General features: G+C 51.7%; 56 protein-coding genes, 3 tRNA genes and 2 pseudogenes (1 of these 61 running past the window's edge). 15 read left to right on the top strand and 46 right to left on the bottom strand.

Annotated elements, in window-relative coordinates; all coding sequences use genetic code 11:
• Nucleotides 1–353, top strand: partial view of a zinc ABC transporter permease subunit ZnuB gene (gene znuB / locus NMD08_RS10700; protein ID WP_003034874.1) — the 3' end only. It extends 433 nt beyond the left edge of the window; only the last 353 of its 786 coding nucleotides appear in the window; its start codon lies beyond the left edge, outside the window; its stop codon occupies nucleotides 351–353.
• Between the two features lie 44 nt (nucleotides 354–397).
• On the opposite strand, the gene ruvB is transcribed toward znuB, so the two are convergent.
• The 6 genes and pseudogenes from ruvB to aspS all read right to left on the bottom strand — a co-directional run bounded on the left by ruvB (nucleotide 398) and on the right by aspS (nucleotide 5653).
• On the bottom strand, nucleotides 398–1408 hold the full coding sequence (ruvB, locus tag NMD08_RS10695) for a Holliday junction branch migration DNA helicase RuvB (protein ID WP_151219487.1): 1011 nt from the start codon (nucleotides 1406–1408) through the stop codon (nucleotides 398–400).
• Nucleotides 1409–1416: 8 nt separating this feature from the next.
• Nucleotides 1417–2028 carry a Holliday junction branch migration protein RuvA gene (gene ruvA, locus NMD08_RS10690; RefSeq protein ID WP_005120694.1) on the bottom strand — a complete coding sequence of 204 codons (612 nt, stop codon included), beginning with the start codon at nucleotides 2026–2028 and terminating at the stop codon, nucleotides 1417–1419.
• Nucleotides 2029–2108: 80 nt separating this feature from the next.
• Nucleotides 2109–2629 (bottom strand): annotated as a pseudogene (gene ruvC, locus NMD08_RS10685) (crossover junction endodeoxyribonuclease RuvC).
• A gap of 34 nt (nucleotides 2630–2663) precedes the next feature.
• Nucleotides 2664–3407, bottom strand: coding sequence for a YebC/PmpR family DNA-binding transcriptional regulator (locus NMD08_RS10680; RefSeq protein WP_151219515.1), 744 nt, complete (start codon nucleotides 3405–3407; stop codon nucleotides 2664–2666).
• 28 nt (nucleotides 3408–3435) lie between these two features.
• Nucleotides 3436–3879, bottom strand: a complete 444-nt coding sequence (gene nudB, locus NMD08_RS10675) for a dihydroneopterin triphosphate diphosphatase (RefSeq protein WP_151219488.1) — start codon at nucleotides 3877–3879, stop codon at nucleotides 3436–3438.
• A gap of 1 nt (nucleotide 3880) precedes the next feature.
• Complete coding sequence (gene aspS / locus NMD08_RS10670; protein WP_370620126.1) at nucleotides 3881–5653, bottom strand: aspartate--tRNA ligase; 1773 nt, start codon at nucleotides 5651–5653, stop codon at nucleotides 3881–3883.
• A 263-nt stretch (nucleotides 5654–5916) separates the two neighbouring features.
• On the opposite strand from aspS, the gene NMD08_RS10665 reads away from it, so the two are divergent.
• The 5 genes from NMD08_RS10665 to cmoB are packed head-to-tail and all read left to right on the top strand — an operon-like array spanning nucleotide 5917 to nucleotide 9495.
• Nucleotides 5917–6483, top strand: a complete 567-nt coding sequence (locus tag NMD08_RS10665) for a hydrolase (protein ID WP_370620125.1) — start codon at nucleotides 5917–5919, stop codon at nucleotides 6481–6483.
• The gene (locus NMD08_RS10660; RefSeq protein ID WP_210905213.1) at nucleotides 6480–7298 is read left to right on the top strand and encodes a DUF72 domain-containing protein; all 819 of its coding nucleotides are present in this window, start codon (nucleotides 6480–6482) and stop codon (nucleotides 7296–7298) included. Before NMD08_RS10665 ends, NMD08_RS10660 begins: the two co-directional genes overlap by 4 nt.
• A 52-nt stretch (nucleotides 7299–7350) precedes the next feature.
• A complete protein-coding gene (locus NMD08_RS10655) occupies nucleotides 7351–7746 on the top strand; it encodes an MAPEG family protein (RefSeq protein WP_151218853.1) in 396 nt (131 codons plus the stop codon).
• A 40-nt stretch (nucleotides 7747–7786) separates the two neighbouring features.
• On the top strand, nucleotides 7787–8530 hold the full coding sequence (gene cmoA, locus NMD08_RS10650) for a carboxy-S-adenosyl-L-methionine synthase CmoA (protein WP_151218854.1): 744 nt from the start codon (nucleotides 7787–7789) through the stop codon (nucleotides 8528–8530).
• Entirely contained in the window at nucleotides 8527–9495 is a 969-nt protein-coding gene (gene cmoB, locus NMD08_RS10645; RefSeq protein ID WP_151225614.1) for a tRNA 5-methoxyuridine(34)/uridine 5-oxyacetic acid(34) synthase CmoB, read from the top strand. Before cmoA ends, cmoB begins: the two co-directional genes overlap by 4 nt.
• Before the next feature lie 181 nt (nucleotides 9496–9676).
• Here cmoB and cutC read toward each other — a convergent pair whose 3' ends face one another.
• Together cutC and NMD08_RS10635 are read right to left on the bottom strand one after the other, a co-directional pair.
• Nucleotides 9677–10423 (bottom strand): copper homeostasis protein CutC, encoded by a 747-nt coding sequence (gene cutC, locus NMD08_RS10640; protein WP_370620124.1) that lies wholly within the window; start codon nucleotides 10421–10423, stop codon nucleotides 9677–9679.
• A gap of 2 nt (nucleotides 10424–10425) precedes the next feature.
• Complete coding sequence (locus tag NMD08_RS10635; RefSeq protein WP_151225615.1) at nucleotides 10426–10992, bottom strand: VOC family protein; 567 nt, start codon at nucleotides 10990–10992, stop codon at nucleotides 10426–10428.
• Between the two features lie 238 nt (nucleotides 10993–11230).
• Between NMD08_RS10635 and argS the strand changes: the two genes are divergently transcribed.
• Nucleotides 11231–12964, top strand: a complete 1734-nt coding sequence (gene argS, locus NMD08_RS10630; protein ID WP_101742217.1) for an arginine--tRNA ligase — start codon at nucleotides 11231–11233, stop codon at nucleotides 12962–12964.
• A gap of 184 nt (nucleotides 12965–13148) precedes the next feature.
• On the top strand, nucleotides 13149–15086 hold the full coding sequence (gene mrdA, locus NMD08_RS10625; protein ID WP_370620123.1) for a penicillin-binding protein 2: 1938 nt from the start codon (nucleotides 13149–13151) through the stop codon (nucleotides 15084–15086).
• Here the strand turns inward: mrdA and NMD08_RS10620 are convergent.
• The 11 genes from NMD08_RS10620 to tar form a co-directional block, all read right to left on the bottom strand.
• Nucleotides 15058–16197 (bottom strand): glycoside hydrolase family 105 protein, encoded by a 1140-nt coding sequence (locus NMD08_RS10620; RefSeq protein ID WP_370612279.1) that lies wholly within the window; start codon nucleotides 16195–16197, stop codon nucleotides 15058–15060. The genes mrdA and NMD08_RS10620 overlap by 29 nt on opposite strands.
• The gene (locus tag NMD08_RS10615) at nucleotides 16198–17784 is read right to left on the bottom strand and encodes an MFS transporter (protein ID WP_370607488.1); all 1587 of its coding nucleotides are present in this window, start codon (nucleotides 17782–17784) and stop codon (nucleotides 16198–16200) included.
• Nucleotides 17785–18046: 262 nt separating this feature from the next.
• Complete coding sequence (gene flhe / locus NMD08_RS10610; RefSeq protein ID WP_370620122.1) at nucleotides 18047–18439, bottom strand: flagellar protein FlhE; 393 nt, start codon at nucleotides 18437–18439, stop codon at nucleotides 18047–18049.
• Nucleotides 18439–20517: a flagellar biosynthesis protein FlhA gene (flhA, locus tag NMD08_RS10605; protein ID WP_151225617.1), complete on the bottom strand. Its 2079-nt coding sequence runs from the start codon at nucleotides 20515–20517 to the stop codon at nucleotides 18439–18441. The genes flhe and flhA overlap by 1 nt, the downstream gene beginning before the upstream one ends.
• Nucleotides 20510–21661, bottom strand: coding sequence for a flagellar biosynthesis protein FlhB (gene flhB / locus NMD08_RS10600; protein ID WP_370620121.1), 1152 nt, complete (start codon nucleotides 21659–21661; stop codon nucleotides 20510–20512). The genes flhA and flhB overlap by 8 nt, the downstream gene beginning before the upstream one ends.
• 158 nt (nucleotides 21662–21819) lie before the next feature.
• The gene (cheZ, locus tag NMD08_RS10595; protein WP_029139578.1) at nucleotides 21820–22464 is read right to left on the bottom strand and encodes a protein phosphatase CheZ; all 645 of its coding nucleotides are present in this window, start codon (nucleotides 22462–22464) and stop codon (nucleotides 21820–21822) included.
• Between the two features lie 13 nt (nucleotides 22465–22477).
• A complete protein-coding gene (gene cheY / locus NMD08_RS10590) occupies nucleotides 22478–22867 on the bottom strand; it encodes a chemotaxis response regulator CheY (protein ID WP_042307777.1) in 390 nt (129 codons plus the stop codon).
• Nucleotides 22868–22886: 19 nt separating this feature from the next.
• On the bottom strand, nucleotides 22887–23936 hold the full coding sequence (locus tag NMD08_RS10585; protein ID WP_038641470.1) for a chemotaxis response regulator protein-glutamate methylesterase: 1050 nt from the start codon (nucleotides 23934–23936) through the stop codon (nucleotides 22887–22889).
• Nucleotides 23933–24805, bottom strand: coding sequence for a protein-glutamate O-methyltransferase CheR (gene cheR, locus NMD08_RS10580; RefSeq protein WP_187252260.1), 873 nt, complete (start codon nucleotides 24803–24805; stop codon nucleotides 23933–23935). The genes NMD08_RS10585 and cheR overlap by 4 nt, the downstream gene beginning before the upstream one ends.
• A gap of 19 nt (nucleotides 24806–24824) precedes the next feature.
• Nucleotides 24825–26426: a methyl-accepting chemotaxis protein IV gene (gene tap / locus NMD08_RS10575; protein ID WP_210905220.1), complete on the bottom strand. Its 1602-nt coding sequence runs from the start codon at nucleotides 26424–26426 to the stop codon at nucleotides 24825–24827.
• 43 nt (nucleotides 26427–26469) lie between these two features.
• Nucleotides 26470–28125: a methyl-accepting chemotaxis protein II gene (gene tar, locus NMD08_RS10570; RefSeq protein ID WP_370620120.1), complete on the bottom strand. Its 1656-nt coding sequence runs from the start codon at nucleotides 28123–28125 to the stop codon at nucleotides 26470–26472.
• Between the two features lie 404 nt (nucleotides 28126–28529).
• Here tar and NMD08_RS10565 point away from each other — a divergent pair, with 404 nt between their 5' ends.
• Entirely contained in the window at nucleotides 28530–29789 is a 1260-nt protein-coding gene (locus NMD08_RS10565; protein WP_187258816.1) for a dicarboxylate/amino acid:cation symporter, read from the top strand.
• Between the two features lie 69 nt (nucleotides 29790–29858).
• Here the strand turns inward: NMD08_RS10565 and cheW are convergent, their stop codons facing one another.
• The 6 genes from cheW to flhD form a co-directional block, all read right to left on the bottom strand.
• Nucleotides 29859–30362, bottom strand: a complete 504-nt coding sequence (gene cheW / locus NMD08_RS10560) for a chemotaxis protein CheW (protein WP_080858824.1) — start codon at nucleotides 30360–30362, stop codon at nucleotides 29859–29861.
• A 20-nt stretch (nucleotides 30363–30382) separates the two neighbouring features.
• Entirely contained in the window at nucleotides 30383–32437 is a 2055-nt protein-coding gene (cheA, locus tag NMD08_RS10555; protein WP_370620204.1) for a chemotaxis protein CheA, read from the bottom strand.
• Nucleotides 32438–32447: 10 nt separating this feature from the next.
• Nucleotides 32448–33377: a flagellar motor protein MotB gene (motB, locus tag NMD08_RS10550; protein ID WP_151218863.1), complete on the bottom strand. Its 930-nt coding sequence runs from the start codon at nucleotides 33375–33377 to the stop codon at nucleotides 32448–32450.
• Complete coding sequence (gene motA / locus NMD08_RS10545) at nucleotides 33374–34261, bottom strand: flagellar motor stator protein MotA (RefSeq protein ID WP_016153442.1); 888 nt, start codon at nucleotides 34259–34261, stop codon at nucleotides 33374–33376. Before motA ends, motB begins: the two co-directional genes overlap by 4 nt.
• 124 nt (nucleotides 34262–34385) lie before the next feature.
• Nucleotides 34386–34970 (bottom strand): flagellar transcriptional regulator FlhC, encoded by a 585-nt coding sequence (flhC, locus tag NMD08_RS10540; RefSeq protein ID WP_085951062.1) that lies wholly within the window; start codon nucleotides 34968–34970, stop codon nucleotides 34386–34388.
• The gene (flhD, locus tag NMD08_RS10535; RefSeq protein ID WP_003034622.1) at nucleotides 34967–35308 is read right to left on the bottom strand and encodes a flagellar transcriptional regulator FlhD; all 342 of its coding nucleotides are present in this window, start codon (nucleotides 35306–35308) and stop codon (nucleotides 34967–34969) included. The genes flhC and flhD overlap by 4 nt, the downstream gene beginning before the upstream one ends.
• A 792-nt stretch (nucleotides 35309–36100) precedes the next feature.
• Here flhD and uspC point away from each other — a divergent pair.
• Nucleotides 36101–36529, top strand: coding sequence for a universal stress protein UspC (uspC, locus tag NMD08_RS10530; protein ID WP_151218864.1), 429 nt, complete (start codon nucleotides 36101–36103; stop codon nucleotides 36527–36529).
• Between the two features lie 17 nt (nucleotides 36530–36546).
• Here uspC and otsA read toward each other — a convergent pair whose 3' ends face one another.
• The 6 genes from otsA to NMD08_RS10500 form a co-directional block, all read right to left on the bottom strand.
• On the bottom strand, nucleotides 36547–37968 hold the full coding sequence (gene otsA / locus NMD08_RS10525; RefSeq protein WP_278238148.1) for an alpha,alpha-trehalose-phosphate synthase: 1422 nt from the start codon (nucleotides 37966–37968) through the stop codon (nucleotides 36547–36549).
• A complete protein-coding gene (gene otsB / locus NMD08_RS10520) occupies nucleotides 37943–38746 on the bottom strand; it encodes a trehalose-phosphatase (protein ID WP_151218865.1) in 804 nt (267 codons plus the stop codon). Before otsB ends, otsA begins: the two co-directional genes overlap by 26 nt.
• A 175-nt stretch (nucleotides 38747–38921) precedes the next feature.
• Nucleotides 38922–39908: an L-arabinose ABC transporter permease AraH gene (gene araH, locus NMD08_RS10515; protein WP_151218866.1), complete on the bottom strand. Its 987-nt coding sequence runs from the start codon at nucleotides 39906–39908 to the stop codon at nucleotides 38922–38924.
• A 14-nt stretch (nucleotides 39909–39922) separates the two neighbouring features.
• Complete coding sequence (gene araG, locus NMD08_RS10510; protein ID WP_151218867.1) at nucleotides 39923–41437, bottom strand: arabinose ABC transporter ATP-binding protein AraG; 1515 nt, start codon at nucleotides 41435–41437, stop codon at nucleotides 39923–39925.
• Between the two features lie 115 nt (nucleotides 41438–41552).
• Entirely contained in the window at nucleotides 41553–42542 is a 990-nt protein-coding gene (locus NMD08_RS10505; RefSeq protein WP_151218868.1) for an arabinose ABC transporter substrate-binding protein, read from the bottom strand.
• A gap of 315 nt (nucleotides 42543–42857) precedes the next feature.
• Nucleotides 42858–43415: a DJ-1/PfpI family protein gene (locus tag NMD08_RS10500; RefSeq protein ID WP_151218869.1), complete on the bottom strand. Its 558-nt coding sequence runs from the start codon at nucleotides 43413–43415 to the stop codon at nucleotides 42858–42860.
• 543 nt (nucleotides 43416–43958) lie between these two features.
• Here NMD08_RS10500 and NMD08_RS10495 point away from each other — a divergent pair.
• Nucleotides 43959–44462, top strand: coding sequence for a non-heme ferritin-like protein (locus NMD08_RS10495; RefSeq protein WP_151225622.1), 504 nt, complete (start codon nucleotides 43959–43961; stop codon nucleotides 44460–44462).
• An 80-nt stretch (nucleotides 44463–44542) separates the two neighbouring features.
• On the opposite strand, the gene NMD08_RS10490 is transcribed toward NMD08_RS10495, so the two are convergent.
• Entirely contained in the window at nucleotides 44543–44794 is a 252-nt protein-coding gene (locus NMD08_RS10490) for a DUF2766 family protein (protein ID WP_003034595.1), read from the bottom strand.
• Between the two features lie 129 nt (nucleotides 44795–44923).
• Here NMD08_RS10490 and NMD08_RS10485 point away from each other — a divergent pair.
• Nucleotides 44924–46140, top strand: a pseudogene (locus tag NMD08_RS10485) (MFS transporter).
• Between the two features lie 31 nt (nucleotides 46141–46171).
• On the opposite strand, the gene NMD08_RS10480 reads toward NMD08_RS10485, so the two are convergent.
• Nucleotides 46172–46810 (bottom strand): RpiB/LacA/LacB family sugar-phosphate isomerase, encoded by a 639-nt coding sequence (locus tag NMD08_RS10480; protein WP_151218872.1) that lies wholly within the window; start codon nucleotides 46808–46810, stop codon nucleotides 46172–46174.
• A gap of 268 nt (nucleotides 46811–47078) precedes the next feature.
• On the opposite strand from NMD08_RS10480, the gene yecR reads away from it, so the two are divergent.
• Both yecR and ftnA read left to right on the top strand, forming a co-directional pair.
• Nucleotides 47079–47414, top strand: a complete 336-nt coding sequence (gene yecR / locus NMD08_RS10475) for a YecR family lipoprotein (RefSeq protein WP_151218873.1) — start codon at nucleotides 47079–47081, stop codon at nucleotides 47412–47414.
• A gap of 192 nt (nucleotides 47415–47606) precedes the next feature.
• Nucleotides 47607–48104 carry a non-heme ferritin gene (gene ftnA, locus NMD08_RS10470; protein ID WP_151218874.1) on the top strand — a complete coding sequence of 166 codons (498 nt, stop codon included), beginning with the start codon at nucleotides 47607–47609 and terminating at the stop codon, nucleotides 48102–48104.
• 45 nt (nucleotides 48105–48149) lie between these two features.
• Here ftnA and NMD08_RS10465 read toward each other — a convergent pair whose 3' ends face one another.
• Nucleotides 48150–48389, bottom strand: coding sequence for a YecH family metal-binding protein (locus NMD08_RS10465; protein ID WP_151218875.1), 240 nt, complete (start codon nucleotides 48387–48389; stop codon nucleotides 48150–48152).
• 225 nt (nucleotides 48390–48614) lie between these two features.
• Here NMD08_RS10465 and tyrP point away from each other — a divergent pair, with 225 nt between their 5' ends.
• A complete protein-coding gene (tyrP, locus tag NMD08_RS10460; protein WP_370620119.1) occupies nucleotides 48615–49826 on the top strand; it encodes a tyrosine transporter TyrP in 1212 nt (403 codons plus the stop codon).
• 26 nt (nucleotides 49827–49852) lie between these two features.
• Here the strand turns inward: tyrP and NMD08_RS10455 are convergent, their stop codons facing one another.
• The 12 genes from NMD08_RS10455 to uvrY form a co-directional block, all read right to left on the bottom strand.
• Nucleotides 49853–50518, bottom strand: a complete 666-nt coding sequence (locus tag NMD08_RS10455) for a YecA family protein (RefSeq protein WP_151218877.1) — start codon at nucleotides 50516–50518, stop codon at nucleotides 49853–49855.
• 209 nt (nucleotides 50519–50727) lie between these two features.
• Nucleotides 50728–51009 carry a heavy-metal-associated domain-containing protein gene (locus NMD08_RS10450; RefSeq protein WP_151218878.1) on the bottom strand — a complete coding sequence of 94 codons (282 nt, stop codon included), beginning with the start codon at nucleotides 51007–51009 and terminating at the stop codon, nucleotides 50728–50730.
• Nucleotides 51006–51362 (bottom strand): mercuric transporter MerT family protein, encoded by a 357-nt coding sequence (locus NMD08_RS10445; RefSeq protein WP_151218879.1) that lies wholly within the window; start codon nucleotides 51360–51362, stop codon nucleotides 51006–51008. The genes NMD08_RS10450 and NMD08_RS10445 overlap by 4 nt, the downstream gene beginning before the upstream one ends.
• Nucleotides 51340–52482, bottom strand: coding sequence for a transglutaminase-like domain-containing protein (locus NMD08_RS10440; RefSeq protein ID WP_151218880.1), 1143 nt, complete (start codon nucleotides 52480–52482; stop codon nucleotides 51340–51342). The genes NMD08_RS10445 and NMD08_RS10440 overlap by 23 nt, the downstream gene beginning before the upstream one ends.
• A gap of 196 nt (nucleotides 52483–52678) precedes the next feature.
• Nucleotides 52679–53149: an SRPBCC family protein gene (locus NMD08_RS10435; protein ID WP_370620118.1), complete on the bottom strand. Its 471-nt coding sequence runs from the start codon at nucleotides 53147–53149 to the stop codon at nucleotides 52679–52681.
• A 13-nt stretch (nucleotides 53150–53162) separates the two neighbouring features.
• Nucleotides 53163–53828, bottom strand: coding sequence for a DUF1571 domain-containing protein (locus NMD08_RS10430; RefSeq protein ID WP_252837686.1), 666 nt, complete (start codon nucleotides 53826–53828; stop codon nucleotides 53163–53165).
• A gap of 260 nt (nucleotides 53829–54088) precedes the next feature.
• Nucleotides 54089–54175 (bottom strand) — tRNA-Leu (locus tag NMD08_RS10425).
• Nucleotides 54176–54187: 12 nt separating this feature from the next.
• Nucleotides 54188–54261: transfer RNA gene (locus tag NMD08_RS10420), tRNA-Cys, on the bottom strand.
• Nucleotides 54262–54312: 51 nt separating this feature from the next.
• A tRNA-Gly gene (locus NMD08_RS10415) sits at nucleotides 54313–54388 on the bottom strand.
• Nucleotides 54389–54539: 151 nt separating this feature from the next.
• Complete coding sequence (pgsA, locus tag NMD08_RS10410) at nucleotides 54540–55088, bottom strand: CDP-diacylglycerol--glycerol-3-phosphate 3-phosphatidyltransferase (protein WP_043016768.1); 549 nt, start codon at nucleotides 55086–55088, stop codon at nucleotides 54540–54542.
• Between the two features lie 55 nt (nucleotides 55089–55143).
• A complete protein-coding gene (uvrC, locus tag NMD08_RS10405) occupies nucleotides 55144–56976 on the bottom strand; it encodes an excinuclease ABC subunit UvrC (protein WP_210905229.1) in 1833 nt (610 codons plus the stop codon).
• The gene (gene uvrY, locus NMD08_RS10400; protein WP_151218899.1) at nucleotides 56973–57629 is read right to left on the bottom strand and encodes a UvrY/SirA/GacA family response regulator transcription factor; all 657 of its coding nucleotides are present in this window, start codon (nucleotides 57627–57629) and stop codon (nucleotides 56973–56975) included. The genes uvrC and uvrY overlap by 4 nt, the downstream gene beginning before the upstream one ends.
• Nucleotides 57630–57671 lie beyond the last annotated feature (42 nt).

Raw genomic sequence — 57671 nt, 5'->3', positions numbered from 1 at the left:
GGCGTAACCTGTTGTCGATGACCATCAGCCCGGATCTGGCATTTGTCGATGGCGTGAAGCTGCAACGCGTAAAGCTACTGCTGATGCTGGTTACGGCGTTAACGATTGGCGTGGCGATGAAATTTGTCGGGGCGTTGATTATCACATCATTGCTGATTATTCCTGCGGCCACCGCACGCCGTTTTGCGCGTACGCCAGAGCAGATGGCAGGTGTTGCCGTGGGCGTTGGAATGATAGCGGTTACAGGCGGTCTGACGTTCTCAGCGTTCTATGATACGCCAGCAGGGCCATCTGTGGTGCTGTGTGCTGCACTGCTGTTTATTTTCAGCATGATGAAAAAGCAGGCGAGCTGAATGTGTGCTGCCCGGTGGCGTTTCGCTTACCGGGCGTTGCATTGTTAAGGCATTGCCGGCGGCGTGATCCCGAAATGGTTCCAGGCACGCACAGTTGCCATACGTCCACGCGGCGTACGTTGCAGAAAACCTTGCTGAATCAGATACGGTTCCAGCACGTCCTCAATGGTTTCCCGCTCTTCCCCAATCGCCGCCGCCAGGTTATCCAGTCCTACCGGTCCACCGAAGAATTTATCGATAACCGCCAGCAGCAGCTTACGGTCCATATAATCGAATCCTTCCGCATCCACATTAAGCATATCCAGTGCCTGAGCGGCGATATCTGCCGAAATTGTGCCGTCATGCTTCACTTCGGCGAAATCGCGTACCCGGCGCAATAACCGGTTGGCGATACGCGGCGTACCGCGGGCGCGGCGAGCCACTTCCAGCGCGCCTTCTTCGCTCATTTCCAGCCCCATAAAGCGGGCGCTGCGCCCAACAATGTGCTGCAGGTCAGCCACCTGATAGAACTCCAGGCGCTGGACAATACCGAAGCGGTCACGTAACGGTGACGTTAACGACCCGGCGCGCGTTGTCGCCCCGATTAGCGTAAACGGCGGCAGATCAATCTTAATCGAACGTGCAGCCGGCCCTTCACCAATCATGATATCCAGCTGATAATCTTCCATCGCCGGATACAATACCTCTTCCACCACCGGTGACAGACGATGGATTTCATCGATAAACAACACATCGTGTGGTTCAAGGTTGGTGAGCATTGCCGCCAGGTCACCCGCTTTTTCCAGTACCGGACCGGAAGTGGTACGCAGATTAACACCCATTTCATTGGCAACAATATTGGCAAGCGTGGTTTTACCGAGGCCAGGAGGACCGAAAATCAGCAGATGGTCAAGCGCGTCACCGCGCAGCTTCGCCGCCTGGATAAAAATCTCCATTTGCGAACGCACCTGCGGCTGACCAATGTACTCTTCCAGCAATTTAGGGCGGATCGCCCGATCCACCAGATCTTCAGGGGTCGTGCTGACAGCCGAAATCAGACGGTCTGCTTCAATCATCCTCTACCTCACAGCGCAGCGCGAAGCGCTTCACGAATCAGGGTTTCACTGCTGGCATCAGGGCGGGCAATCTTGCTCACCATTCGGCTGGCTTCCTGTGGTTTATAGCCCAACGCCACCAGCGCAGCAACCGCTTCCTGCTCGGCGTCGTCCGTTACCGGACTTGCCGGCGAGGTCAGTACCAAATCCGCCGCCGGGGTGAAGAGGTCGCCATGCAGACCTTTAAAGCGGTCTTTCATTTCAACAATCAAACGCTCTGCGGTTTTCTTACCAATGCCTGGTAATTTCACCAGTGCGCCAAGCTCTTCGCGTTCAACGGCATTAACAAACTGTTGCGCAGACATACCGGAGAGGATAGCCAGCGCCAGCTTCGGTCCCACACCGTTAGTTTTGATTAACTCTTTAAACAGCGTGCGCTCCTGCTTGTTGTTAAAGCCATATAGCAACTGAGCATCTTCACGCACGACAAAATGGGTGAAGATGATGGCCTCTTGCCCGGCTTCCGGCAACTCGTAGAAACAGGTCATCGGCATATGAACTTCATAGCCTACCCCACCTGTCTCCAGAAGGACCAGCGGGGGTTGTTTTTCAAGAATGATGCCTCTGAGTCTGCCTATCACGTGACGCTCCTGCGTTAAGGGCTAAAAGGTAATGCGCTATCATAAAAAAAGGCTGGATAGATATCCAGCCTCATTTATCACTAACGTAACCGACCTCGCGCCAGATTCAGCCTCGATTCGCTCATTTGCATGGCGTTCTGACTGACGTGGCAGTGGGTTATGGCAATCGCCAGCGCATCCGCAGCATCCGCCTGCGGGTTCGCCGGGAGTTTTAGCAGCGTGCGTACCATATGCTGAACCTGACTTTTTCCGCGCTACCGATCCCCACCACTGTCTGTTTTACCTGACGGGCCGCATATTCAAACACCGGAAGATCCTGGTTAACGGCAGCAACGATTGCCACGCCGCGCGCCTGCCCCAGCTTGAGCGCCGAATCGGCGTTTTTTGCCATAAAGACCTGTTCAATGGCAAAGTAGTCCGGCTGAAACTGGGTGATGATTTCTGATACGCCCGCATAAATCAGCTTCAGGCGCGATGGTAAATCATCCACTTTCGTTCGAATGCATCCACTTCCCAGATAGGTCAACTGTCGACCGACCTGACGGATTACGCCATAACCGGTGATGCGCGACCCCGGGTCAATGCCGAGAATGATAGACATCACGCATCTCCTGTTAATTTATGGCTTAACCACATCATTCCAGCGTTGCAGCAACCTCATCTGAGATTTCGCCGTTGTGGTAAACTTCCTGCACGTCGTCACAGTCTTCCAGCATATCGATCAGACGCATCAGCTTCGGTGCTGTTTCTGCATCCATATCCGCTTTGGTGGAGGGGATCATCGACACTTCAGCCGCGTCCGCTTTCAGACCAGCCGCTTCCAGCGCATCACGCACTTTGCCCATCTCTTCCCACGCGGTATAAACGTCAATCGCGCCGTCGTCGAAGGTCACAACGTCTTCAGCACCCGCTTCCAGCGCTGCTTCCATAATGGCGTCTTCATCACCTTGTTCAAAGGATATCACGCCTTTTTTGCTGAACAGGTAAGATACGGAACCGTCAGTACCGAGATTGCCGCCCGTTTTCGTGAATGCGTGACGCACTTCCGCAACGGTGCGGTTACGGTTGTCAGACAGACATTCGATCATCACGGCTGTGCCGCCAGGACCGTAACCTTCATAGATGATGGTTTCCATGTTCGCATCATCGTCGCCACCCACACCACGCGCGATTGCACGGTTCAGGGTGTCGCGGGTCATGTTGTTAGCCAGTGCTTTATCAATCGCGGCGCGCAGACGTGGGTTAGCGTCCGGATCGCCGCCACCCAGTTTGGCTGCCGTCACCAGCTCACGAATGATTTTGGTGAAAATTTTACCACGCTTAGCATCTTGCGCTGCTTTACGATGTCTGGTGTTGGCCCATTTACTATGACCTGCCATAAATAATCTCTCCAAAAAGCGCGCCTTCTCAGGCGACGTTAATTACAAACTCTTCAATCGCCTGCCGGTTACTCCACGACTTGGTTAACTGCGCGGCTTCGAACGCATTAACCCAACGGTAGGTCAGATGTTCGGTGAACACGATCTCTCGTTCAGAGGGAAGTGCCAGGCAAAACCAGGATTCAGTATTACGCTCAATTCCCGGCGCGTAGCGATGACGTAAATGGCTAAAAATCTCAAACTCCACCGTGCGCTGGCAGTCAATTAAGGTCAGTTGCTCAGTCGCAACATCAATGGCGACCTCTTCCTTTACTTCGCGCATGGCGGCTTGCGACGCGGTTTCCCCCTCTTCGAGGCTGCCGGTGACCGACTGCCAGAAATCAGGATCGTCGCGTCGCTGTAACATCAGCACTCTCCCGGTGTCCTTTGCATAAATCACGACTAACACCGAGACAGGCTGTTTATATGTCATATCAGTTATTCTCGGCCTTCTTAACAACCTGAATGCTCAGTTCCGCCAGTGCAGCTTCGTTGGCAAAGCTTGGCGCTTCAGTCATCAGACACGCTGCAGCCGTGGTTTTCGGGAACGCAATAACATCACGAATATTGTCGGTACCGGTCAGCAGCATCGTCAGGCGATCCAGACCAAACGCCAGGCCTGCATGCGGCGGTGTACCGTATTTTAGCGCATCCAGCAGGAAGCCGAACTTCTCGCGCTGCTCTTGCTCGTTAATGCCCAGAATACCGAATACGGTCTGCTGCATATCACCATTGTGGATACGCACGGAACCACCACCCACTTCATAGCCGTTGATGACCATATCATAGGCGTTGGCGACTGCATCTTCCGGCGCAGCTTTCAGCTCGGCGGCAGTCATATCTTTTGGTGCGGTGAACGGGTGGTGCATTGCGGTCAGACCACCTTCACCATCGTCTTCAAACATTGGGAAGTCGATAACCCACAGCGGCGCCCATTTGGATTCGTCGGTCAGGTTCAGGTCTTTACCCAGTTTCAGACGCAGTGCGCCCATCGCGTCGGCAACCACTTTCTTGTTGTCAGCACCGAAGAAGATCATGTCGCCGTCTTGCGCAGCGGTACGTTCCAGAATCGCTTCCACGATTTCTGCGTTCAGGAACTTGGCAACCGGGCTGGTGATACCTTCCAGGCCTTTCGCACGCTCGGTGACTTTGATGTAAGCCAGACCTTTCGCGCCGTAAATCTTAATAAAGTTACCGTAATCGTCGATCTGCTTACGGCTTAAGCTCGCGCCGCCCGGTACGCGCAGGGCAGCCACACGGCCTTTCGGATCGTTCGCCGGACCAGAGAATACGGCGAACTCAACGCCTTTCACCAGATCGGCAACGTCAACCAGCTCCATCGGGTTACGCAAGTCTGGTTTATCAGAGCCGTAACGACGCTCAGCTTCGGCGAAGGTCATGATCGGGAAATCACCCAGATCCACACCTTTCACTTCCAGCCACAGATTACGTACCAGCGCTTCCATCACTTCACGCACCTGCGGTGCGGTCATGAAGGACGTCTCAACGTCGATCTGGGTAAATTCAGGCTGACGGTCAGCACGTAAGTCTTCATCACGGAAGCATTTTACGATCTGATAATAGCGGTCAAAACCAGACATCATCAGCAGCTGTTTAAACAGTTGAGGAGACTGCGGCAGCGCGTAGAACTTACCTTTGTGTACGCGAGAAGGAACCAGGTAATCACGCGCACCTTCCGGCGTCGCTTTGGTCAGCATTGGCGTTTCGATGTCGAGGAAGCCGTGGTCGTCCATAAAACGACGTACCAGACTGGTGATTTTGGCGCGCGTTTTCAGGCGCTGCGCCATTTCAGGACGACGCAGATCCAGGTAGCGATACTTCAGTCGCGCTTCTTCGGTATTTATGTGGTTAGAGTCCAGCGGCAGCGAATCTGAACGGTTAATGATGGTCAGATCGGAAGCCAGCACTTCAATTTCGCCCGTCGCCATATCAGCGTTGACGTTTTTCGCATCACGCGCACGCACGGTGCCCGTAACCTGGATGCAGAACTCATTACGCAGTTCGGAGGCCAGCTTTAACGCGTCCGCACGGTCCGGATCGAAAAATACCTGCACGATACCTTCGCGGTCGCGCATATCGATAAAGATCAGGCTACCAAGATCACGACGACGGTTGACCCAACCACACAGAGTCACCTGCTGCCCCTCGTGGGACAGACGTAGCTGTCCGCAATATTCTGTACGCATGAGATATCCCTTAACTTTGCCGCAGGCAGATTGTCACCTGTCTCGCAGATGACGAAGTCGCAGCTTTAGCTGAATGTCACAACTGAATGAAAAAAGGCGGCTATTATACTGGAAATTCTGCCGCACGATAAGTCCGGTACTGACTGTACGCCTGTTTCCTGGACGGGCATTGCGTAATCTCACAAAAAATAACAAAAATTGTCGCCCCTTTCACACTGATTCGCGATTAAGGTGTAACGGAATTCTTTTTTACTGGAGTAAGCATGCTGGAACTGAACGCAAAAACAAACGCCCTTGTCGTTATCGATCTACAGGAAGGGATCCTACCTTTCGCTGGCGGCCCACACTCGGCAAATGATGTGGTTGCCCGCGCTGCGCAGTTGGCGGAAAAATTCCGTGCCCATGGTTCCCCGGTTGTGATGGTGCGCGTCGGCTGGTCTGACAATTATGCCGAAGCGCTGAAACAACCGGTTGATGCTCAGACTCCGGCCAAAGCATTACCTGAAAACTGGTGGGATTACCCGACTGCTCTGGGGAAATGTGCCAGCGACCTTGAAGTAACCAAACGCCAGTGGGGTGCGTTCTATGGCACCGATCTGGAATTACAACTGCGTCGCCGGGGTATCGATACCATCGTCCTGTGCGGTATATCCACTAATATTGGCGTGGAGTCCACGGCGCGAAATGCATGGGAGCTGGGTTTTAATCTGATCGTTGCAGAAAACGCCTGTAGCGCCGCCAGCGCTGAGCAACATCAGGGCAGCATGACGCACATATTCCCGCGCATTGCCCGCGTACGCAGCGTGGACGAGATCCTGCACGCGCTATGATTTATATCGGTTTACCCCAATGGTCGCACCCAAAGTGGGTGCGTCTGGGGATCACCAGTCTGGAAGAATATGCCCGCCATTTTAACTGTGTGGAGGGCAACACCACGCTGTACGCACTGCCAAAAGCCGAGATTGTTGCGCGCTGGCATGCGCAGACCACCGATGCGTTTCGATTTTGTTTTAAGTTTCCGGCCACCATTTCGCATCAGGCTGCGCTGCGTAATTGCGATAACCTGGTGCAGGAATTTTTCGCGCGCATGTCGCCGCTGGAATCACGCATTGGACAATACTGGCTGCAATTACCCGCGACTTTTGGCCCACGCGACTTGCCTGCCTTATGGCAGTTTCTCGATGTGCTCCCTAAATCATTTACCTACGGTGTAGAAGTTCGCCATCCTGAATTCTTTGCCAAAGGCGAAGCAGAGCAGCTATTCAATCGTGGTTTACACGAGCGCGGGGTAAACCGGGTGATTCTGGACAGCCGTCCGGTGCATGCCGCAATCCCTCATACTGAAGCGATACGTGACGCTCAGCGTAAGAAACCAAAGGTTCCGGTGCATGCGGTGGTGACGGCAAACCATCCGATGGTACGTTTTATCGGCAGCGATGATATGGCACAAAACAGCGCACTTTTCGCCGTCTGGCTGACCAAGCTGTCGCTATGGCAGCAAACCTCAACGCCGTATCTGTTTCTACATACGCCGGATATCGCGCAGGCCCCGCAGCTTGTCGATACGCTATGGGCAGATTTACACAGCGCCCTGCCAGAGATCGGATCAGCACCTTCTATTCCACAGCAATCTTCTCTTTTCTGACAATGCCACCTATCATAGTCAAGGCCATCAGCCATTTTAAAAGGGAGTTTGTATGGTAAGCGCGCTTTATGCCGTATTGGGTGCGTTATTGTTAATAAAGTTCTCTTTTGACGTCGTTCGCCTGCGTATGCAATACCGCGTTGCTTACGGCGACGGAGGTTTTAGCGAACTACAAAGCGCTATCCGCATTCACGGTAATGCGGTGGAATATATTCCCATTGCACTGGTGCTGCTGTTATTTATGGAAATGAACGGCGCAGAGACGTGGATGGTGCATATTTGCGGGCTGATGTTGATTGCCGGACGACTGATGCATTATTACGGATTCCACCACCGGCTTTTCCGCTGGCGACGTTCAGGCATGAGCGCAACCTGGTGTTCGCTGTTGCTAATGGTGCTGGCGAATCTTTGGTATATGCCCTGGGAGTTGGTTTTCTCCCTGCATTAGCGCACAATACGCCACTTTATTTTTCCCGGATTTTTACGTTATGTCTCACCGCGACACGCTTTTTTCTGCGCCTATCGCCAGTCTGGGTGACTGGACCTTTGATGAACGGGTAGCTGAAGTCTTCCCGGATATGATCCAGCGTTCCGTTCCCGGCTACTCCAACATCATTTCTATGATTGGCATGCTGGCCGAACGTTTCGTGCAACCCAACACGCAGGTCTACGATCTTGGCTGCTCTCTGGGCGCGGCGACGCTCTCGGTGCGTCGCAATATTCATCACGAGAATTGCAAAATTATTGCTGTCGACAACTCTCCGGCTATGGTTGAACGCTGTCGTCGTCACATTGATGCTTATAAAGCACCGACTCCGGTTGAGGTTGTCGAAGGCGATATTCGCAACATTACTATCGAAAACGCCTCGATGGTGGTGCTGAATTTTACCCTGCAATTCCTTGAGCCACCCGAGCGCCAGGCATTGTTGGATAAGATTTATCAGGGGCTGAATCCTGGCGGCGCGCTGGTGCTATCTGAAAAATTCAGCTTCGAAGACGCGAACGTAGGCGAGTTGCTGTTCAACATGCACCACGACTTCAAACGAGCAAATGGCTATAGCGAACTGGAAATCAGCCAGAAGCGCAGCATGCTGGAGAACGTGATGCTGACCGACTCTGTCGAAACGCACAAAGCGCGTCTGCATCAGGCTGGTTTTGAACACAGTGAATTGTGGTTCCAGTGCTTTAACTTTGGTTCTCTGGTGGCATTGAAAGATGAGGCTAGCGCATGATCGACTTTGGTAACTTTTATCAGCTGATTGCCAAAAATCATCTTTCTCATTGGCTGGAAACGCTGCCAGCGCAAATCGCGACCTGGCAGCGCGATCAACACGGCTTGTTTAAGCAGTGGTCGAACGCGGTAGAGTTTCTGCCCGAGCTGAAGCCGTATCGTCTGGATTTACTGCATAGCGTCACCGCAGAAAGCGAAGAGCCGCTCAGCGACGGTCAGCTCAAACGTATCGACACCCTGATGCGTAACCTGATGCCATGGCGTAAAGGGCCGTACTCATTGTACGGCGTCAATATTGATACCGAGTGGCGCTCAGACTGGAAGTGGGATCGCGTTCTGCCGCACTTGTCTGACCTCACCGGACGCACCATTCTTGATGTCGGTTGCGGCAGTGGCTATCACATGTGGCGCATGATTGGCGCGGGCGCACATCTGGCGGTCGGTATCGATCCGACCCAGTTGTTCCTGTGCCAGTTTGAGGCAGTGCGTAAACTGCTGGGCAATGATCAGCGCGCGCATCTGCTGCCGCTGGGTATTGAACAGCTTCCGGCACTCAACGCCTTTGATACCGTATTCTCCATGGGAGTGCTTTACCACCGCCGCTCACCGTTGGAACATCTCTGGCAGTTGAAGGATCAATTGGTTAAAGATGGCGAACTGGTACTGGAAACGCTGGTGGTTGAAGGCGACGAAAATACCGTACTGGTGCCAGGCGATCGCTACGCCCAGATGCGTAACGTTTACTTTATTCCGTCTGCGCTGGCGCTAAAAAACTGGCTGGAGAAATGCGGGTTTGTTGATGTGCGTATTGCCGACGTATGTGTGACCACTACCGAAGAACAGCGCCGCACCGAATGGATGATAACCGAATCGCTGGCCGATTTCCTCGACCCGAACGACCACAGCAAAACGGTGGAAGGCTACCCTGCTCCACTACGTGCGGTATTGATTGCACGTAAGCCGTAGTCACTTTTTGCCAGATGACCGTTACGTATAGCACCATTTATCCAAAATAGTTCAAGTTGCAGCAAGGCGACCAACGTCGCTGCGGCTTGAAATATGAAGGAGAAAAAAAGGCCCCTGTTGAAATTGCAGGGGCCTGGTACGAGCAAGCATCATATTGGGCGACATGATGCAACGGTAAAAATCAGCTGGCCTGATGGTGTGCAATGATCGCTTTCATTTCCGCAACCGCCACCCCGTCTACCGCATAGCGAGAATACTCATCCGCCTGCGAATCCGAAGACATCGACAACCCCGTATTGCGATAACGCATGGGTGAAGCCTGCCATACTCCGGCAGAACTGTGGACTTCCTGCACTCCGGCATTAAGGAACAGGGACAAATTCGAGGCGCGAACCCCCGCTCCGGCCATAATGATTGGAGCACCTGCCTGCGCAATAAGTTCCATTATTTTTGTTAAACCTTGCGCCGCATCTGATTTTAGCCCAGAAGTCAGCACTCTGGCGACGCCCAAATCAGCTAATTTTTTTAGCGCATTGAGTGGGTTAGCACACATATCAAAGGCCCGATGAAAAGTGACGTGCAACGGACCGGCAGCGATCATTATTTTCTCCATGCGCGGCATATCAACATCGCCATCCGCATCTAAAATGCCGGTTACCACCCCTGAGAACCCGAGTTCCCTCACCATCGCAATATCATCCAGCATTGCAGCAAATTCACCGTCGGTGTAACAAAAGTCGCCTCCACGCGGGCGAATAATGGGATTGACGGGAATCGAAATATGCTGGCGAACAGAACGCAAGACGCCCAGCGACGGCGTTAAGCCCCCCTCTTTCGGCGCTGAACAAAGCTCAATACGATCCGCGCCATTTTGTTGCGCCGTACGCGCGCACTCCATGCTGTAACAGCAGATTTCCAGTAAAGCCATACTCACTCCTGACGTTCGCTGGCCACAATCGCTTCAATCGACCACGGATGAAATTTTATCGTCACGCTGCCGTCGCTAACCGCCAGCGTAGGGTTTGGTAAACGCTCGCGCTCGCCTTTTGGTGAACTTGTTTTTACAAATATGCCCGGCTGGCTTAGTCCAGAATCTGAAAGCAGCGCCAGCGCTCGCGCATTCAACGTCTCCACGTCGCCCGGCAGAACTATTTCAACATGCTCCCAGCCTTCATGCGGATAGCGTTTTTCGCCCGGCCATGGCAGTTCTACGATGCTAAATTGCCAGTGTTGCACACAGACGGGCTCATTGAGTTTGAACAAACAAATCGGTCGGCCATTAATGATATTTTCTGACAATAGTTCGCCGCACTGCTCAAAACCACGACGCCAGCGCTCTGCGGTGGTATTTTGATGACAGCGCAGAGAAATGTGATCGGCTTCAAGCGATGAGACATCCAGCCCAAGGCGAGTGGAAAGATCCGTTAACGCCTGAATGAAATGCGGTAAATCTGCGGAAATATCATGCAGTTCTGCAACTGTTTGCCAGTTCGCCATAATTAAAGCTCATATCCATGTTCAAAGCGGCTAATTTACCCTGTTGCGCAGCCCCAACCAACTGCTGATTTTCTTAAGCGCGATATGAATAATTATACGTAATTACAATGTTTATATTTCAGGCTGCTGGCGGTGCTCGCAATGCTGACGGCAACGGGCATTTGCAGTATACTCCCGCCCTTAATTCTTAAACTGGTGCGGTCAATTTTAAGCCGCTTCATAAATGTAAGGTATTCCGGTGAATATTCAGGCTCTTCTCTCAGAAAAAGTCAGTCAGGCCATGATTGCTGCAGGCGCGCCTGCAGATTGCGAACCACAGGTTCGTCAGTCAGCAAAAGTACAGTTCGGCGACTATCAGGCTAACGGCATGATGGCTGTCGCAAAAAAACTGGGTATGGCGCCGCGACAACTGGCTGAGCAGGTGCTGACTCATCTGGATCTCAACGGGATCGCCAGCAAAGTAGAAATTGCGGGCCCGGGCTTTATTAACATTTTTCTCGATCCGGCATTTCTGGCGCAGCACGTTCAGCAGGCGCTGACCTCCGATCGCCTGGGCGTCACCCAACCGGCTAAACAAACCGTTGTGGTTGACTACTCCGCACCTAACGTCGCGAAAGAAATGCACGTTGGTCACCTGCGTTCCACCATCATCGGTGACGCTGCCGTGCGTACGCTAGAGTTCCTTGGTCACAATGTTATCCGCGCTAACCACGTCGGCGACTGGGGCACTCAATTCGGTATGCTTATCGCGTGGCTGGAAAAACAGCAGCAGGAAAATGCCGGAGAGATGGCGCTGGCTGATCTGGAAGGTTTCTACCGTGATGCGAAAAAACATTACGACGAAGATGAAGCCTTCGCAGAACGCGCCCGTAGCTATGTTGTGAAGCTGCAAGGTGGCGACGAGTACTTCCGTGAAATGTGGCGCAAACTGGTCGACATTACCATGTCACAAAACCAGTTAACCTACGATCGCCTTAACGTTACCCTGACCCGTGACGACGTCATGGGTGAAAGTCTGTACAACCCGATGTTGCCTGGCATTGTGGCCGATCTCAAAGCGAAAGGTCTGGCTGTTGAAAGCGAAGGCGCTACCGTCGTATTCCTTGATGAGTATAAGAACAAGGAAGGCGAACCGATGGGCGTTATCATTCAAAAGAAAGATGGCGGCTATCTCTACACCACGACCGACATCGCCTGCGCCAAGTATCGTTATGAAACGCTGCATGCCGATCGCGTACTGTATTACATCGACTCCCGTCAGCATCAACACTTAATGCAGGCCTGGACCATCGTGCGTAAAGCAGGTTATGTGCCGGACTCCGTACCGCTGGAACACCACATGTTCGGTATGATGCTGGGTAAAGATGGTAAACCGTTCAAAACACGTGCGGGCGGCACGGTAAAACTGGCCGATCTGCTGGATGAAGCGCTGGAGCGCGCACGTCGTCTGGTGGCAGAGAAGAACCCGGACATGCCTGCCGACGAGCTGGAAAAACTGGCGAATGCGGTCGGTATCGGCGCGGTGAAATATGCGGATCTGTCGAAAAACCGTACCACCGACTACATCTTCGACTGGGACAACATGCTGGCATTCGAAGGCAATACCGCACCGTACATGCAGTATGCTTACACCCGCGTACTGTCCGTATTCCGTAAAGCGGATATCGACGAAAGCGCGCTGGCAAATGCGCAGGTGATTATCAACGAAGATCGCGAGGCTCAGCTGGCTGCGCGTCTGCTGCAGTTTGAAGAAACGCTGACCGTTGTTGCACGTGAAGGTACACCGCACGTGATGTGTGCTTACCTGTACGACGTTGCGGGTCTGTTCTCCGGTTTCTATGAGCACTGCCCTATCCTTAGCGCTGAAAACGAAGAAATTCGTAACAGCCGCCTGAAACTGGCACAGCTGACGGCGAAAACGCTGAAGCTGGGTCTGGATACACTGGGTATCGAAACCGTAGAACGTATGTAAGTGTGCTAAAAAAATCAGGCCTGAGTTCGGATGTCGGACTCAGGCCTTTTTTATTTCCGTAAAGGGCTATCTGTAACAACTCACAAGGAATGACACATTTCCGTAGAGAGATGGAACATTTTTTGCCTGTCATCCCGGTTATGCCTCCGTATTATTAGGCGGCGAATTAATCGGGTACGGTTCAATGACATTCAGAGATTTTGAGGCGGAAGAAAAACTCTTCCAGCGGCGTGTATTGGTAGCCTTTGGCCTGGTGGTCATCTGCTTTGGCATCCTGATTTACAATCTCTACAACTTACAAATCTGTCAGCATCAGTATTACACCACCCGGTCGAACGCAAACGACATCAAAATGCTCCCCGTGGCCCCAACGCGTGGCATGATTTACGATCGCAACGGCATCCCGCTGGTGCGTAACGTCACCTGGTATGACATTTCCGTTACACCTTACAAAATCAGCGATATGAATGCCTTGATTGAGCAACTCACGCCCATCGTTGATCTCACCCCTGACGATATTGACCAGTTTCGCCATGAATTGAAAACCAGCAGCCGCTATCGCCCGGTCGTGCTAAAAAATGCGCTGACCGATGTGGAAATCGCCCGTTTTTCGGTTAACCAGTTTCGTTTCAGCGGCGTCAATATCAACAGCTATGAAGACCGCCAGTACCCTTATGGCGCGGCGCTGGCACATGTCCTTGGCTATGTTTCAAAAATCAATGATAGCGATCTGAAAACGCTGGATAAAAAAGGTCTGGCAGAGAATTACGCCGCCGATCACAACATCGGGAAGCAGGGTATCGAGCATTATTACGAAAATGAACTGCATGGGAAAACCGGTTATCAGGAGGTGGAAGTTGATAACCACGGACGCATCGTGCGTCTGATCAAAGATGTGCCACCCGTTGCCGGAAAAGATATCCATCTGACGCTGGACCTGCACTTGCAGCAATACATTGAGAGCCTGTTAGCGGGCCAGCGGGCCGCGGTTTTGGTTGAAGATCCGCACGACGGCTCCGTGCTGGCAATGGTCTCAAATCCCAGCTATGACCCCAACCCGTTTGTCAAAGGCATCAGTTATCAGGACTACAACAAGCTGCTTCAGGATAAAGACCTGCCATTGATCAACCGCGTCACCCAGGGATTGTATCCTCCCGCCTCTACGGTTAAACCGTATATGGCGATGTCAGCGTTACTGGACGGCGTGATTACGCCGCAGACCAGCTTCTTCGGTGCGCCCACCTGGACCCTCCCTGGCACCGATCGACATTACCGGGACTGGAAAAAAACCGGCCACGGTATGTTGGATGTCACCAAAGCGATTGAAGAGTCTGCCGACACGTTCTTTTACCAGGTGGCGTATATGATGGGAATTGACCGGATTAACAGCATGCTCAGCCAGTTTGGCTATGGCAAACCGACCGGCATCGATCTTGATGAGGAGTATAACGGCCTGCTCCCGAGTCGCGAATGGAAACAGAAAGTGCATAAAAAAGCCTGGTATCAGGGAGATACCATTTCGGTTGGTATCGGTCAGGGCTACTGGATTGCCACGCCTATCCAGATGGTAAAAGCCATGGTCGCACTGATTAACAACGGCAAGGTTATCGCCCCTCACCTGCTCCTTGATGAAGAAAGTGGAAAAGCCATCACGCCGTATCAGGCTCCCGAAGCACCCACACAAATTGCTTCTGCTTCATCACCCTATTGGGGATTGGTGCGTCAGGCGATGTTCGGCATGGCGAATGAACCAAACGGCACGGGGTATAAGTTCTTTCACACCGCGCCTTATGGCATTGCCGCAAAAAGCGGCACATCACAGGTCTTTAGCCTGAAAGAAAATCAGACCTACAATGCGAAAATGATCCCGATACGCCTGCGCGACCACGTGTTCTATACCGCGTTTGCGCCGTATAAGAACCCGAAAGTTGCTGTGGCGTTAATACTCGAAAACGGCGGCAGCGATGGCGTCACCGCCGCGCCGGTCATGCGTCGAATAATGGATCATCTGTTTGATCAGCAGGACAACGTTGCACCAACAGAGACAACTGAACAAGCAGGTCCGATAGCAGCGGCACTATCGGACGCCGATATCAAAAATACTTACGCAAGTATTCGGTAAGGCACAGCATCGCCATCGCCTGTCCGTAAGGCATGGAGGTCCGCGGGATGTTGCGGTAGAAATCGAGATTGTGACCCATTCCGGTCCCAAACGAGGTATGCAGCAATTCACCTTCCGGTGAAATATGTTGCACAATGCCTCTGATGGCTTTTTCGGCTACTGCTGCATAGTCTTGTCCGACATAGCGTTTACGTACCGCCTTGAGGATCCCATAAGCAAATCCGGCGGTAGCCGATGCTTCCAGATACGACTGCGGGTCGTCCAGCAAGGTGTGCCACAGTCCGCTTTCATCCTGGCACTTCGCCAGCGCCGCGATTTGCGCATTCAGAACCTGCACCAGATAGCGATGCACGGCATTGTTTTCCGGCAAATCAAGTAACTCAAGGAAGTCCGGAATAACTATAGTTAACCAGCTGTTGCCACGCGCCCAACGCGCGTTGGCGAAGTTATGCTGCCCTTCATAGCTCCAGCCGTGGAACCACAACCCCGTTTCTTTATCCATCAGGTTTTGTACGTGCAGCAGGAACTGATAGGTTGCCTCTTCAATATACTCGGGACGGTTAAGCAACTTGCCAATCTTCGCCAGCGGTAAAACCGTCATCATCAACGTGTCATCCCACATCTGCTGATGATTTTCTTCCGCCAGCGTAATGTGTTGCATACCGCCGAAATCAGTGCGCGGCATATCATGCATTGCCCACTCAGCCCAACTGTCGAGCCACGGCAGATACGCGGGATTACGCGTCTCTTCATAGCGATACGCCAGCGTTAAAAACGGCGCCATGGTGTTAACGTTTTTGGTTGTTGCGCCTTCAGCAAAGCGATCGGCAAACCAGCTGTCGATGATATCGCGCATCGTTGCATCGCCGGTTTGTTGATAATACTGATACATTCCGTACAAGCCGACGCCGTGCGTCCACTCCCATCCCGCCCAGCCCTTGGTATCGATAACACGCCCGTCATCCAGGCGTAACAAGAACTCGCCAGTCTCATCATGAATATTGACCAGGTTATGCGTCACCTTTTTGATCAACGCTTTTAATTCATCCCTGGCAATAAAATGTTCTGGCTGACGCAACAATGGACTGTGTTTAACCGGGTAAACAATCATTTACTTAACCTCTGTCAATGTCGAATTCAATGCGGCACCCTTTTCCAGCTTCGGAGCCGCGGGTTTATTACGATTCAGGTAACCAATATTGTTGTTACCCCAAAGTGATTCATATGGCATGCCCGACAGCATCTCTACGGTGGCGCGTCCTTTCGTGGAAAGTCCTTCCAGCACAGGTCTCCCAGACTCACGCATTTTTGCCGTCTCTTCACGCAGGGTACTGTGCGTTTGCAGGTTCAGTTTAAAGCGCAGGGAAACCAGGAAGCCCAGTGCCAGAACAATCAGCGTGCCGCAGCTCAGAATTAACAGGATGGTATGGCTGACTGCCGCAGGCTGCATGCCCTGACCGGAGACAAAACCGGACAACTGCATAACAATCCCCACCAGCATCACAGCCCCCGCCTGCGACGCTTTACGTGTTAACGTCATAATGCCGGCGAAGATCCCTTCGCGACGCTGGCCGGTAATCACTTCGTCAACGTCGGCGATATAGGTGTAGATATTCCAGGGAACGTAATTGATGCCGCCACGTCCCAGACCCGCCACGGCGGATACCAGCAGCAACAGAGAATAAACATCGCTGAGCCCGGCGTAATACAGCCCCGCGTAGGAGAGTGAACTGAGGCCAAACAGGACCACCACCATGCGATAAGACGGCGCGGGTCCGAAACGGATGCACAATGGGATCATGGCGATAACGGCAATAAACTGGAAAATAGCCATCGTACCCAGCAGATTTGACGCCATCGATGCTTCCTGCATCAGCACAAACACCACATAATAAGTAAAGACGGCGTTGAAAACGTCCTGCGCAATATAGCCGCCAAGATACATACCTAAATGTTGGCGAAAGATACGGATACGTAGCGTTGAACTCAGTTCAACAAGCAAGCGGTTCATACTCTGGCTAAAGGTCAGGCTTTTCTTCTCTTCTTCAGCTTGCAGGGCCGCCTGGGTCCACTCTTCCCGCGGGCGTTCCCAGGTAAAGAACCAGACGAAAGTCAGCATCAGTGCGCACAGCACTGAGAACACCAGACTGGCGTAGAAAAAAGACATCGGATTGTCTTTGCCAAACAGCGTCAGCAGAACACCGGGTAAGAATGAGGCCAGAATGGCTGACATTTGCGCCATCGAAATACGCGCGCCGGAGAATTTGGTTTTCTGTTTAAAGTCATCGGTCATTTCAGGCACCAGAGTTTCGTATGGCACCAGAATCATGGTGTAAACCACGTCAAAAATCAGATAGGTGAGTAGGTAGTACCAGAATCCCATATCCCCCACCCACATTAGCGAGTAACTAAAGACACAAGGGATCCCCAACAGAATAAAAAACTTACGACGCCCAAAGCGTTTACCGAGCCAGGTTGAGCCAAAGTTATCGGTTAAAAAACCCATTAACGGACTCACGATGGCATCCAGCACCCTGGCGGTAGCGAAAATAAAGGTCGCTTCGATAGGCGTCAGACCACAGAACGTGGTGTAGAAATAGAGCAGCCAGGCCGCGGTTAATGCCGTGGTGCCTGCGCCTAAAAAATCGCCAGAACCGTAGGCAAAATAGTTAACCAGGCCAATTTTTCGTGTCTTCATTGCCGTTACCCCTGCACATTATTGGGCGGCCCCACAATCCTCGCTTTGACATAGGGCATCCTTACAGGGCCACAGTAAAAGCTAACAGCAAGTGAAACCTTTCTATTTCTGCCAGGGGGATTCGCAAAATGGCAACAGCACAAAGAGTCCGGCAACGTATGTCACCTATTTTATAAAACAGCGTTTCTATTTAATCAAAGAGGCGGGCTAAAATTGCGAAGCAGCCAGCAGTTTCTGCTGCTGGCATGAATAAAGGAAAGCGTTAACGATAGTTCACAATTACCTGATTGCGCTGAACTTGTAAGGCAGGGATCAGGCGACCACCACCTGGCACTTCCCAGACAAAGTGCATCGGTTCAATGGCGGGAACATTATTGAATCCGTTCGTGGTCCCGCTTTGCCCGTCCAGCTCAACACAGCGGGATTGAGAACATAAACGCGCCCGTAAACCCGCGGGCGTTGGACCATTAAGCTCATAACGCCAGGCCACCAGCGTCATCAACCCCGAGACTGGCTGACTGGGAACCAGTGGCGCAGACGAGGCTGACTGACCACGGTAGTTTAACGTAATTCCCATTCCGCTGGCCTGCCAGGCCCCTTCTCCGGCAGCCTGCACCACCAGAGGAAAAAACAACAACCACAGTAAATTACGCATTATTTGCCTCCAATTGTCGCCGTCATGCGGATATGGCGGTTGTCGGAAAGCTCCATGTTAGATAACACCACCAGTTGCGGTATGCTGCGGCGTAAAAAGCGTGCCAGTAATGGACGCAAGGCATGATTAACCAACAAGACCGGCGGCGCACCCAACATTTCCTGACGGGCAAGCGCTTCCTGAGTCTGGGCCAGTAGTCGGTCTGCCAGTCCTGGCTCCAGCCCACCACCGCCCTGCAGCGCCTGTAGTAACAAACGTTCGAGCGGGGTATCAAGACCGATAACCTGAACTTCTTCATTACCCGGGAACCACTGCTGAGTGATAGCGCGTCCTAACGCCACACGCACCACCGCAGTAAGCTCATGTGGATCGTTTTGCAGCGGCGCATGTTCAGCCAGCGTTTCGAGAATGGTACGCATGTCGCGAATCGGGACTTTCTCGTCCAGTAAGTTCTGCAGCACTTTATGCAGCGTAGTGAGCGTCACGACACCAGGGACCAAATCTTCCGTCAGTTTTGGCATTTCCTGCGAGACGCGATCGAGAAGCTGTTGCGCCTCCTGACGGCCAAATAGCTCAGCGGCGAACTGTCCAATCAGGTGATTCAAATGCGTGGCGACAACGGTACTGGCTTCAACTACCGTAAAGCCCTGAATTTGCGCCTGTTCCTTCAATGCGCTTTCAATCCAGATAGCGTCCAGACCGAAAGCCGGATCAACCGTTTTCTCCCCCGGCAGCGACCCGGCGGCGGTACCCGGGTTAATGGCCAGCCAACGCCCCGGATAGGCGTCACCGCTGCCAATTTCCACCCCTTTCATCAAAATACGATAGCGGGCCGGCTGCAGATCCATATTGTCACGGATGTGTACCACTGGCGGCAGGAAGCCCATATCCTGAGCAAATTTCTTACGAATACTGCGAATTCGCCCCAGTAACTCGCCATCCTGCTGAAAGTCCACCATCGGGATCAGGCGATAACCCACCTCCATACCCAGGGAATCCTCCAGTTGTACGTCGTTCCATGTGGCTTCAACCACGGAGTTATTTTCCGGCATTTTCACCGGCTGCGGTTCATCCGGGGCCTTTTGTTCACGACCTCGCATCCACCAGGCCAGAGCCAGTAACGCGGCGGTAAACATCAGAAACACCAGGTTCGGCATGCCCGGAACCAGACCCAAAAGTCCAAGCACCGCCGCGCTGAGCAGCATGACGCTGGGATTACTGAACAACTGGGTCACCATCTGTTCGCCGACGTCCTGGTCGGTACTCACGCGGGTCACGATAACCCCCGCCGCAGTGGAGATAACCAGTGCAGGAATTTGAGCCACCAGCCCGTCACCGATAGTCAGCAGGGTATAACTTTCCGCTGCGCTACCCATGCTCATGCCATGCTGCAATACCCCGACCAACAGTCCGCCGACCACGTTGATCACCATGATCAAAATACCGGCGATGGCATCACCACGTACGAATTTACTCGCACCGTCCATAGAGCCGTAGAAATCCGCTTCCTGGGTCACTTCTGCGCGTCGCTTTTTGGCTTCATCTTCGCCAATCAGACCGGCATTCAAATCCGCATCAATCGCCATCTGCTTGCCGGGCATACCATCCAGCACGAAGCGTGCGCCAACCTCGGCGATACGCCCGGCACCTTTGGTGATTACCATAAAGTTAATGATGACGAGAATGACGAAGACCACGATACCGATCGCAAAGTTACCGCCCACCAGGAAGTGACCAAAAGCTTCAACCACCTTCCCCGCCGCCGCCGCACCGGTGTGTCCTTCCATCAAAATGATACGCGTAGACGCGACGTTCAGCGCGAGGCGTAATAAGGTGGTAAACAGCAAAATCGTCGGGAATGCTGCAAACTCCAGCGTACGCTGGGTGAACATGGCCACCAGCAGCACCATAATCGACAGCGCGATGTTAAACGTGAACAGCAAATCGAGGACGAAAGCCGGCAGCGGCAGCACCATCATCGACAGGATCAGCAGGATGAGGATCGGTCCGGCAAGGATTTGCCATTGCGTGGATTTCAGGTTGCTGGGCAGACGCAGCATCGCGACCAGATTAGCCATCAGTAGTCTTCTCGTTCATAAAATCCAGTGTTTCAGGCACCGGAAGGTTTTCAGGTTGTGGTGGACGCTTGCCGCCGGCGAGACGCCAACGTTTGAGCTGCCATACCCATGCCAGAACTTCGGCAACGGCGGCATATAATTGACCCGGTATTTGCTGACCAATCTCAGCATGACGATACAGCGCACGCGCCAGTGGCGGCGCTTCTAACGTAGGGACCCGATGCTCGGCGCCAATCTCACGAATGCGCAGCGCCACCAGACCCGCGCCTTTGGCAACAACTTTTGGTGCGCTCATTTTGTTCTCGTCATACTTCAAGGCCACCGAATAGTGCGTAGGGTTGGTAACAATAACGTCCGCTTTCGGCACATCCGCCATCATGCGACGTTGTGCCGCCGCACGCTGCATTTGGCGTATTTTGCCCTTAACGTGCGGGTCACCTTCGCTTTGCTTAAATTCGTCCCGGATATCCTGGCGCGACATGCGCAGCTTTTTCAGGTGGCTGTAAATCTGAAAAAAAACGTCAAATCCCACCATCGGAATGACGCCAAGCACCACTAACAGCGCGCACATGCCGACTAAATCGAGGGCATTGCCCATCGCCGTAATTGGTGATTCTGCCATTAACCGCATCATCTCCGGCCACTTGTGCCAGAGGTAAAATCCAGCCACGCTGCCTACCAGCGTAGACTTCAGTATCGCTTTGAGCAGTTCCGCCCCGGTTTGCGCTGAAAACATGCGTTTTATGCCCGGCAACGGATTCAGCTTTGAGAACTTAGGCTGCAGAGATTTACCGCTGAAAATTAAGCCGCCAAGCATCACCGGGGAGATTAATGCCACCAGAACAACGCCGGTAATCAAAGGTAACAGCGCAATCATCGCGTCTTTGATCAGCAGGATGATTTGGCTGAGGATCAGATTTGGGTCGTTGACCATACTGTGGTCAAAACGTAATCCGGCCGACAGCATGCCGGCCAGTCTGCGGGCAAGCGACTCCCCACCAATCCAGATAATGCACACGCCCACCAGCAAAATAAGCAGTGAGGTCAGCTCTTTGGATCGGGGGATCTGCCCTTCTTCCCGTGCTTTTTCAAGTCGGTGGGGTGTGGGGGCTTCTGTTTTGTCGTCGTCGCTTTCTTCTGCCACGCATCAGACCCTGGATAGAGATATAGGCGAGAATGATGCCAGAACAGCCATCCAGCAATGGGAAGAGTAAGCGGTAAAAAAGACGGGATTTATAGCTTTAAGCAGAATTGCGTAAGAACCGGATGAGAGGCCAGCGCCCCACATCCGGCAAATAGCCATCAGAATCCGAGGCTATCCAGCAGGTCATCAACCTGATCCTGGCTTGCCACCACGCCGGCTTTTGAGGTGTCAACCTGCGGGCCGTTCAGCAAGCTTTCGTTTTCACGTTTTGGACGAGCGCCCTGCTCCGGAATATTTTCCAGCAGAACCATCAGCAGCTGACGTTCAATCTCCTGAATAACATCCATCATACGCTTGATGACCTGACCGGTGAGGTCCTGGAAATCCTGCGCCATCATGATGTCCAGCAGTTGGGCGTTGGTAAAGCTGGTATGACCGGGGACATCGCCAAGAAACTGGCGGGTATCAGTGACCAATTCACGGGCGTCAGACAGCTCGATCGGATTTTCGAACCACTCATCCCAGCGTTTGGTCAGGTCTTTGGCCCCTTTTTCCATCGCGTCCTGGTGCGGCTGAGAAGCTTCCACGCTGTTCAGCGCCCGCTCTGCCGCCTGTGCGGTCATCTGCACAACGTAATCGAGACGATCGCGGGCATCGGGAATCGCTTCTGCCGCTTCGGCAATAGCCTGATCCAGCCCCAGTTCACGCAGGCTGTCGCGCAGCATTCGGGTCAAACTGCCGATGCGCGCGATGATATCCCCTGCTGAGTGTTCGTCAGCAGGTTTAATTTGTGGTTGCATCATCATTATCACACCCTCACATGCCCAGTTTCTCAAAGATTTTATTGAGTTTCTCTTCCAGCGTCGCTGCCGTGAACGGTTTCACGACATACCCACTGGCACCTGCCTGTGCTGCCGCAATGATGTTCTCTTTTTTCGCTTCCGCCGTAACCATCAGCACCGGCAGGGATGACATTCCGCCATCGGCACGAATGGTTTTCAGTAGTTCCAGACCATCCATGTTCGGCATGTTCCAGTCGGAAATGACAAAACCAAATCCACCTGCCTGCAGCTTATTCAGCGCGTCCACGCCATCTTCAGCCTCTTCAACATTGTTGAATCCCAGCTCTTTGAGCAGGTTACGCACGATGCGACGCATGGTGGAAAAGTCATCCACAACTAAAAACTTAAGCTCTTTGTCCGCCATAAAAAAATAAACTCCTGATTCAAATACGTATTGCCTGTCCGGCACTGATTTTCGCCAGCATTTGCTGGCTTACCTGGCTAAGATCGACCACTTCGCTTACGCCACCCATATTGATGGCCTCGCGCGGCATGCCGAACACCACACAACTAGCTTCGTTTTGCGCAATGGTCCAGGCACCCGCCTGATTCATCGCTAACATTCCGGCGGCACCATCGTTGCCCATACCCGTCAGGATCACACCCACGGCATTACGCCCCGCATGTTTTGCCACCGAATGGAACAGCACATCCACTGAAGGTCGATGCCGGTTAACCGGCGGACCATCATGAATTTTGATCTGGTAGTTCGCCCCGCTGCGCGCCAGTTCCATATGCTTATCGCCAGGCGCGATATACGCATGCCCTGGCAGCACACGCTCCCCGTCCTCAGCCTCTTTCACGGTTATCTGACACAGTTTGTTCAGACGTTCGGCGAATGAACGGGTAAATCCTGGCGGCATATGCTGGGTAATAAGAATACCGGGACTTGAAAGCGGCAATGGCTGGAGTACATGCCGAATTGCCTCTGTTCCTCCGGTTGAGGCACCAATCACCAGCAGTTTTTCCGAACTGAGTAACGGCCCCGCTTTCAAGGTCGTCGGAGCCGCCATGGGTTTATGGGCCGCCAGTTTTGCCCGTGACGCGGTGCGGATCTTCTCAGCGATCATCTCGCTGTAGGCCAACATTCCTTCACGGATCCCCAGTTGTGGCTTGGTGACAAAATCAATCGCCCCCAGTTCCAGCGCCCGCAGCGTGACCTCGGAACCTTTACCGGTCAGCGAAGAGACCATAACCACCGGCATCGGGCGCAGGCGCATCAGTTTCTCAAGAAAGTCGAGTCCATCCATGCGCGGCATTTCCACATCCAGCGTCAGGACGTCGGGATTGTATTTTTTGATTAAATCCCGGGCGACTAACGGATCTGGCGCCGTTGCCACCATTTCCATATCACTGTGGCTGTTAATTATTTCGGTCATGATCTGACGCATCAGCGCGGAATCATCGACCGACAACACCCTGATTTTACTCATGCTTTATCCTTACCTGGCGCATGCGCATACACGGTCTGTCCACGCAGGCTAAACTCGCGCACGAGGTTGCTAAAGTTTTCTGAATGACCTGCAAACAGCAGCCCATCGGGTTTAAGAAGTGGAACAAAACGGTGCAAAATGTCCTGCTGCGTCGTTTTATCGAAATAGATCATCACGTTGCGGCAGAATATGGCATCGAATGGCCCTGGCACGTTGTACTGTTTATCCAGTAAATTCACGCTGGAAAATTCAACATGTCCCGCCAGTTCCTGCCGAACGCGTACCAGTCCCTCATGCGGGCCGGTGCCACGCATGAAATAGCGCTGCAACTGCTGGGGTGACAGCGTTTTTAGCTCATCGAGGCGGTAAATACCGGCTCTGGCTTTTTCCAGCACTTCGGTATCAATGTCGCTGGCAAAAACACGCCAGCGACCCGGGGCCATACCTAAGGTATCGGCGAGCGTAATCGCAATGCTGTACGGCTCTTCTCCGGTTGACGCCGCAGCGCTCCAGACGCGGTATTCACCGCTACGCCGACGCGCATGATCTGACAGCACCGGAAAATGGTGCCCTTCACGAAAAAACGCGGTCAGGTTGGTAGTCAGGGAGTTAATAAAGGCCTGCCACTCAGCACTGTTCTGGTTAGCTTCCAGCATGCTGAGATAGCGACCAAAGTCATCCAGCCCCAGGGTACGCAGACGACGAACAAGACGGTTATAAACCATGTCCCGCTTATGGTCGGCCAGTACGATCCCCGCACGCTGGTAGATTAATTGACATATCCGACGAAAATGCGCGTCAGACAGCGCGAGGCGCTGGGTCATCTGTAACAATAATGACGTTTGCCCGGAGGGCAGAGATGATGTCATAGCGCCTTCTCAATCACATTCAGGATACAACGGGCACAACCTGCGGCTGCGCCAATTCTTGTTTTGCTACGGTTTGCTCTTCAAGCTTAAAAAATGCGACACAGGCTGAAAGATTATCGGCCTGGGTGGCGAGTTGTCCGGTGGCGGACGCGGCTTCTTCCACCAGCCCGGCGTTTTGCTGCGTCACTGAGTCCATCTGGCTGACGGCCTGCGCCACCTGCTCAATGCCTTTACGCTGTTCATCAGAAGCTGAGGCAATCTCGCCCATAATGTCGTTAACCCGGGTAATCGAGCTGACGATTTCAGTCATGGTCCGCGCTGCCATATCAACCAACCGCGATCCCTGATGCACTCGGGTGACAGACTCCTCAATGAGCCCTTTTATTTCTTTCGCCGCCTGCGCGCTACGACTTGCCAGATTGCGTACCTCTCCGGCGACGACGGCAAAACCGCGCCCCTGCTCACCCGCGCGAGCGGCCTCGACCGCCGCATTCAGCGCGAGGATATTGGTCTGAAAGGCAATGCTGTCAATCACGCCGATAATGTCGCCAATTTTCTGCGAGCTGGCGGAAATCTCATGCATGGTGCTGGCGACCCGGGACGTCTGTTCGCCGCCTTTATGCGCGGTATCGGCCGCACTTTTGGCAATTCCTGACGCCTGGCGCGCGTTATCAGCATTCTGCCCGACGGTTGCGGTCAGTTGTTCCATGCTGGCCGCCGTTTGCGCCAGCGCCGCCGCCTGCTGTTCAGTCCGTGAGGACAAATCGTTGTTGCCCATCGCGATTTCTGAAATGCCGCGATGCATGGCTGAACTGCCCTGGCGAACTTCGCTTACCGTTTCACGCAGCGCCTGCTGCATCTTCTTCAGACTGGCAAAAATGGCCGAGATCTCATTGCGCCCATAAACCGCCACCGGGCGGGCCAGATTACCCGCGGCAATGCTGTCAAAATGACTGCCAATAATCGCCAGCGGCTGGACAATCATCTTGCGCGACCAGTACAACGCCGCACTGGTTAACAGCGCCGCCAGTATCACCATCGTGGCGAAAATCACCCCCGACATATGGTAATTTCTCTGGCTCTGCTCTCCTGCCGTTTGCAACACGCGGTCGATGTTGCTCTGCCATGCATTCACATTCGCATCAAAAGCATCTTGAGCCGCCTGCACCGGTGCGGTCAGAAAATCTGACAACTGATTGTTTTCAAGCCAGGTGGCCTGATGCGCGAGATCGCTGTGCCACTGATTGAAACTTTTCTCCGTCGCGCTAAACAGCGCCTTGCCTTGTTCCGTCGTATCCGACGTCGCCATAAAGCGTTTAAACATCAATTCAGACTGCGCCAGGCTATCGCGCGCGAGGGTCATCAGGGTTTTGATGTCCTCTGGCGGATAGCTCAGGGCGGTCAGCGTCCCTGCCTTATTAAGGGCCGTACTGGCCTGTAATAACACAGCGCGGGTTTGGGCCAGCGCAGCGCGTTGCTGATTACTCCGTTCGACCTGATTCAGGTTCTGAAAACCGTCCCGAAATGCCCAGAAGGACAAGCCATTACTGCCAATCTGCAAAACACCGCAGAGGATTAAAATCAAAAACAGCGTGGTCGAAATTCGAATACGATTAAACATCAACGCTCCCATCGGGCGGCACTGGCCGCGGTTTAACTATCAGTCAAAATGTTTCCCAATTCGTATCTTGTTCAATGTTCTGGCGTGGGTTAGAAGCGCTCACCGCCGCAGGTAATCGAGCATCACGCGGCTTAGACGACGCCGGGCGTGACGCAAGACGGAAAGTCGACACCGACTGCGTCAGACGGCTGGCCTGTTCTTCAAGAGCAGCGGCCGCAGCGGCCGATTCCTGTACTAAAGAAGCGTTCTGCTGCGTAACGCGATCCATCTCAGAGACTGCGAGCGCAACCTGATCAATCCCCCGGCTTTGCTCGTCGGAGGCCGAGGCAATCTCGCCCATAATGTCAGTCACCCGCGTCACGGCATTCACGATGTCGTTCATCGTTTCTCCTGCGCTTTCTACCAGTACGGAACCGGTATCCACGCGGGAAACAGAATCTTCAATCAACGCTTTGATCTCTTTCGCCGCCTGCGCACTGCGGCTTGCCAGATTACGCACTTCGCCCGCAACTACGGCAAAACCACGACCTTGCTCACCGGCACGTGCCGCTTCAACCGCCGCGTTCAGTGCGAGAATGTTGGTCTGAAAGGCAATCCCATCAATGACGCTGATGATGTCGGCAATTTTCTTCGAGCTATCAGCGATTTCATGCATGGTGTTCACCACGCTATCAACCACTTTGCCGCCATGCTGCGCAGTATCGGAGGCGCTTTTCGCCAGTTGCGAGGCCTGACGCGCGTTGTCCGCATTTTGCTTCACGGTTGCGGTCAGTTGTTCCATGCTGGCAGCGGTTTCTTCCAGCGCAGATGCCTGCTGCTCAGTACGAGATGAAAGATCGGTGTTGCCGCTGGCAATTTCGCTGGTCCCGGAATAAATCGCATCAGAGCCTTCACGCACCAGGGTGACGGTTTCCGTCAGCGAACGCTGCATATGATCAACCGTACTGGCCAGCTCGCCGATTTCGTTACGACCGCTGACGGCCAGAGTCGCAGTCAGGTTACCGCTGGCGATTTCCCGAATATGGGCAATGACGCGAGCCAGAGGATTAAGCAAGGTATGACGAATGCCATACCACACCACCACCAGAATCAGTACCAACACGACGGCCAGCACGCCAAGCTGCCATTGGGCGAAGTGGTAATCCCGTGCGCTTTGATCAAATGCCTGAGCATAAAGCTTCTCGCTCACGCTGGCGTACTTGCCCAGCGCCTCGCCGAGCGCATTTTGCATTCCCTGAGTTGGTTGCGCGAAATAGGCATCCATATTGCCGTTCTCCAGAAACTGAATCAGTTCTGTCAAAGCCGCATGGTATTGCTGATATTTCTCCTCAACATTGCCGCTGGCTTCAGCCATCTCCGGTAACGGGGTGATGTTTTTAAAATTTGCGTAATGCGTATCCGCCTGCGCCAGAGAGGCTTTCGCATTCTTCAGCAGATCGTTTTTCGCGCTGCTCTGCTGGTTAGACGCATCCATCATCATGCGTGCAGAAGAACGGCTTAAATTGATTCGTGTTTGCAGCATCAGATCCCATGTTGAGGTGAGTTCACTTTGCTGCTGTCGTAAATCGTTAGAGATAACAAAACTTTGTTGATTCTGCTGCAATGAAGAAAACAACAGACCACCGGAAACAAGCTGTAGCAGTGCGAAAACCCCCAGCACCATCATCAGCATTGTGACAACGCGGATACGGTTAAACATAAGGCACCTTCCTGAAAACGAGTTATCAACGTTATCGGCAGTGGCTGAGATAACTTTACGTTTGCGAAAAGGAAATCCTGAGAGACGGGAAGCCTGGCGGAAGGACGGTAAGACAGGGTTTGGTAACCACAAATTATTCACATAAAAACATCATGATTATCATGTATATAACATGCTCATTCCTTTGTGAACATGCCCAGATTGGATGAAATTGCCACCCTTGTGTGATTGAGATCACACATACACATCGTAAATACCACAACAAAATGAATAAAAAATTAAAAAAAGTTGTATCAGGTGGCGCTTTAATTCAATTTATATGATGAATATTTCGTTACCACTTAATAAGTATAAAAAATGAGTAACCGATCAATAAATGTTAAATCCTTACTGAGGACTTTTTAGTGGCAAATGCAAACAAACTCACGTTGTTTATCGTGATCTTCATGCTGGCAGGGATCCTGTCAGGTGCGGTGATCCACTCTTATGCCTCTCCCGGCGTTGTGAACGCCTGGGCCGATAATATTACGCTTCTCACCGACATCTTTTTGCGCCTGATAAAAATGGTGATCGCACCTTTAGTATTCAGCACCCTGACCGTCGGCATTATGCGCCTGGGAGAAACATCCACCATCGGGCGCGTAGGTGGGAAAGCGATGATCTGGTTTATCAGCTCTTCCATACTGTCTATTCTGGTCGGTCTGTTTGTGGTTTCTCTTGAGCAACCCGGCAGCGGACTGAATCTGGCGATCCCGCAGGAAGCCACTGATACCGGCCTGGCCGTAGGCGGCATGAGCCTGAAAGGTTTTCTGACTCACACCATCCCAACCAGCATAGCTGAGGCGATGGCCAACAATGAGATCCTGCAAATTGTGGTGTTCTCAATGTTCTTCGGTATTGGAGGAGCATCGCTTGGTGAAAAATTCAACGCGCCACTGGTTGCCGCGCTGGATGTGGTCTCCCACATAATGCTGAAGGTGACGGGTTACGTGATGTACGTTGCGCCACTGGCCATTTTTGCCGCCATTTCCTCAGTTATCTCCACCCAGGGTCTGGGGATCCTGCTCAACTACGCGTCGTTCATCGGCGGCTACTATGTGGCTATTTTGCTGACCTGCCTGGTTCTACTGGCAGTGGGTTATATCATGCTGAAAAAAGAGGTTTTTCGCCTCGTGAGCATGCTGAAGGATCCTGTTCTGGTGGCATTCACGACCAGCAGCTCTGAAGCCGCTTATCCGAAAACGCTGGAGCAATTAACCAAATTTGGCTGTTCGCCCAACATCGTGTCATTCGTATTACCTATAGGTTATTCGTTTAACCTGGTCGGCTCGATGGTCTACTGTTCCTTCGCCTCTATGTTTATCGCGCAGGCCTATAATATTCACCTCTCCTTTGCCGAAATTACCGTCCTGATGCTAACGCTGATGCTGGCGTCTAAAGGAATTGCAGGTGTGCCGCGTTCAGCGCTGGTGGTACTGGCGGCGACTATCCCGAGCTTCAATATTCCGGTTGCCGGAATTCTGCTACTGATGGGGATTGACCACTTCCTGGATATGGGACGTTCAGCAATCAACGTATTAGGTAACGGGATTGCAACGGCAATGCTGGCACAGAATGAGGGTTTACTGGAAGAAGAACCAGAACTGGTCGAGCGGGAAGCGTAAAAGATAATAATGCCGGATGGCGCGATGCTTATCCGGCCTACAAAGTTCGTCGTTGTAGGCCGGAAGCGGTTACGCTACGTGACTCGCGGCAATATCCAGCAGCGCCATTTCTTCGCTGTTTAGCAATTTCTCAATATTGACCAGAATCAGCATCCGGTCACCCAACGCCCCCAGCCCCGTCAGGTATTCCGTCGACAACGTAACCGCGAATTCCGGTGCCGGACGAATTTGCTCCGTCGTCAGCGACAGTACATCCGAGACGCCATCCACCACAATTCCGACCACCCGCTGACCCAGGTTAAGCACAATCACTACGGTGTTTTCATTGTAATCGACATCGCTCTGGCTAAACTTCACACGCAGGTCAACAATCGGCACAATCACACCGCGCAGATTGGTGACGCCTTTGATAAACGCAGGTGTGTTAGCAATACGCGTCACCTGATCATAGCCACGGATTTCCTGCACTTTCAGGATATCGATACCGTACTCTTCATCCCCCAGCGTAAACACGAGGAATTCCTGACCTGACGGTTCGCCGGCCAGTTTAGTTACATTACTCATACCGGTCATATTATTCCCTTCTCACTCAATCAGGCGGCTGTGATCGCCACACGTTGTTCGCGGTTTAACCCCTGCAATGCAGAGACATCGACAATCAGCGCAACGCTGCCGTCGCCGAGGATCGTCGCTGCAGAAATACCAGGCACCTTCCGGTAGTTGCTTTCCAGGTTTTTGACGACCACCTGGTGTTGGCCAATTAACTGATCGACCAGCAGTGCATAGCGACGACCCGCACTTTGTAAAATCACCACAATTCCTTGTGTTGCTTCGGTTTTTGCGCCTTCAACCTCGAAGACTTTCCACAACTCAACCAGCGGTAAATACTCGCCGCGCACTTCCAGAACGCGCTCTCCCCCGGCAAGCGGATGAAGATCTTCTTCGCGCGGTTGCAGTGACTCCATCACGGCATTCAGCGGCAGGATAAAGACTTCATCCGCCACGCGTACGGACATCCCGTCGAGGATCGCCAACGTCAGCGGCAGCAAAATTCGAATGGTTGTTCCCTGTCCCTGTTTGGACTGGATTTCAACATGGCCCCCCATCTCCTGGATATTGCGCTTCACCACATCCATACCCACGCCGCGACCCGAGACATCCGTCACCTGTTCAGCGGTTGAGAAGCCAGGGGCGAAGATCAGCATGCCGACTTCATCATCGCTCATATTTTCGTGGATCGGCATGCCCTGAGAGACAGCTTTGGCGAGGATACGCTCGCGATTCAGACCAGCACCATCATCAGTGACTTCAATACAGATATTTCCGCCCTGATGCTCTGCGGAAAGCGTCAGATTACCAATTGGGCTTTTTCCGGCTTCAAGACGTTTTTCCGGCAGTTCGATACCGTGATCGAGGCTGTTACGTACCAGGTGCGTCAACGGATCGATAATGCGTTCAATCAGGCTCTTGTCGAGTTCGGTTGAGCTACCCACCTGCGTCAGTTCGACCTGTTTACCCAGCTTACCGGCCAGATCGCGCACCAGACGAGGGAAACGGCTGAACACATATTCCATCGGCATCATTCGAATCGACATCACCGACTCTTGCAAGTCGCGGGCGTTACGTTGTAACTGCCCCATACTGGTGATGAGATCGCCATGATTAACGGGATCCAGTTCATTAGAGCGCTGAGCCAGCATTGACTGGGTGATGACCAACTCGCCGACCAGGTTAATGAGCTGATCGACCTTCTCGACTGCTACGCGGATGCTGGTCGACTCGCTGGCGCGGGCTGGTTTGTCACGCTCCGCGCGGCCATGTGGCGCGTCACTGGCGGCGGCTTTTACCGCTGGCACAACGGTAACCGGCTGTGGCTTCGCGGCAACGGCTAGCGCTTCTACTTCTGCTTCTGCTTCTGCTTCAGTTTCAACGGCTGCAGGCGCAGCGCTGACGGTTTCAAATTCAATCTGATCAGCCTCAATCACAAAGCAGAGTACCGCGATGATGTCATCTTCCGCGAGGTTGCCATCAAGCGTAGCTGACAGCGTGTCGCTTCCTTTCACCACGTCGGTTAAGGTTGCCAGATTCCCTAGCTCTTCTTCCAGTAAATCCACTTCACTGGCTTTCAATCGCGAGAGAATAATGCGTTTCTTACTCTCTTCACAGACGGGTTCAGACTTTGCACCTGCCTCTTCCTGCATTGCTGTACTTTCAGCAACGCTCAGTTTAGCGGTATTGACCACCAACGGTGCGGTTTCACCTTTCGCTTCGAGCGCTAGCTGGCGTAACGCATTGCAAATGTACTCAAAGCTGGCGGCATCAGGCTCCTCTGAGCTTTTATAGGCGTCGAGCTGTTCCTGCATAATATCTTTCGTTTCCAAAAACAGGTTGATAATGTCGGCATTGAGCTGCATCTCGCCACGCCGCGCTTCATCCAGCAGGTTTTCCATCAGATGGGTCGTTTCCTGCAAAATGGTAAAGCCGAAGGTGCCCGCCCCGCCTTTTATCGAGTGCGCAGCACGAAAAATCGCATTCAGCTGTTCGGAATCCGGGGCTTCAGGAACCAAATCAAGCAGGTGTTGCTCCATGTCAGCCAACAGTTCGTCAGCTTCATCAAAAAATGTTTGATAAAAATCGCTTATATCCATGCTCACGCTATCACCTCGGATTGGCTGGTGGCGATGTGGGAACGCTTGCCGGCGGGAGTTCCGCTGGCTGTTGTAAGACACTTACCGGCTCATTCTGGCTTTCAGCGTTTTCATGCAAAATGGCCTCTTCCGCCTGCTTATTGAGAACCAGCAGGCTTATACGGCGGTTGATAGCGTCATCGGGACCGCGATCGCTCAGACGCATCGTGGCGGCCATACCTACCACACGTAATACTTTTCCATCATCCAGACCGCCGCTAACCAGCTCGCGTCGCGATGCGTTAGCACGATCAGCAGACAGCTCCCAGTTGCTATACCCTTTCTCACCATTGGCGTAAGGGTAATCATCCGTATGACCGGAAAGGCTGATTCTGTTTGGGATCCCGTTGAGCACTGGCGCGATGGACCGCAGGATGTCGCGCATATACGGTTCGACCTCCGCGCTACCGGTCTTAAACATCGGGCGGTTCTGGCTGTCGATAATCTGTATTCGCAACCCTTCCTGAACTAAATCAATTTTCAAATGCGGGCGTAGTGCGCGCAGTTTGGGGTCCGATTCAATCAGTTGATCAAGATCGCCGCGAAGTTTGCTCAACCGACTTTGTTCCATGCGTTTTCTTAAATCATCAATATTCGGCTGCTTATTCACCTCTCCCTGCTGCTGGGTGTAATCATCCCCGCCGCCTGGAATTGGGCTTTGGCTATTCGAAATGCGATTTCCCCCGGTTACCGCGGTGGCCAGCGGCGTACGGAAATATTCGGCAATCTGGATCAATTCTTTAGGGCTGGAGATGGAAATGAGCCACATCACCAGAAAGAAGGCCATCATCGCGGTCATAAAATCGGCGTAGGCGATTTTCCACGAACCATGCGCCCCACCACCGTGACCTTTATGCTTGCGTCGCTTTACAACGATAATGGGATGGGCCTGATTTTTCATGCGTCCTCGGTCGTCTGCTGCGCAGTTGGATTTCTCACCGCACGAACATGCTCTTCCAGTTCGATAAACGAAGGACGTTCGCTGGAATACAGAGTCTTACGACCAAATTCAACGGCAATTGGCGGCGCGTAACCATTCAGGTTAGAGAGCAGAGTTATCTTCACACACTGCATCATTTTGGTTGTTTCAGCACTTTTCTGGCGTAAAACGCTGGCGAGTGGAGAAATAAATCCATAGGCCAGTAAAATACCGAGGAATGTCCCTACCATCGCATGCGCAATCAGCGAACCCAGTTCCGCCGCCGGACGGTCAGCGGAAGCCAGAGCGTGAACAACCCCCATAACAGCTGCCACGATCCCGAACGCCGGTAATGAATCCCCCACCATCGCAAGGCTATTGGCAGGGACTTCGGCTTCACTTTCGTGAGTCTCAATTTCTTCGTCCATCAACGCTTCAATTTCAAACGTGTTCATGTTGCCGCTGATGATCAGACGCAGATAATCGACAATAAAATCAAGCATCACGGCATCTGCGAGAATACGTGGATAGCTGGCGAAGATTTCACTTTCTTTGGGGTTTTCGATATCGCGCTCAAGTGAGAACATGCCCTGCTGACGTGACTTGGCCATCAGGCGGTACAGCAGCGCCAGCAGATCCATATACATCGCTTTGGTGTATTTTGAACGACGGAAAAGCATCGGGATCGCTTTCATCGTCCCCTTGATGGCTTTCCCGTTATTGCCGACGATGAATGCCCCAATACCCGCGCCACCGATAATCACCAGCTCAGCCGGTTGATAGAGTGCCCCAAGGTGTCCGCCGGTCATCATGTAACCGCCGAAAACTGTACCAATAACAACCAGGTAACCTAATAAGATAAGCACGACATCATCCTTTCGCAATTGACTATGACAGGATGCGCAGTCGGGCAGTTAACTTGAGGTCAGGGCAAAAAAAAGCAGCGGTAATCGCTTACCGCTGCTGGAGTGTTTGTCCACACCGTATCAGTTAAACAGCTTGTTCGATCTGTTCATCCAGCAGTTGTGGAATAATATCGGCAGCATTCTGGGAAAGTTTACGTCTTTTTACGGCCCGTGACGGCGGTTGGCATAAACTGCAGGCGAAGCTGCCCGCGGGTTGGTGTGCGTGGGTGATAAAATTCCCGCCGCAACAATTGCATCTGGACAGTTCTAGCAACCCACTGTCGACAAAACGCACCAGCGTCCAGGCGCGAGTTAACGCCAGCAACGGGCCTTCTTCCGGTTGTGGACATTGCTCAAGATACAAACGATACGCCTTGATTACGGCATCAACACCGCTGCACAAACCGGTTTTGAGCAGGAATTGCCATGCGTTACAAAACATCGAAGCATGAATATTTTGTTCCCACGTCATAAACCAGTCGGTGGAAAAAGGTAACATCCCTTTTGGCGGAGGACTGCCGCGTAATTCTTTGTACAGCTTGATAAGTCGACCGCGGCTTAATTGCGTTTCGCTCTCCAGCATTTGCAAACGAGCGCCCAATGTGATTAATTCCATTGCCAGCTGAATATCACGCGCTTCCTGAACAATGCTTTTTTCGCTCATCATCAAGCCCTTTTCTTACGCGCTGCATCATCGATGTCGCTTAACAGGCGTGTTGAAAGCATGATACCGGTATGTATTTGCTGGAGATCATCAACGCGAGAGTCTTGCGTCAGGCGAGTAACAGTCTGGTGATCGTCGAAACGGAAATGGCATACCAGTTGGTTGGTTTCAGCCAGTTTGACCATTTGAGGAAGTGTTAATGTTGCCAACGTATCCGCCATCTCTTCGCTGATACCAAGGCGAAACATCGCAGATGCTTTGTCCTGAACGATCAAACGTTGTGCAAGCAATAAATATGACAAATTGATGTCATAAATGTGTTTCAGCAACTCGGATGTATGCATTATTTGCATCCATAATAACCAACATTATTTTTATGCGGTAAAACCGCACCCCGTGATGTCGCCGGGAAGGCCCGGTAAAAAAAAAGCAAAAGGTCAAATACATAGCAGCGTGACGGCACTTACGCGTTGTCTAAACAGTCCTTTTTCAGAAGGCCGTATTCCTTACAAGCTCACATCAATTCTTACAAATGTCTAAGATTTTTCCTAATTCGACGCAACTCTACCCGCCACCCGTTACACATACAACGGAGCCATGCCGCGAATTTGAAGAATATGTGACGCAGATCACATAAACCAGCCAAACACTTAACATAAATCCATCAGCACAGCTTTTACTTTGCTTATTTTTTAATCCAACAATCTCCATTTCAATTCCTTTGGGACGAATATTCTTGCAATAAAAGCGAATAGTATTTTGTTCACAAACGTTAATATCACATTGTAAAATAGCGAGCTTGATCACATTATTTATGCAAAACACCGTTTCAATTAAACGCTTTATAAACAATAACTTAAATATTAAGAGTGATTAATTAATACCGGCTTGTGATAACCAGTAGAATGTTAAAATATGTTTATTTTTTATTAACACATTGTTTTCATTAGCAGTGAGTTTTACTTAAGTACCCTCAGTGTATTTACAAGTTATATGGCTCAATTATTCTATTTATAAGAATAATTAATGAATAATCATGACGGTATTCACACTATCCAGGAAGGAATGGTTGCAGTATGGAGTAAGCTGAGTAATGCTAAAAAATCCTCTCATAATTCTTAAAAAAGGAGTGAGTTATGAGCTACACACACATTCTTGTTGCGGTTGCCGCCACACCTGAAAGCCAACAGTTGTTAGCCAAGGCAGTTTCAATCGCCCGTCCTGTCAATGCCCGTATTAGCCTGATAACTCTGGTCTCAGACCCTGAACTTTATAATCAGTTTGCAGCCCCCATGCTGGAAGACCTGCGCGAAGTGATGCAAGAGGAGACTCAGGATTTTATCAACAAGCTCGGCAAAGAAGCGCAGTACCCCATTGAACATACCTTTATCACCTATGGGGCACTGAATGACCATATTCTGGACGTATGCCGGAAACACGCGGTCGATCTGGTCATTTATGGCAACCATAACCACAGCTTCTTTTCGCGCGCGTCCTGCTCAGCGAAAAGCGTAGTTAGTGCCAGCCAGGTGGATGTTCTACTGGTTCCACTGGCTGGAGATTGAATTTCGTTTTTGGCGCGTCACGCCAGTTTTGAGCAGGAAGAAACTTGATCAGACAATGACTGTTTACTCTGGCGTGGGGAGACTTTTTCCAAATCGCAAATGAACCTCGCCTGCCAGTTGTCGATATCATTTTTAATGATAGTCTCAAGCATCTCAGCGTGGCGGGTAATACGCTCACCGAGCGGCATTGTCAGCGCCTGGTTTAATGCGCCAGCCACTTCATCCCGGTCATACGGGTTAACGATAAGCGCGGAAGTTAGCTCATTCGCGGCGCCGGCAAATTGTGATAACACCAGAACACCGGGGTTGGCTGGATCCTGTGCAGCCACGAACTCTTTCGCCACCAGGTTCATACCATCGCGCAGCGGTGTCACCAATCCGACATCGGAATAACGGAAGATCTTCATCAGCAATTTACGATCAAAGTACTGGTTCAGATAATAGAGCGGCGTCCAGCCCAACTGCCCATATCTGCCGTTAATCCGCCCCGCTTCGGTCTCCAGCTGATGGCGAATATCCTGGTAGGCCTGCACCTCTTCACGCGACGTTGGCGCGATCTGCGTATAGCGAATTTTGCCGTGATGCTGCGGATAATGTTCCAGCAGAGCTTCATAGGCCTGAAAGCGCTCTGGCAAACCTTTGGAGTAATCCAGACGCTCAACCGAAAAAATATTCTGCACGTTTTTAAGTTCTGCTTTTAACTGCGCCAGCTTCGGCGGCAGAGGCCCGGAAGCCTGTCGGGCAATCTCATCCGGCTCGATACCGATGGGATAAACCTGCGTGCAAAACGCTTTTCCCCATGCCCGGTGGTGTTTTTCGCCGTGTGTGGACACCTGAGTCTGAGCGGCCAGACAATCCAGAAAAGCCTGGCGATCGTTTTCGGTCTGGAAACCGAGTAAATCAAAATCACACATTTGTTCCAGCAGCGCCTGATGTGGGGGTAGCGCATTAAAAATTTCAGGCGTTGGGAAAGGAATATGCAGGAAAAAACCGATGCGGTTATTCACGCCGCGTTTACGCAGTTCGCTGGCAAACGGCAACAGATGGTAATCATGAACCCAGATGATGTCGTCTTCGCTCAGCAGCGGCAGCAGTTTATCGACCAGCAAGGCATTCACCCGCTGGTAACCTTCCCATGCAGGACGCTGAAACTGAACCAGGTCCAGGCGATAGTGAAATGCGGGCCATAAAACAGCATTCGAAAACTGACAGTAATATTCTTCATAATCCTGTTCGTTCAAATTAAACGAAGCCCAGGTAATATTGCCACGTGTGACTTTTTTTAATGGTTTGTCTTCATTACCTATGTCACCACTCCAGCCAAACCACAGGCCACCAGCAGCTTTCAGCGCGCCCAGCACACCAACGGCAAGTCCGCCTGCGCTCCCTTTATCATCGGGTGAGGCGATACGATTAGATACTACGACTAAACGACTCATAGCCACCTCTTCTGTTTTTCGTTACTTTCGATTCTTGCTGCGAAGAGTTAATTTGCTCCAGCCAGTGCCAGACATCCTTAACGCTATCCAGTCGCCACGCGGCCTGCGTCGCTCCGCTCCCTACTTTTACGGAAATACCCCCAGCGCGATTAATTACGCCAAACCCTGTCTCATCCGTCAGATCGTCACCGAAAAAAACGGGGATCCGTCCGGCAAAAGGCGCTTCCTGCATAAATGCGGCGATCGCATCACCTTTATTGATGCCCTTCGGTTTTATCTCCACGACGCATTTCCCGTGCTGCACAGCCAGTTGCGGCCATCTGCGCACAATCTGTTCAGCCAGGTGAATTAGCGTCGCTTCATGCTCAGGCGACTGACGATAGTGCAGCGCGAAAGCCATACCTTTTGCTTCAAGGGTTGTGCCCGGCATCGCCGCCAATGCGGTGTGTAATAGCTCCCCTGCTTCACGCTCAGTATCCTCAGCCAGGCGCACGACATGGGTTTGACCATTGATGTCACGGCGTTCAGCCCCATGTACTCCGGCAAGCGGAAACCGAAAGGGGTCGGTCAGCACGTCTAGCTCAGCCATCGAGCGCCCTGAAATCAATGCCAGCGCCCCCGCATTATGCGTCGCCAGCTGATGTAATAATTGCAGGATTGTCTCAGGGACAACGACCTGGTCTGGATAGGGTTTGATCTCAGCCAATGTTCCATCAAGATCAAAAAAGTAAGCACAGTTTGCAGATTGTTCAGGGGGTAAGATCAGTGATGCTGTCACCCGGTTATCCTCCTCATCATGGTTTGTACGCCGCGCGGATCGCGCCGTATATATGATGTATGACGGATATAAGTATAGACAGTGTGACTATGCTCGCCATTTGGAAAAACAATCGCCAGCCGGGTAGCGGCTGGCGATGAGCTGAAGCTAGACTAAAAAGTTGGGGATAAAATAATCAAACGGTACGCTTCGCTTTTTGCTTGTAACGGTCGAAGATCACCGCCGCCAGCAGGATAAGACCACGAACGACATACTGCGCGAACGGAGAGATATTCAGCAGGTTCATCGCATTCTCAACCGTACCCAGGATCAACACCCCAGCCACCACATATGAGATTTTTCCGATGCCGCCTTTGAGCGAAACGCCCCCTAACACGCACGCAGAAATCACGATCAGCTCATAGCCTATTGAGGTCATTGGCTGACCACTGGTCATACGTGATGCAAGGATAATTCCGGCAATGGCGGAGACCAGCCCGGAAAGAATAAAGATAATAATCTTGGTACGAACAACCGGAACCCCAGCCAGGCGTGCCGCCTCTTCATTGCCCCCGATGGCCAGCGTATTACGACCAAATGTGGTTTTATTCAGTAGTAAGCCAAAGGCGATGAAACAAACGACTGTGATCCAGATTGGCGCCGGCAGACCAAACCAGTTAGCGTAACCGAGCGTGAAGAAGCGCTCGTCTTCAATCCCCACGGCCTTACCGTCGGAAATAATATAGGCCAGACCGCGTACAATCTGCATGGTCGCAAGGGTGGTGATCAGGGCATTAATTTTTAAACGCGCAATCACGAACCCATTAACCAGACCGCATAGAATACCGAGCAGCAGCCCGGCAGCCACGCCAATCCACAGGCTTTCGGTCATGTTAATGACCACGGCAGTGGTGACCCCAGCGCAGGCAATCACGGACGCAACGGACAGGTCAAAGTCACCGGATGCCAGGCAAAATAGCATTCCGCACGCAACCATACCCGACATCGATACCGCCAGCCCCAGCCCCTTCATGTTGATGAAAGTTGCAAAGTTTGGCACAAACAGGGAACAAACGAGGAACAGCACGGCAAACACCACCAGCATCCCGTACTGATCCCAAATGCGGCCAAGATTTAGCGCCGACTTCGCAGCACCTGAACCCGACGTAGAAACGGAAGACATCATTCTCTCCTTATTCAGGCTACAGCCTGGCTGACTTTAGGCATAGCAAGGCTTAACGCCTGGCGCTCATCCGCCTGTTCATGAAGTAATTCTCCAGCAATTTCGCCTTCTCTCATCACCACAATACGGTCGGCGACACCGAGCACCTCTGGCAGGTCACTGGAAGCAAACAGCACGGCCACGCCGCGCGCCGCAAGGGCATAAATCACGTTATAAATTTCATGCTTAGCGCCCACATCAATGCCGCGTGTAGGTTCGTCCAGCAAGATCACCTTCATCTCTTCCGATAACCAACGACCAAGAATAGCCTTCTGCTGATTACCGCCAGAGAGGTTCATAATCAGTTGCTCCGCGCCCGGCGTTTTAATATTGAGTGAACGAATATGGTGATCGGCATTGGTCTCTTCCCAGCCGTTGTTAATCACGCATCCTCCCAGAACATGTTTACGACGCGCGCTAATGTTGATGTTGTTACGCACCGAATGGACCGGAATAATCCCTTCTGCTTTACGATCCTCCGGGCACAGCATCATCCCCGCTTCAATGGCATGGCTCGGTTTACGGATATCAATCGGTTGTTGATCAATAAACACCTGACCTGCCGTAATTCGTGTACCGCCAAACAGCCCTTTCATCAATTCACTACGTCCAGCCCCCACCAGACCAAACAATCCGACAATTTCACCGCTTCGCACCGATAAACTGATCGGCGTACGCACGCCAGGGGCTTTTACCTCATGCAAACGCAGGCGCTCTGCACCATACGGTCTGGATTTCCAGCCATAAATATCGCCAAGGTCGCGCCCAACCATCGCCTGTACCAGCGCATCGTGATCGACCTGCTGCATGTCCGTAAACGTTTTGACGTAATGACCATCTTTAAACACGGTAATGGCATCGCTGAGGGCAAAAATCTCCTCCATACGGTGCGAAACGTACAAGATGATGCGTCCTTCATTGCGCAACTCGCGGATAACGCGAAACAGATTCTCAATCTCACGTGCTGACAGGGAGCTGGTCGGTTCATCAAACGCAATAATTTTGGCGTTTCGCGCCAGCGCTTTCGCAATCTCCACCATCTGCCATTGACCGATGGAGAGGTATTTCAATGGTGTGTCGGGATCGATATCCATGCCCAGATGCTTAAGCTGGATCCCCGCTTCATAGTTCAGCAGCGAGCGGTTCACAATTCCGCCTTTATGCGGCAACTGGCCTAGATAAATATTCTCGGCAACGGTCATTTCCGGGACGAGATGCAGCTCCTGATAAATAATGGCGACACCGGCATTAAGCGCAGCAGTGGTGTCCGCAAACGAAACCTCTTGTCCGCGGATCGTCAAAGATCCCGTTGTTGGCGCATAGTTACCGCTGAGAATCTTTAAGAGTGTTGACTTCCCGGCGCCATTTTCGCCCATCAGCGCATGCACCTGACCGGCATAGCAGTCGAAACTGATATCCGTAAGCGCTTTAACGCCGGGGAACGTTTTGCCAATGCCGCGAAATGAGAGATACGGGGTAGACTGTTGCATAACGTCTCCGTGAATCAGATCTTTATGCCGGATAGCGGCGTTGCCTCATCCGGCCTACTGAGTACGCAATTCGTACGCCGGACAAGACGCATTGACGTCGCATCCGGCGTTTATGTTACTTACCGCCTAAGCCTTTCTTCGCGAGCTCTTCTTTGAAGTTATCGCGGGTAATCAGCACTACATCCGTCACTTCGGTAAACGCCGGAGGCTCTGCACCTTTTGTTACCCAGTTGTAGAGCATTTCGCTTGATTTATAGCCGTGAACGTCCGGGCTTGGCAGCAATGAGCCGTAGAACCCGGTCGCTTCGCCTTTGGACAGTTCGCTTACTGCATCAACGCCGTTGATACCAATACCAATTACGTTTGGTGCTTTGAAGCCCTGCCCTTCGGTCGCACGTACGCCGCCCAGCACGGTGTTGTCGTTCATGCCGACAATCAGCCAGTGTTTGACTTCAGGATGCTGAACCAGCATAGAGTTAGCGGCATCGAATGCGCCGGGGATATCATTTGATTTAGTTGGGACCTGGTAGATCTGTTTTTCCGGGAAGCCAGCGGCTTTAAGCGCTTCCATTGAACCAGAAGTACGACGACGTGCGGTGTCGAGTTCGTTCGCAGTTATAGCCATCACGGCGGTGGATTTCACATCCCAGCCGCGTTTTTGCATCTCCTTGTACAGTTCCTGACCCTGGCGCTCACCAATTTTGGTTGCCGCCATCATCACTAACGGCACGGTCTCCATCGGCTTGCCTTTGGCGTTGGCAAACTGGTCATCAACGGCAATGACTTTCATATCGTAGCCACGTGCCTTCGCCATAATGGCAGGCCCGAGTTTAGGATCCGGGGTACAAATGACAAACCCTTTTGCGCCACTGGCAGCGAGGCTGTCGATGGCGTTAAGGGTTTTCTCACCATCCGGAACGGCAATTTTGATCACCTCAAAGCCAAGGTCTTTACCGGCTTTATCGGCAAATTTCCATTCTGTCTGGAACCACGGTTCTTCCGGCTGTTTAACCAAGAAACCGAGCTTCATGGATTCAGCGATAGCGGATTGTGACATAATGGCAGCCAGACCGATGGCAGCCAGCGCTTTAGTGAATTTGTGCATGGTTAACTCCAGCTTTAACGTTCTTTTATGTAGGGTAAAATCAGACGATTTTTTGTAATTCGGACGTAAAACAAGGCATTACCTTTTATTGATAAGATCAATGCCAGTGCTGAGAGTATTTTTAGCGGGAAATTGATTCTCCATAAGAGAGCGGCATCACACCACAGAATTACAGTAATTGCGTACATAAATTCAGCGGGAAATGACATAAAAAAACGCGGTTTTGTCGACGGAAAAAAAGAGGAATAGCAGATTAGTCCATAACATCAGCCAACGAATCCTTGTTCCCGAATACCGAAGCATTCGGGAAAATGATTACCATTGGTAATAAATGTGGTCAGCGTGATCGCGAACCGGAGTGTCGTCGCCCAGCAGACGCGCCGAAAGCGTCAGCGCGAAATCGAAAATATGCCCTAACCCTTTGCCGCTAATCAGATTGCCATCTTCAACCACCGGCGCATCGATATATTCCCCATCGGTGACGTTTTGCCACAGCTCTCCAGAGCACACGTAGCGACGCCCCTTCAGCAGACCGTTGCCGCCCAACACCCGTGCAGCCGCAGAACACACCGGGCAGATGAGTTTCCCCTCATCATCATGACGAGCCACAAACCGGATAACCGCCTCACTGGCGGCAAGGTTAACGCTACCCTGCGGCCCGCCAGGCAACACGATGGCATCGTAGAGATACGACTGACGCGCGGCCAGCGTGCTGTCCGTTACCATCGGTACGTCATGGTAACTCACCACCGCGCGTGACTCCGCGCAGGCCAGAGTTTCAACCTCGATATTCAGTCGACGCAGAATATCAATGGTAACTATCGCCTCCGCCTCTTCAAAACCGGGTGCCAGCAGCACCGCGACTTTCTTCATATGTAACTCCTCGCTTTATCCACATAAACGAAACAATTAATGACGAATAGTTCTGGCCGTTAAATTTCTCAATTTGATTAAAACTGATCTGGCACAAAAAATTAGCTATCAGATCATTAATCCGATCGTGAAATTGCTTCGCAGCATGAACAGATAATCATCAGGAGCCAGACAATATCTTATTGTGGAAAATATTTTTGTGATTTAAAACACCATTTCATTATTGAAATGTGGATTTAATAACATAAATATCAACTCGTTGCATTCATGTCATCTATATGCAAAGAGAGCAGAAGCACAGATGGGGTGATGACAATATGTAAAAAAACATAAATACACAGATTTAAGGATTTTCTTATGTCGGAGCAAGCGTTATGCTGATTCACGATCGGGAGCGAATATAATTCGCGATCGCTAAAGGACCGGCGGAACGGATTTATTCTGCTAACAGTTATAATTGTACGTAGAGATGTAGTGCAGCGGCAGCCCGTTGTACTGGCGTTAGTAACGTACATCCCCCTTTCTGTAAATAAGGATATTGATATGGCTGCAGTTGGAATTGTTCATAAACTCAACACCCAAATGAACCTCGAGTTCTACGCATCGAATCTTTACCTGCATCTTAGTGAGTGGTGCTACGAACATAGCCTGACAGGTACCGCAACGTTTCTGCGTACTCAGGCGCAAGGTAATGTGACTCAAATGATGCGTATGTTCAATTACATGAAAAGTGCCGGGGCTAACCCCATCGTCAAGGCCATTGATGTTCCGGGTGATGAGCTGACTTCCCTTGAAGAATTGTTTCAGAAAACGTTGGACGAATATCAACAGCGCGCGAGTAAGCTCTCGCGCTTAACCAATGAAGCTGAAGCGTTAAACGATGCACCAACGATCGATTTTCTTCACGACCTGGAGAAAGAGCAGCAGCAGGATGGCGTGCTGTTGCAGACGATTCTTGATGAAGTCCGCAGCGCCAAACGTGCAGGACTGTGCATGGCGCAAACCGATAAGCACCTGCTTAACGTTGTTAACTATCAACAGCACTGATATCTGACGCCTCAACATCTGCGCCTCCCATTCTGCGAGGCGCAAAAAAACCTTTCTAAAACCTGAAACAACGGTTTATTTTAGTGAGATTCATTCTGCGGCGTGAATTTCAACTCGATCAAGGCAACCGCTTTTTGTATTGCACGCATTGTGACCGGATCGGCACCTGCAGGATGGCTGGAAAAATCGATGCTTTTCAGCTGGCTGGACATTTTCTCCCGAACTTCTACCGGGGCAATAACATCAAGAACATCCAGAATTTGCTTGATAACCAGCTGACAGGCAACAACGTCCGAGAGCAGTTCCTGATCGGCATTCAGTGTTTGGGACATAGTGAGCTCCTTATAGAAAGGTCGTCATAGTACCCATTCAGCGCTCGAAACGATAGCCGCACACGCATTACGAATACGCTGAAACTAAAAATAGTTCCAGTCAGTTTCTTTTGAGATGGCAAGCACAGCATGAGTGAAAAGCTAGCGGTTGAGAACAAACGCGGTCTTTCCCCGGCAGCATTACTTGTTGCCGGAGCTTTCTTTATGGAGTTTATCGACGGTACGGTAATTGCCACCGCCCTGCCTGACATGGCCATTAGTTTTGGCGTGCAGGCGGTAGATCTGAACATTGGCATTAGCACCTACCTGATCACTCTCGCGGTACTGCGTACCACACCTAAACATCAATTGATCACTGCTATTGCGACCCTGACGTGGCCCGTATTAGTCGCGCCTATTATTGGTCCTCCTTTGGGAGGATTCATCACCAGCTACGCCAACTGGCGCTGGATTTTCTTTATTAATGTTCCGCTGGGAATACTGGCGATTGTGCTGGCGCTACGTTTTATCCCGGATATTCATGACGACGAGCGCCGCCCGTTCGATATCTCGGGGTTTATCGCGACCTCTGTTGCGATGGTTAGCCTGGTGTATGCCATGGAGTTATTGGGAGCTCAGCAGCCGCAGGGCTTCTGGCGCTAGGGGTAATGACCTTCCTGTTTGCTCTGCATCATTTTCGTCGCACCGCCTGGCCGATGATTCGTCTGGATGCCATAAGCGTCCCTACTTTTCGCGTCACCATGTACGGTGGGTCGCTGTTTCGTGCTTCAATCAGCGCAGTACCATTTTTGCTGCCGTTAATGTTACATGTCGGTTTCGGCATGAACGCTTTTCACGCGGGTTCGCTGGTACTGGCGGTATTTGTGGGCAATCTGACGATTAAACCTGCTACCACGCCGTTGATACGCCGGCTGGGCTTTAAGAAACTATTGCTGATCAACGGCGCACTGAACGTCCTGGCGTTGCTGGCCTGCGCATTGTTCACGCCACAGACCCCCACCTGGGTTATTTTACTGGTGTTGTATCTGGGCGGCGTGTTCCGCTCTATTCAGTTTACCGGCGTCAGCACGCTCGCTTTTGCGGACGTCCCCGCTTCACAAATGAGCTACGCCAATACGCTGTTCAGTACGGCAACACAATTAGCGGTAGGTTTAGGTATTTCATTAGCCGCTATTGGGATCCGCATCGGCGATGAAATCAGTGAATGGCTGGCATTAGGCAATATTCCAGGGAGCAGTTTCCGGTTGGCCTTTGTCATGATTGCCATTATTTGTCTTGTCGGTATGGTGGATACGCTGCGACTCGCCCCGGATGCTGGAAGCGCAGTATCAAACAAGAACAGATAGCCCGGCAGGTGCCCCCCCGGGCCAACAGAATTTAGCCAATTATCTCACGGACAAATGATTCAATCGCTTTGTCCTGGCAGTTCTCAAAGAAGCACTGCTGGAAGCGCGGACCAGACACGGCGGTTTTCACCAGCTCAGGATCGATAGCGCGCAACGTGTCCAAATAGTTTTCTTTTACCACCGCCGCTTTCACTTGATTCAGTATACCAGCGTTACGCACCTGGGGCTCTTTACGCTCAGGTGGGTAACCTTCGCCGTTACGACCAGTGAACGCTTTCTCAAACATATAGCGCACATTCAACTCAGCACCCCAGCCAAAACCCTTGGCGAATGCCAGAGATAGCGCATTGCCGTTGTTGATCTGAGAGAACAAGAATGCGTCTGCCGGATCGAGGCAGTAACCACACACCACGCCCGGATGTATATTCAAAGACATCATTGCCCCCTGGCCCGTACCGCACCCCGTGACAACAAAATCCACCGCTTTAGAATTAAGCAGGATGCTGGCCATGATACCTAAATGGATGTAGGTCAGATGATGGTCATTTTCGTCGTTCATCCCGACGTTATACACGGGAAAACCTTTCTCATCCGCGACGGCCTTAAGCTCGTTATGAATGATGGCATTTTTGCTTGCCTGGCTGTTTTCCATCATCAATGCAATTTTCATTCTTTAATCTCCTGAATGCGCTGCGGTGGTCCGCTGAAAGTCATAACATTCAGGCCACATTACTATTTTGCAAACTCACTTTCAAATTTAATGAAATTTAGTTTTATAAAATAATGAAGTGCTCACATTTTTCCCTCGGCAGATCAGAATGGCCTCAATAAAATGACGTCGTTGCGATTAATCGCAGGTGATCTTCAGGCTATTCAAGCCATTGCTGAGGCAGCACGTATGCCATGATGTCGTATCTCCGTACTTTCAGAGCGATCACATGAAGACCTTTATCCTTGCCCTTTTGCCGCTCGTGCTGACAGGATGCACTATTACTAAACAGGCGCAGGTCAGTGAAGCCAGCGCCATCACCGGCGTGGTTCGCCTGACCTACAACCAGGCCATACTGCAAACGGCCCGTACTGATGACTACGTTACCCAAGGAACCGCGACCAAAGAGTGTCAGCGCCTGGGTTATGCCAACGCAATGGCGTTTGGTCAACCGGTTTCAACCTGTAGCGTATATGCCGGTTCTCTGTGCTTAAATACCAAAATTACGCTCGCCTGGCAGTGTCACGGTGTCGCTATCCGCCAATCACCTTCCTTCAATTATTAATATTTCCGACCAGCATATTATTGCTGGTCTTCTGCCTTTTCATTATTTGTATCCTGAGTTTAATAGCGTTAATGCGTTTTATTCCCATTCGTATTTTTGATAAATAATTATATTATTTTACCTTTTGCAAATAATTAAATAACAAATTATAGTGACGCCACGTCAATATATTAACGTTTGTGGAGCAGAACCATGCTAAAAACAGAAATGATCGACCAACTGAATGAGCAGATGAACCTTGAATTGTATTCATCGCTGCTCTACCAACAGATGAGCGCGTGGTGCAGCTATCACAGCTTTGAAGGTGCCGCCGCGTTTTTGCGCCGTCACGCCCAGGAAGAGATGACGCATATGCAGCGTCTGTTTGATTACCTCACCGACACCGGCAGTTTGCCGCGTATTAACACGGTCTCTTCCCCTTTTGCTGAATATGCGTCTTTAGACGAACTGTTCCGTGCGACTTACGAACACGAGCAGTTAATCACTCAGAAAATTAATGAGCTGGCACACGCGGCAATGACTCACCAGGATTATCCAACATTTAATTTCCTGCAATGGTATGTTGCCGAGCAGCATGAGGAAGAGAAATTATTTAAATCTGTCATCGATAAGTTATCGCTGGCAGGGAAAAGTGGTGAAGGTCTTTATTTCATCGATAAAGAACTGGCTACGCTTGATACACAGAATTAATGTTGTGAGGTAATGAGGGCAACACGCCATCATTACCTATTAATATCAGTGGCGGCAGATCTTGCTTTCGTGCGTAGAGAAGCCGTCTTCTTTTGCAATAAATTTTCCCTTCGCTGCTAAAAAAGCCACCAGTTCAGCTGCTGTCATATCCGTCGCAGAGCAAGTGTGAAAACGCGCCTGATCGCCAAACCGTGCCGTGATCGCCGCTTCAAGGCTGGCATTTGAATACTGCTCGCCAGATTCAATCATCATGTTGAGCACTTCGTGACCGTGAATAGATTCCATACTACCTCCTCAATAAAAGCCGTAGCCTAATGTGAACTGCATGGCGTTGCATTGCGCTAACGCAGGTTTATTCGCAGATAAATGTCATTTGGTATACATCTTAAAGCATAAAATATCGTAAACGTAAGTTTACAATCATTGTAACGGTGATTTGACGAAAATAGCGTTTTGCCTTAACCTGCGCCGCAGATATAACCATTGATTATCTCTGGGACAGAGGAAAGCGTGAAAAACAGAACCCTGGGTAGTATTTTTATCGTGGCGGGAACCACGATCGGCGCCGGTATGTTGGCAATGCCGTTGGCTGCAGCAGGCGTGGGATTTAGCGTCACGCTGGTATTGTTAGTGGGTCTTTGGGCGTTAATGTGCTACACCGCGCTGTTGCTGCTTGAAGTGTATCAACATGTACCGGCCGACACCGGGCTGGGTACGCTGGCAAAACGTTATCTTGGTCGTTACGGACAATGGGTAACGGGCTTTAGCATGATGTTCTTAATGTACGCCCTGACGGCGGCGTATATCAGTGGCGCGGGTGAACTGCTGGCTTCCAGTATCAGCGACTGGACCGGAACCACTCTTTCTCCGACCATAGGCGTGCTGCTGTTCACCTTTGTTGCCGGTGGTGTAGTTTGCGTGGGGACTTCGCTGGTCGATCTGTTCAACCGTTTGTTGTTCAGCGCCAAGATAATCTTCCTGGTGGCGATGCTGGCCCTGTTAATGCCGCATATCCATAAAGTAAACCTGCTTACGCTGCCGCTACAGCAGGGGCTGGCGCTGTCCGCCATTCCGGTTATCTTTACTTCGTTCGGTTTTCACGGCAGCGTCCCCAGTATCGTCAGCTATATGAACGGTAACATCCGTAAACTGCGTTGGGTGTTTATCACCGGTAGCGCCATTCCGCTGATCGCCTATATTTTCTGGCAACTGGCTACGCTCGGCAGTATTAACTCGTCCACGTTCATGGGGCTGTTAGCCAACCACGCTGGCTTAAACGGTTTATTGCAGGCATTGCGTGAAGTCGTAGCGTCGCCACACGTCGAACTGGCGGTGCATCTGTTTGCCGATCTTGCGCTGGCGACCTCTTTCCTCGGCGTCGCGCTGGGATTATTTGACTACCTGGCCGACCTCTTCCAGCGCCGTAATACCGTAGCGGGAAGAATGCAAACTGGCGTGGTGACCTTCGTGCCGCCGCTGGCATTCGCGCTATTCTATCCACGTGGCTTCGTTATGGCGCTAGGTTATGCGGGCGTTGCCCTGGCAGTGCTGGCGCTGCTGATCCCCTCGATGCTGGCATGGCAGAGCAGAAAACAGAATCCGCAGGCTACCTACCGCGTGGCGGGCGGTGCTCCGGCGCTGGCGCTGGTATTCTTGTGCGGCATTGTGGTGATCGCAGTACAGTTCTCTATTGCAGCAGGATTACTACCAGAAGTGGGTTAAAACAAAAGGGGCTTTCGCCCCTTTTATTAATGCAAACAGCACTGCTTATATTTCTTGCCGCTGCCGCACGGGCATGGGTCATTACGCCCTACTTTGGCATCCACTTTTACCGGTACCTTGACCGGCGTTTCCTGGGGATGCGCCATCCACCAGGCATGCAGATCCAGCGCTGCCAGTCGAATGGCATCCACGCTCTCTTCAAACGCTTCTGGCGTCAGTTTCTCAACCACCGCAAAGTTCTCTTCCGTGCCATGCAACGCGATAGCCTCGAGCGCTGGTTTTAACGTGTCTGGTAACGTAGACCAGTCCGACAACGCAACGCCGCGCATATAACCGAAGCACCACTCTTCAACGATGGTCAGTTCATGCTCGTCAATTTCACGCAAACCAAACAGCGGCTCAAACTGATCAGGATATTCATCCAGACGATCGGCCGTATCCGCCATATGTTGAAACGCCAGGTTCATGAAACGCGTCATTTCTTTTTCGGAGGACCAGCGAGGAACATACTGCGCGCCGCCCCAAATAGCGACCAGCCACTGCTCCGGTTCAATTTCATACGGTGAACTCAGCACCGCCGTCAGTAAACCATCCAGTTCGGATACATCCAGAATAGCCTTGTCCGTGTTGTACTTTGTCAGTACATCATCCAGCCATTCCAGTTCGCTCTCGTTTAATGGTCCCGTTTTCATAACGCTTTTCCTTAGTCAAAAAATCTTGCCTGTGATCATCCTACATGGCTGGAGGGATAACAGATACAAATGGGCATATGCGGCTTACAGCTGCCGCTTGTTCAGGTTAACAGGAAAAGTGGAGAATTCCGGAAGTTAACGCACAAAAGAGAACACGAAGCCGCCGGGCATCATACCGGGAAAACACAATAAAACCACCCGCAGGTGGTTTACTGTTGCTCAATACGGTTGAGCGTTGCGGTATAACCCGTTTTCGCTACTGCGTTAAGTAGAATATCGGTTGAAAAACCTTCAGGCACGATCGCTTCTGCCTGCCGGGTCTTGAGGGAGGATTTTGCTTTAATCACGCCGTCAGTGTCACGTAGCGCCTGATTGACCGAAATAACGCACAACGAGCAGGTCATGTTTTGTATATCCAGCACCACTTTTTGGTTGGCCGCCTGAGCCCACAGCGGTAACAGCAAGCATGCAACTAACGTGAAGATCTTCATTCAACTACCTCATAAAACCAGGCTACAAGCGTTGGGTAAAATAGGACAGGTAAAATCAACGCCAGCGCGCACCAGTAAAAAATGCGCGCTTGCTTCAGCGTTAACCACCCGGAGCACCACAGCCGTTTGGAAAAATAGAGCCGCCAGAAGACATGCAGTAATAATCCCAGGGATAGCAGCACCAGAGGCGTACGCAAAAACTCAAACCGGGTAAAGATGGCAAAGCTCGCCGCCGAAATACCAAACAGCAGGTATAACAGCGGCCCAACGCAGCATAAACCCGCGGTGACTGCCGCCGCAGCGGCTGTCAATATAGTGAGACCCGCCCCTTTAGCGTTGTTCTGTAGCGACATAGCTGTAGGAGAACGCTTTAGGATCATAGAAATTAATCGGGTCGCCATCGACTTCAGCATAAGGATAACCAAAGTTGTTCATCGCGCCCTGCTCCGTTGCCGGATACAGCTCGAAATCACGCCCGTAGTTGAATCCAACCCAGTTCATTTCCCAGTTGCCAAACAGGTAGGTATTCACGGCCTGGACATCGGCGTCCTGATGCGATTTTTTCTCTGCCAGACGCATTTTGGTCACGTCAGCGGGATCGCAAGGTAACCAGCCGTAACCTGCCAGATAGAATTCGGCGCGGCAGTGTTGTCCGCCGCTCACGTCGGCGACTCCCGCGCTGTCGGCTTTGCCAAAAGCGCTTTTCGAATAACGTTCAAGCTTATTGGCTTTGCCCAGACGGATGCCAAACAGTTCACGCGCCGGAATGCCGCTGGCGCGCGCGAGAGCCACAAAAACGGAGCTCATGTCGGTACATTTGCCTTTGAGCATACCGCTTTTCAAGATCTCGGCCACATCACCCGTGCCACAGCCAATAACGTCGTTATCGCGTTCCATATGACTGCTGACCCATTCGTAAATCAGACGTGCTTTTTTCAGCGGGTCCGTCTCATTACCGGTGATTTTACGCGCGGTTTCCAGAACCAGCCCATCAACAGGGGTGTGTGCCGTTGGCAACAGGTACGGTTTTACATCCAGCGGATAAATAATCTGCTCGGGCGCTTGCCAGGTTTTCAGCGCGTCGTGCTTCAGCGGTTCCCAGTCGGCGGTTTCAATATCAATATTAACATCAATCAACAATTCGCCCTGCGAATCAGGCCAGGTGGCAAACAGCGTTTTCGCACCATAGGTATTATTGGTGGTGACGTACGCCTGCTTATAGTTCCCACTAAAGGCAAGCGCTGTCATTTGTTGAAACGCGGTATCCACCGGTAGCGGGATCCACAGTTTCACCACGCCGCTCGATCCCTTTGGAGGGGTGAGTTTATACGTTTGTGATAAGACAAAGCGTCGACGCGTCACTGGCGCGCCTGAAGGCTCTGCGGCGCTTACCGTCTGGCTTAAAACCGCTGGGCCGACTAAACCGGCGGCGGAAAGGAGAACGCTATTTTTGAGAAATTGTCGACGTTGCATTAGTGTCTGTCCATGTTGTAAGAGTTGTGCTACGGAAACCGTATACGATCATCACAGCAGACAGACGCTGATAATAAAGGTGAGTCGATGGAGGCTATTCATCAATAACAGACCTGTTAACTGTGAATGAAATGAAAAACTACGTGGCCGCTATTAAGCCATTTACAGGCAAAAAAGTACAGTAACGAGGACGAGTTCAGTATACATACACATTCGTTGCCAGTTTGCGGGCTAACCCTCTTGCTCCCTCGCGCATGACCGTATCGTGATTCCACCGAAAAGCGGGGGCTGCCAGCAGTGCAAGATAATTCATCCAGCGGATCGTGGTGCGGACGTTCCAGTCATATCTGACGAAAGTCTCTGCACCATTGGCGGAAAAAGACCACACGCCTCGCCCTTCCACCGCGCCGCTGGCTTGTCCTTCAAGCAGAGTGCAGGGCTGAATATTCAAGACGTTGATATCAAAGGTTAAGCGATAAGGGAGCACGCCTTTCCAGGTATAACGGTGCAGCGCACCAATACCCCGCATGTCCCCTTTCTTTATCTCAACGATACGTTCCAGACTTCCCCACCATTCCGGCCACTGGTCCGGATGAGAAAAAACATCCCATACATCCTGAATTGAAGCCTCAACCCGCCAGAGCGTGGAAAACTGATAGTCAGCCATAGTCAAGATTCCCTCAAGGCGTGAAGAAATTGGCGGGGAAACGGATGTTGATAATCATAGCATCCAGCAGAACGGTTTCTGATCGCTGACCATCAGGCGCATAGCTGATCACTTTGGCAGGGAGTCCGTGATAATTATCCAGCCAGATGTCGTAGCGGTGAACACCATCAACAACCATGGTTCCCGGCCCAACCACGGACACGCGGGTTGTCGCCCGTCCTGCAATGCTCTCCTGACCAACGATGGTCGTTGTACCCGAGCGCTGCAAATGGCGAATATTACCCAGCAACACGCCAATATCAGAGCGATCCACCCGATGACCGCGCTCATCCTGGATCAATGAATTGGTGGGCGATAGGTGGAAAATGGGCAATGTACCCACACCGAATGGCCATAATGTCACTTTACCGCTGACAGGATTAAAGATGATCACTGCACCTGAATGCGGCTGGGTAAAATCCATTCGCACGTAGCCGGGTTTTTGATAGCTGTAGCGAATGATTTTGCTTTCACCCAACGGCGACGAGGAGCGCAGCATAACCTGATAAGAAGTCATGTTAGTGAATGAACGTTGTGAAACCGCAATCGGATCGATGATCCTGCCAGTCTGCGAAAATGCTGAGCAACTCAAGACAAGTAATGCCGCGAACACGACTAGCGGAGAAAATGAGACGCTCATGACCGCCCCTGTATCAGCACTCTCTGCCAACAGGAGTCATCACCTGTCGATACTTTTATTATAGTTCTTAAATTGCGAGCCATTCCCCACTCGCGCCGATTCGCAAATAGAAAGATTGGCAACAATGGGGGTTTTGAGGTCGGTTAACGCATCAAGCAGATTTACCTGCCGCAAGTTATCCAGAATAACAGGCACAAAAAAACCACCCGTAGGTGGTTTCACGACACTGCTTATTGCTTTGATTATTCTGTTCTTTCCCATGGTACCCGGAGTGGGACTTGAACCCACACAGCGCGAACGCCGAGGGATTTTAAATCCCTTGTGTCTACCGATTCCACCATCCGGGCTCGGGAAGAAATTGGAGGCGCGTTCCGGAGTCGAACCGGACTAGACGGATTTGCAATCCGCTACATAACCGCTTTGCTAACGCGCCGAAATCTTCTGGCTTTTCAGCCGACATCCGCAATTGCCGATGTCTTTAATCTGGAGCGGGAAACGAGACTCGAACTCGCGACCCCGACCTTGGCAAGGTCGTGCTCTACCAACTGAGCTATTCCCGCATCACCAAGTAACTTTGTTAATCACTTGATTTTGTTATCGTCTGGCAATCAGTGCTGCCGTTCGATGCGTTGCATTCTACTTACCTGACGCAATGAGTCAACGATATTTTTCACCACTGACGATCGTTTGCTGAAATTTGCGTCGAAACGATCACTGTTCAAGCAAATCTCCCCATGCAGCGCTCAAATACTGGAACATTGACCACAAAGTCAGTATCGCGGCAACGAAGAAAAGTGCGATCCCTGCGTACTCAACCCAGATATTTGGACGCCAAAGCAGCCATGCCAACGCGGCCATTTGGGAAGTAGTTTTCACTTTTCCGATCCAGGACACTGCCACACTGCTGCGTTTACCCAGTTCAGCCATCCATTCACGCAGCGCAGAGATAATTATTTCACGCGCGATCATCGTGGCGGCAGGCAGCGTCACCCACCAGCTGTGATAGTGTTCGGTCACCAGCACCATCGCGATAGCCACCAGCACTTTATCAGCGACCGGATCGAGGAAGGCGCCAAAACGCGTGCTTTGGTTCCAGCGACGCGCCAGAAAACCGTCAAACCAGTCGGTGACCGCCGCGATACAGAAGATCAGCGCGCAAACGAAGGGAGCCCAGGTGAATGGCAGATAAAACGCCAATACAAAGAATGGGATCAGGATGACGCGAAACAGCGTGAGCAACGTAGGGATATTAAATTGCATATGACGGATAACTATCTGTTGTCAGTGAAATTACCCCTATGTTGCTACAGAGGGCTTAATGTTTCAACGAGTAGAAGATCTTTTCTGCCAGAGCTTGCGAAATACCCGGCACTTTTGCAATTTCTTCAATGCTCGCGTTACGAAGACCTTGCAAACCGCCCATATATTTCAACAACATCTGCCGACGTTTTGGTCCAACGCCCTCAATGGTTTCCAGCGTGCTGGTACTTTTCACCTTCGCCCGTTTTTTACGGTGTCCGCTAATCGCATGATCGTGAGATTCATCGCGGATATGCTGGATAACGTGCAACGCAGGCGAATCCGGTGGCAGGCTAAAGCCCTCTCCTTCCGGCTCAAAGAACAGCGTTTCCAGGCCGGCTTTACGATCGGCCCCTTTTGCCACCCCCAGCAATAGCGGATGTTGTTTGTCCCAGGGAACGTCCAGCTCAGCAAAAACGGCTTTCGCCTGCCCCAGTTGACCTTTACCGCCGTCGATCAAGATAACGTCCGGAATCTTACTTTCTTCAATCGCCTTACCGTAACGCCGACGCAGAACCTGATTCATGGCCGCATAATCATCACCCGGCGTAATGCCAGTGATGTTATAGCGACGATACTCCGCACGCAGCGGTCCATTGGCATCAAATACCACGCAGGAGGCAACCGTCTGCTCGCCCATCGTATGACTGATATCAAAGCACTCCATGCGTTTTACTTCCGGAAGCTTCAGTACCGATGCCAGCGCCGTCAGACGTTGTGTAATCGTCGACTGCTGGGAAAGCTTCGTGGTTAACGCCACTGCCGCATTAGTTCGCGCCAGCTTCAAATAACGGGCGCGATCGCCTCGTGGTTTCGTCTGAACATTAATCTTCCGCCCAGCCAACTCAGACAAAGAATCCGCCAACAAGGTTTTATCGCTAAGCTTAAAATCGAGCAGGATCTCACCGGGTAAGGTGCGCATCTGACTCCCCTGCAGATAAAACTGTCCGACGAAGGTTTCTACGACCTCGCCGAGCTCTGTTCCACCAGGCACTTTCGGGAAATAGCTGCGACTGCCTAACACTTTACCCTGGCGAATAAACAGAACGTGCACACAGGCCATGCCTGCATCAAACGCCACGCCGATGACGTCCAGATCGTCTCCAGTATTAGAAACAAACTGTTTTTCGGTCACGCGGCGTACGGCCTGAATTTGGTCACGAATGCGCGCAGCCTCTTCAAATTCGAGACTCTGGCTGGCCTTTTCCATCCGGGCGATCAGTTGGGTCAATACCTGATCGTCTTTCCCGGACAGGAACAGACGAACGTAATCAACCTGCTGCGCATACTCTTCCTCACTCACCAGGCCCGCCACACACGGACCGAGGCAGCGGCCAATCTGATATTGCAGACATGGACGCGAGCGGTTGCGATAAACACTATTTTCGCACTGACGAATAGGGAATATTTTCTGCAACAGCGCCAGCGTTTCACGTACCGCATAGCCGTTAGGGAACGGGCCAAAGTACTCGCCTTTGGCGTGCTTTGCGCCACGATGCATCGCGAGGCGAGGATGGGTATCGCCGCTGAGGAAAATAAAAGGATAGGATTTATCGTCACGCAGCAAAACGTTATAGCGCGGCTGATACAGCTTAATGTAGTTGTGCTCAAGCAGTAACGCTTCGGTTTCGGTGTGCGTTACCGTGACATCAATCTGCTGTATTTGCGCGACCAGCGCTTCGGTTTTACGCGACGCGAGGTTGCTACGAAAGTAGCTGGAAAGCCTTTTTTTCAGGTCTTTCGCTTTCCCGACATAGATGACCGTCCCGGCGGCATCATACATGCGATAAACGCCGGGCTGACTGGTCACGGTTTTCAGGAAAGCTTTAGCATCAAACTGATCGGTCACTGGCTTGTTAATGTCTCCGCATTACACAGGCCATGGCGAATTGCCAGGTGAGTCAGTTCAACATCGCCGTGAATGTTTAATTTACTGAACATTCGATAACGATAACTGTTCACCGTCTTAGGACTAAGATTCAGCTGTTCTGAGATCTCATTGACCTTCTGACCTTTGGTGATCATCAGCATAATCTGCAACTCACGTTCAGACAAACTGGCAAACGGGGTTTCCGTTTTCTCAGGCTCAATCTGGCTGAGCGCCATCTGCTGAGCGATGTCGGAGGCTATATAACGTTGGCCGGAAAAAACCGAACGAATCGCACTTACGACCTCCTGGGGCGCAGCCCCTTTGCTGAGATAGCCCGCGGCTCCTGCCTGCATGACTTTTGCAGGCAACGGATTTTCGGTATGGACAGTCAGCATGATCACTTTAATGTCAGCCGTTGAACGCGCAATTTTACGCGTTGCCTCAAGGCCACCAATACCGGGCATATTCATGTCCATCAGCACAACGTCAACGGCGTTTGAGCGGCACCATTTTACCGCATCCTCGCCGCAGCACGCCTCGCCGACAACTTTAATGCCTTTTATATCTTCAAGAATGCGTCGTATCCCTGCGCGCACCAGTTCGTGGTCATCAACAAGAAAAACGTTGATCAAAGGAATATCTCCAGAATAGGGATAACGCTACCGATAGTTAAT

Origin of the sequence: Citrobacter meridianamericanus, from assembly GCF_041320245.1 — a bacterium.
Taxonomy (GTDB): domain Bacteria; phylum Pseudomonadota; class Gammaproteobacteria; order Enterobacterales; family Enterobacteriaceae; genus Citrobacter; species Citrobacter meridianamericanus.
Note: the sequence above shows the minus strand (reverse complement) of the source record. Positions and strands in the feature narration are given on the sequence as shown.

Bases quoted from the DNA above. Each gene is read 5' to 3' on its own strand.
- ruvB (WP_151219487.1), bottom strand. From the start codon at position 1,408: ATGATTGAAGCAGACCGTCTGATTTCGGCTGTCAGCACGACCCCTGAA.
- NMD08_RS10680 (WP_151219515.1), bottom strand. From the start codon at position 3,407: ATGGCAGGTCATAGTAAATGGGCCAACACCAGACATCGTAAAGCAGCG.
- nudB (WP_151219488.1), bottom strand. From the start codon at position 3,879: ATGACATATAAACAGCCTGTCTCGGTGTTAGTCGTGATTTATGCAAAG.
- aspS (WP_370620126.1), bottom strand. From the start codon at position 5,653: ATGCGTACAGAATATTGCGGACAGCTACGTCTGTCCCACGAGGGGCAG.
- NMD08_RS10665 (WP_370620125.1), top strand. From the start codon at position 5,917: ATGCTGGAACTGAACGCAAAAACAAACGCCCTTGTCGTTATCGATCTA.
- NMD08_RS10660 (WP_210905213.1), top strand. From the start codon at position 6,480: ATGATTTATATCGGTTTACCCCAATGGTCGCACCCAAAGTGGGTGCGT.
- NMD08_RS10655 (WP_151218853.1), top strand. From the start codon at position 7,351: ATGGTAAGCGCGCTTTATGCCGTATTGGGTGCGTTATTGTTAATAAAG.
- cmoA (WP_151218854.1), top strand. From the start codon at position 7,787: ATGTCTCACCGCGACACGCTTTTTTCTGCGCCTATCGCCAGTCTGGGT.
- cmoB (WP_151225614.1), top strand. From the start codon at position 8,527: ATGATCGACTTTGGTAACTTTTATCAGCTGATTGCCAAAAATCATCTT.
- cutC (WP_370620124.1), bottom strand. From the start codon at position 10,423: ATGGCTTTACTGGAAATCTGCTGTTACAGCATGGAGTGCGCGCGTACG.
- NMD08_RS10635 (WP_151225615.1), bottom strand. From the start codon at position 10,992: ATGGCGAACTGGCAAACAGTTGCAGAACTGCATGATATTTCCGCAGAT.
- mrdA (WP_370620123.1), top strand. From the start codon at position 13,149: ATGACATTCAGAGATTTTGAGGCGGAAGAAAAACTCTTCCAGCGGCGT.
- NMD08_RS10620 (WP_370612279.1), bottom strand. From the start codon at position 16,197: ATGATTGTTTACCCGGTTAAACACAGTCCATTGTTGCGTCAGCCAGAA.
- NMD08_RS10615 (WP_370607488.1), bottom strand. From the start codon at position 17,784: ATGAAGACACGAAAAATTGGCCTGGTTAACTATTTTGCCTACGGTTCT.
- flhe (WP_370620122.1), bottom strand. From the start codon at position 18,439: ATGCGTAATTTACTGTGGTTGTTGTTTTTTCCTCTGGTGGTGCAGGCT.
- flhA (WP_151225617.1), bottom strand. From the start codon at position 20,517: ATGGCTAATCTGGTCGCGATGCTGCGTCTGCCCAGCAACCTGAAATCC.
- cheZ (WP_029139578.1), bottom strand. From the start codon at position 22,464: ATGATGCAACCACAAATTAAACCTGCTGACGAACACTCAGCAGGGGAT.
- cheY (WP_042307777.1), bottom strand. From the start codon at position 22,867: ATGGCGGACAAAGAGCTTAAGTTTTTAGTTGTGGATGACTTTTCCACC.
- NMD08_RS10585 (WP_038641470.1), bottom strand. From the start codon at position 23,936: ATGAGTAAAATCAGGGTGTTGTCGGTCGATGATTCCGCGCTGATGCGT.
- cheR (WP_187252260.1), bottom strand. From the start codon at position 24,805: ATGACATCATCTCTGCCCTCCGGGCAAACGTCATTATTGTTACAGATG.
- tap (WP_210905220.1), bottom strand. From the start codon at position 26,426: ATGTTTAATCGTATTCGAATTTCGACCACGCTGTTTTTGATTTTAATC.
- tar (WP_370620120.1), bottom strand. From the start codon at position 28,125: ATGTTTAACCGTATCCGCGTTGTCACAATGCTGATGATGGTGCTGGGG.
- cheW (WP_080858824.1), bottom strand. From the start codon at position 30,362: ATGACCGGTATGAGTAATGTAACTAAACTGGCCGGCGAACCGTCAGGT.
- cheA (WP_370620204.1), bottom strand. From the start codon at position 32,437: ATGGATATAAGCGATTTTTATCAAACATTTTTTGATGAAGCTGACGAA.
- motB (WP_151218863.1), bottom strand. From the start codon at position 33,377: ATGAAAAATCAGGCCCATCCCATTATCGTTGTAAAGCGACGCAAGCAT.
- flhD (WP_003034622.1), bottom strand. From the start codon at position 35,308: ATGCATACATCCGAGTTGCTGAAACACATTTATGACATCAATTTGTCA.
- uspC (WP_151218864.1), top strand. From the start codon at position 36,101: ATGAGCTACACACACATTCTTGTTGCGGTTGCCGCCACACCTGAAAGC.
- otsA (WP_278238148.1), bottom strand. From the start codon at position 37,968: ATGAGTCGTTTAGTCGTAGTATCTAATCGTATCGCCTCACCCGATGAT.
- araH (WP_151218866.1), bottom strand. From the start codon at position 39,908: ATGTCTTCCGTTTCTACGTCGGGTTCAGGTGCTGCGAAGTCGGCGCTA.
- araG (WP_151218867.1), bottom strand. From the start codon at position 41,437: ATGCAACAGTCTACCCCGTATCTCTCATTTCGCGGCATTGGCAAAACG.
- NMD08_RS10505 (WP_151218868.1), bottom strand. From the start codon at position 42,542: ATGCACAAATTCACTAAAGCGCTGGCTGCCATCGGTCTGGCTGCCATT.
- NMD08_RS10500 (WP_151218869.1), bottom strand. From the start codon at position 43,415: ATGAAGAAAGTCGCGGTGCTGCTGGCACCCGGTTTTGAAGAGGCGGAG.
- NMD08_RS10495 (WP_151225622.1), top strand. From the start codon at position 43,959: ATGGCTGCAGTTGGAATTGTTCATAAACTCAACACCCAAATGAACCTC.
- NMD08_RS10490 (WP_003034595.1), bottom strand. From the start codon at position 44,794: ATGTCCCAAACACTGAATGCCGATCAGGAACTGCTCTCGGACGTTGTT.
- NMD08_RS10480 (WP_151218872.1), bottom strand. From the start codon at position 46,810: ATGAAAATTGCATTGATGATGGAAAACAGCCAGGCAAGCAAAAATGCC.
- yecR (WP_151218873.1), top strand. From the start codon at position 47,079: ATGAAGACCTTTATCCTTGCCCTTTTGCCGCTCGTGCTGACAGGATGC.
- ftnA (WP_151218874.1), top strand. From the start codon at position 47,607: ATGCTAAAAACAGAAATGATCGACCAACTGAATGAGCAGATGAACCTT.
- NMD08_RS10465 (WP_151218875.1), bottom strand. From the start codon at position 48,389: ATGGAATCTATTCACGGTCACGAAGTGCTCAACATGATGATTGAATCT.
- NMD08_RS10455 (WP_151218877.1), bottom strand. From the start codon at position 50,518: ATGAAAACGGGACCATTAAACGAGAGCGAACTGGAATGGCTGGATGAT.
- NMD08_RS10450 (WP_151218878.1), bottom strand. From the start codon at position 51,009: ATGAAGATCTTCACGTTAGTTGCATGCTTGCTGTTACCGCTGTGGGCT.
- NMD08_RS10445 (WP_151218879.1), bottom strand. From the start codon at position 51,362: ATGTCGCTACAGAACAACGCTAAAGGGGCGGGTCTCACTATATTGACA.
- NMD08_RS10440 (WP_151218880.1), bottom strand. From the start codon at position 52,482: ATGCAACGTCGACAATTTCTCAAAAATAGCGTTCTCCTTTCCGCCGCC.
- NMD08_RS10435 (WP_370620118.1), bottom strand. From the start codon at position 53,149: ATGGCTGACTATCAGTTTTCCACGCTCTGGCGGGTTGAGGCTTCAATT.
- NMD08_RS10430 (WP_252837686.1), bottom strand. From the start codon at position 53,828: ATGAGCGTCTCATTTTCTCCGCTAGTCGTGTTCGCGGCATTACTTGTC.
- pgsA (WP_043016768.1), bottom strand. From the start codon at position 55,088: ATGCAATTTAATATCCCTACGTTGCTCACGCTGTTTCGCGTCATCCTG.